At 66.4% G+C, this 56,248-nt stretch carries 53 protein-coding genes and 1 pseudogene (2 of these 54 only partly in view); 27 read left to right on the top strand and 27 right to left on the bottom strand.

The features are described 5' to 3' along the window. The 4 genes from CAL18_RS13560 to miaB form a co-directional block, all read right to left on the bottom strand. On the bottom strand, nucleotides 1–611 hold the 5' portion of the coding sequence (locus CAL18_RS13560; RefSeq protein WP_026639722.1) for an HlyC/CorC family transporter. The gene continues 289 nt to the left of window position 1, outside the view; 611 of the gene's 900 nt are visible here — the first part of the coding sequence; its start codon is at nucleotides 609–611; its stop codon lies beyond the left edge, outside the window. 80 nt (nucleotides 612–691) lie between these two features. After that, nucleotides 692–1,159, bottom strand: coding sequence for an rRNA maturation RNase YbeY (ybeY, locus tag CAL18_RS13555; RefSeq protein WP_026639721.1), 468 nt, complete (start codon nucleotides 1,157–1,159; stop codon nucleotides 692–694). Beyond that, entirely contained in the window at nucleotides 1,149–2,180 is a 1,032-nt protein-coding gene (locus CAL18_RS13550; protein WP_026639720.1) for a PhoH family protein, read from the bottom strand. The genes ybeY and CAL18_RS13550 overlap by 11 nt, the downstream gene beginning before the upstream one ends. A gap of 8 nt (nucleotides 2,181–2,188) precedes the next feature. Continuing rightward, nucleotides 2,189–3,616 (bottom strand): tRNA (N6-isopentenyl adenosine(37)-C2)-methylthiotransferase MiaB, encoded by a 1,428-nt coding sequence (miaB, locus tag CAL18_RS13545; protein WP_094818050.1) that lies wholly within the window; start codon nucleotides 3,614–3,616, stop codon nucleotides 2,189–2,191. 201 nt (nucleotides 3,617–3,817) lie between these two features. On the opposite strand from miaB, the gene CAL18_RS13540 reads away from it, so the two are divergent. Continuing rightward, complete coding sequence (locus CAL18_RS13540) at nucleotides 3,818–4,558, top strand: phosphatase PAP2 family protein (RefSeq protein WP_094818049.1); 741 nt, start codon at nucleotides 3,818–3,820, stop codon at nucleotides 4,556–4,558. A gap of 376 nt (nucleotides 4,559–4,934) precedes the next feature. On the opposite strand, the gene CAL18_RS13535 is transcribed toward CAL18_RS13540, so the two are convergent. From CAL18_RS13535 to queA, 6 genes are all read right to left on the bottom strand, one after another. Then, nucleotides 4,935–5,672 carry an ABC transporter substrate-binding protein gene (locus CAL18_RS13535; RefSeq protein ID WP_094797069.1) on the bottom strand — a complete coding sequence of 246 codons (738 nt, stop codon included), beginning with the start codon at nucleotides 5,670–5,672 and terminating at the stop codon, nucleotides 4,935–4,937. Between the two features lie 35 nt (nucleotides 5,673–5,707). Then, entirely contained in the window at nucleotides 5,708–6,640 is a 933-nt protein-coding gene (gene secF, locus CAL18_RS13530) for a protein translocase subunit SecF (RefSeq protein ID WP_094797068.1), read from the bottom strand. Nucleotides 6,641–6,690: 50 nt separating this feature from the next. Further along, nucleotides 6,691–8,571 (bottom strand): protein translocase subunit SecD, encoded by a 1,881-nt coding sequence (secD, locus tag CAL18_RS13525; protein WP_026639950.1) that lies wholly within the window; start codon nucleotides 8,569–8,571, stop codon nucleotides 6,691–6,693. Between the two features lie 66 nt (nucleotides 8,572–8,637). After that, nucleotides 8,638–8,982 carry a preprotein translocase subunit YajC gene (gene yajC, locus CAL18_RS13520; protein ID WP_094797067.1) on the bottom strand — a complete coding sequence of 115 codons (345 nt, stop codon included), beginning with the start codon at nucleotides 8,980–8,982 and terminating at the stop codon, nucleotides 8,638–8,640. 302 nt (nucleotides 8,983–9,284) lie between these two features. After that, complete coding sequence (gene tgt / locus CAL18_RS13515) at nucleotides 9,285–10,421, bottom strand: tRNA guanosine(34) transglycosylase Tgt (RefSeq protein ID WP_026639952.1); 1,137 nt, start codon at nucleotides 10,419–10,421, stop codon at nucleotides 9,285–9,287. A gap of 2 nt (nucleotides 10,422–10,423) precedes the next feature. After that, complete coding sequence (gene queA, locus CAL18_RS13510) at nucleotides 10,424–11,476, bottom strand: tRNA preQ1(34) S-adenosylmethionine ribosyltransferase-isomerase QueA (protein WP_094818048.1); 1,053 nt, start codon at nucleotides 11,474–11,476, stop codon at nucleotides 10,424–10,426. A gap of 159 nt (nucleotides 11,477–11,635) precedes the next feature. Here queA and dacB point away from each other — a divergent pair, with 159 nt between their 5' ends. After that, a complete protein-coding gene (gene dacB / locus CAL18_RS13505; protein ID WP_026639954.1) occupies nucleotides 11,636–13,078 on the top strand; it encodes a D-alanyl-D-alanine carboxypeptidase/D-alanyl-D-alanine endopeptidase in 1,443 nt (480 codons plus the stop codon). An 86-nt stretch (nucleotides 13,079–13,164) separates the two neighbouring features. Next, nucleotides 13,165–13,803, top strand: coding sequence for a uracil phosphoribosyltransferase (gene upp / locus CAL18_RS13500; protein ID WP_026639955.1), 639 nt, complete (start codon nucleotides 13,165–13,167; stop codon nucleotides 13,801–13,803). A gap of 32 nt (nucleotides 13,804–13,835) precedes the next feature. Here the strand turns inward: upp and cysG are convergent, their stop codons facing one another. Together cysG and CAL18_RS13490 are read right to left on the bottom strand one after the other, a co-directional pair. Then, on the bottom strand, nucleotides 13,836–15,251 hold the full coding sequence (gene cysG, locus CAL18_RS13495; protein ID WP_094818132.1) for a siroheme synthase CysG: 1,416 nt from the start codon (nucleotides 15,249–15,251) through the stop codon (nucleotides 13,836–13,838). A gap of 104 nt (nucleotides 15,252–15,355) precedes the next feature. Further along, nucleotides 15,356–15,952 (bottom strand): ANTAR domain-containing response regulator, encoded by a 597-nt coding sequence (locus CAL18_RS13490; RefSeq protein ID WP_094818131.1) that lies wholly within the window; start codon nucleotides 15,950–15,952, stop codon nucleotides 15,356–15,358. Between the two features lie 354 nt (nucleotides 15,953–16,306). Between CAL18_RS13490 and CAL18_RS13485 the strand changes: the two genes are divergently transcribed. The 10 genes from CAL18_RS13485 (at nucleotide 16,307) to CAL18_RS13440 (ending at nucleotide 26,964) form a co-directional block, all read left to right on the top strand. Beyond that, the gene (locus CAL18_RS13485) at nucleotides 16,307–17,581 is read left to right on the top strand and encodes a CmpA/NrtA family ABC transporter substrate-binding protein (protein ID WP_026639958.1); all 1,275 of its coding nucleotides are present in this window, start codon (nucleotides 16,307–16,309) and stop codon (nucleotides 17,579–17,581) included. Between the two features lie 37 nt (nucleotides 17,582–17,618). Further along, entirely contained in the window at nucleotides 17,619–18,419 is an 801-nt protein-coding gene (ntrB, locus tag CAL18_RS13480; RefSeq protein ID WP_231494584.1) for a nitrate ABC transporter permease, read from the top strand. A gap of 5 nt (nucleotides 18,420–18,424) precedes the next feature. Then, entirely contained in the window at nucleotides 18,425–19,249 is an 825-nt protein-coding gene (locus CAL18_RS13475; RefSeq protein WP_094818130.1) for an ABC transporter ATP-binding protein, read from the top strand. A 28-nt stretch (nucleotides 19,250–19,277) separates the two neighbouring features. Next, complete coding sequence (nirB, locus tag CAL18_RS13470; protein WP_026639961.1) at nucleotides 19,278–21,716, top strand: nitrite reductase large subunit NirB; 2,439 nt, start codon at nucleotides 19,278–19,280, stop codon at nucleotides 21,714–21,716. 8 nt (nucleotides 21,717–21,724) lie between these two features. After that, complete coding sequence (nirD, locus tag CAL18_RS13465; protein ID WP_026639962.1) at nucleotides 21,725–22,051, top strand: nitrite reductase small subunit NirD; 327 nt, start codon at nucleotides 21,725–21,727, stop codon at nucleotides 22,049–22,051. A 46-nt stretch (nucleotides 22,052–22,097) separates the two neighbouring features. Next, nucleotides 22,098–24,863 (top strand): nitrate reductase, encoded by a 2,766-nt coding sequence (locus CAL18_RS13460; protein WP_094818047.1) that lies wholly within the window; start codon nucleotides 22,098–22,100, stop codon nucleotides 24,861–24,863. Nucleotides 24,864–24,979: 116 nt separating this feature from the next. Then, nucleotides 24,980–25,732, top strand: a complete 753-nt coding sequence (locus CAL18_RS13455; protein WP_249278408.1) for a hypothetical protein — start codon at nucleotides 24,980–24,982, stop codon at nucleotides 25,730–25,732. Between the two features lie 82 nt (nucleotides 25,733–25,814). Then, complete coding sequence (locus CAL18_RS13450; protein ID WP_026639965.1) at nucleotides 25,815–26,132, top strand: DUF883 family protein; 318 nt, start codon at nucleotides 25,815–25,817, stop codon at nucleotides 26,130–26,132. Nucleotides 26,133–26,173: 41 nt separating this feature from the next. Further along, entirely contained in the window at nucleotides 26,174–26,593 is a 420-nt protein-coding gene (locus CAL18_RS13445; protein WP_094818046.1) for a phage holin family protein, read from the top strand. 5 nt (nucleotides 26,594–26,598) lie between these two features. Next, nucleotides 26,599–26,964: a hypothetical protein gene (locus CAL18_RS13440; RefSeq protein ID WP_026639967.1), complete on the top strand. Its 366-nt coding sequence runs from the start codon at nucleotides 26,599–26,601 to the stop codon at nucleotides 26,962–26,964. On the opposite strand, the gene ubiD is transcribed toward CAL18_RS13440, so the two are convergent. Further along, on the bottom strand, nucleotides 26,965–28,509 hold the full coding sequence (gene ubiD / locus CAL18_RS13435) for a 4-hydroxy-3-polyprenylbenzoate decarboxylase (protein ID WP_094818045.1): 1,545 nt from the start codon (nucleotides 28,507–28,509) through the stop codon (nucleotides 26,965–26,967). It abuts the gene before it with no gap. An 82-nt stretch (nucleotides 28,510–28,591) separates the two neighbouring features. On the opposite strand from ubiD, the gene CAL18_RS13430 reads away from it, so the two are divergent. Next, nucleotides 28,592–29,425 carry a lytic transglycosylase domain-containing protein gene (locus tag CAL18_RS13430; protein ID WP_026639969.1) on the top strand — a complete coding sequence of 278 codons (834 nt, stop codon included), beginning with the start codon at nucleotides 28,592–28,594 and terminating at the stop codon, nucleotides 29,423–29,425. 414 nt (nucleotides 29,426–29,839) lie between these two features. Here the strand turns inward: CAL18_RS13430 and CAL18_RS13425 are convergent, their stop codons facing one another. Continuing rightward, entirely contained in the window at nucleotides 29,840–30,997 is a 1,158-nt protein-coding gene (locus CAL18_RS13425; RefSeq protein ID WP_026639970.1) for a pyridoxal phosphate-dependent aminotransferase, read from the bottom strand. Nucleotides 30,998–31,028: 31 nt separating this feature from the next. Here CAL18_RS13425 and CAL18_RS13420 point away from each other — a divergent pair, with 31 nt between their 5' ends. The 4 genes from CAL18_RS13420 (at nucleotide 31,029) to CAL18_RS13405 (ending at nucleotide 35,989) form a co-directional block, all read left to right on the top strand. After that, nucleotides 31,029–31,910, top strand: coding sequence for a hypothetical protein (locus CAL18_RS13420; RefSeq protein ID WP_094818044.1), 882 nt, complete (start codon nucleotides 31,029–31,031; stop codon nucleotides 31,908–31,910). A gap of 119 nt (nucleotides 31,911–32,029) precedes the next feature. Then, entirely contained in the window at nucleotides 32,030–34,318 is a 2,289-nt protein-coding gene (locus tag CAL18_RS13415) for an NADP-dependent malic enzyme (protein WP_026639972.1), read from the top strand. 13 nt (nucleotides 34,319–34,331) lie between these two features. Then, nucleotides 34,332–35,528: a patatin-like phospholipase family protein gene (locus CAL18_RS13410; protein ID WP_026639973.1), complete on the top strand. Its 1,197-nt coding sequence runs from the start codon at nucleotides 34,332–34,334 to the stop codon at nucleotides 35,526–35,528. After that, on the top strand, nucleotides 35,525–35,989 hold the full coding sequence (locus CAL18_RS13405; RefSeq protein WP_026639974.1) for a barstar family protein: 465 nt from the start codon (nucleotides 35,525–35,527) through the stop codon (nucleotides 35,987–35,989). Before CAL18_RS13410 ends, CAL18_RS13405 begins: the two co-directional genes overlap by 4 nt. A 194-nt stretch (nucleotides 35,990–36,183) precedes the next feature. Here CAL18_RS13405 and CAL18_RS13400 read toward each other — a convergent pair whose 3' ends face one another. Then, nucleotides 36,184–36,915 carry a 16S rRNA (uracil(1498)-N(3))-methyltransferase gene (locus CAL18_RS13400; RefSeq protein ID WP_026639975.1) on the bottom strand — a complete coding sequence of 244 codons (732 nt, stop codon included), beginning with the start codon at nucleotides 36,913–36,915 and terminating at the stop codon, nucleotides 36,184–36,186. Nucleotides 36,916–37,106: 191 nt separating this feature from the next. Here CAL18_RS13400 and tkt point away from each other — a divergent pair, with 191 nt between their 5' ends. From tkt to CAL18_RS13385, 3 genes are read left to right on the top strand one after another with little or no spacing between them, the layout of a single operon-like run. After that, nucleotides 37,107–39,143, top strand: a complete 2,037-nt coding sequence (tkt, locus tag CAL18_RS13395) for a transketolase (protein WP_094818043.1) — start codon at nucleotides 37,107–37,109, stop codon at nucleotides 39,141–39,143. A 15-nt stretch (nucleotides 39,144–39,158) separates the two neighbouring features. Further along, nucleotides 39,159–40,169, top strand: a complete 1,011-nt coding sequence (gene gap, locus CAL18_RS13390) for a type I glyceraldehyde-3-phosphate dehydrogenase (RefSeq protein ID WP_026639977.1) — start codon at nucleotides 39,159–39,161, stop codon at nucleotides 40,167–40,169. 5 nt (nucleotides 40,170–40,174) lie between these two features. Continuing rightward, the gene (locus tag CAL18_RS13385; RefSeq protein WP_094818042.1) at nucleotides 40,175–41,368 is read left to right on the top strand and encodes a phosphoglycerate kinase; all 1,194 of its coding nucleotides are present in this window, start codon (nucleotides 40,175–40,177) and stop codon (nucleotides 41,366–41,368) included. A gap of 218 nt (nucleotides 41,369–41,586) precedes the next feature. Here CAL18_RS13385 and CAL18_RS13380 read toward each other — a convergent pair whose 3' ends face one another. From CAL18_RS13380 to CAL18_RS13345, 8 genes are all read right to left on the bottom strand, one after another. Further along, nucleotides 41,587–43,947 carry a DUF3141 domain-containing protein gene (locus CAL18_RS13380; protein ID WP_094818041.1) on the bottom strand — a complete coding sequence of 787 codons (2,361 nt, stop codon included), beginning with the start codon at nucleotides 43,945–43,947 and terminating at the stop codon, nucleotides 41,587–41,589. 161 nt (nucleotides 43,948–44,108) lie between these two features. After that, nucleotides 44,109–45,086 (bottom strand): Bug family tripartite tricarboxylate transporter substrate binding protein, encoded by a 978-nt coding sequence (locus CAL18_RS13375; protein WP_038852387.1) that lies wholly within the window; start codon nucleotides 45,084–45,086, stop codon nucleotides 44,109–44,111. A gap of 45 nt (nucleotides 45,087–45,131) precedes the next feature. Then, entirely contained in the window at nucleotides 45,132–46,418 is a 1,287-nt protein-coding gene (locus CAL18_RS13370) for a PLP-dependent transferase (RefSeq protein ID WP_141217769.1), read from the bottom strand. 115 nt (nucleotides 46,419–46,533) lie between these two features. Further along, complete coding sequence (locus CAL18_RS13365) at nucleotides 46,534–47,337, bottom strand: GntR family transcriptional regulator (protein ID WP_038852388.1); 804 nt, start codon at nucleotides 47,335–47,337, stop codon at nucleotides 46,534–46,536. A gap of 138 nt (nucleotides 47,338–47,475) precedes the next feature. Then, on the bottom strand, nucleotides 47,476–47,874 hold the full coding sequence (locus CAL18_RS13360) for a VOC family protein (RefSeq protein ID WP_026639983.1): 399 nt from the start codon (nucleotides 47,872–47,874) through the stop codon (nucleotides 47,476–47,478). Beyond that, nucleotides 47,874–48,527, bottom strand: coding sequence for a glutathione transferase (gene yfcF, locus CAL18_RS13355; protein ID WP_094797055.1), 654 nt, complete (start codon nucleotides 48,525–48,527; stop codon nucleotides 47,874–47,876). The genes CAL18_RS13360 and yfcF overlap by 1 nt, the downstream gene beginning before the upstream one ends. 118 nt (nucleotides 48,528–48,645) lie before the next feature. Continuing rightward, entirely contained in the window at nucleotides 48,646–48,975 is a 330-nt protein-coding gene (locus tag CAL18_RS13350) for a DHCW motif cupin fold protein (protein WP_026639985.1), read from the bottom strand. A 50-nt stretch (nucleotides 48,976–49,025) separates the two neighbouring features. Beyond that, nucleotides 49,026–49,511 (bottom strand): GNAT family N-acetyltransferase, encoded by a 486-nt coding sequence (locus CAL18_RS13345; RefSeq protein WP_026639986.1) that lies wholly within the window; start codon nucleotides 49,509–49,511, stop codon nucleotides 49,026–49,028. A gap of 122 nt (nucleotides 49,512–49,633) precedes the next feature. On the opposite strand from CAL18_RS13345, the gene CAL18_RS13340 reads away from it, so the two are divergent. Next, entirely contained in the window at nucleotides 49,634–50,356 is a 723-nt protein-coding gene (locus CAL18_RS13340; protein WP_231494582.1) for an AzlC family ABC transporter permease, read from the top strand. Continuing rightward, the gene (locus CAL18_RS13335; protein ID WP_094818039.1) at nucleotides 50,353–50,700 is read left to right on the top strand and encodes an AzlD domain-containing protein; all 348 of its coding nucleotides are present in this window, start codon (nucleotides 50,353–50,355) and stop codon (nucleotides 50,698–50,700) included. The genes CAL18_RS13340 and CAL18_RS13335 overlap by 4 nt, the downstream gene beginning before the upstream one ends. Nucleotides 50,701–50,784: 84 nt before the next feature. Here CAL18_RS13335 and CAL18_RS13330 read toward each other — a convergent pair whose 3' ends face one another. Further along, nucleotides 50,785–52,263: an inorganic phosphate transporter gene (locus CAL18_RS13330; protein WP_026639989.1), complete on the bottom strand. Its 1,479-nt coding sequence runs from the start codon at nucleotides 52,261–52,263 to the stop codon at nucleotides 50,785–50,787. A gap of 228 nt (nucleotides 52,264–52,491) precedes the next feature. On the opposite strand from CAL18_RS13330, the gene mog reads away from it, so the two are divergent. From mog to CAL18_RS13315, 3 genes are read left to right on the top strand one after another with little or no spacing between them, the layout of a single operon-like run. Beyond that, nucleotides 52,492–53,127 (top strand): molybdopterin adenylyltransferase, encoded by a 636-nt coding sequence (gene mog, locus CAL18_RS13325; protein WP_094797183.1) that lies wholly within the window; start codon nucleotides 52,492–52,494, stop codon nucleotides 53,125–53,127. Nucleotides 53,128–53,181: 54 nt separating this feature from the next. Further along, entirely contained in the window at nucleotides 53,182–53,520 is a 339-nt protein-coding gene (locus CAL18_RS13320) for a hypothetical protein (RefSeq protein ID WP_026639991.1), read from the top strand. Continuing rightward, nucleotides 53,511–54,386, top strand: a complete 876-nt coding sequence (locus CAL18_RS13315) for a peptidoglycan DD-metalloendopeptidase family protein (RefSeq protein WP_432759141.1) — start codon at nucleotides 53,511–53,513, stop codon at nucleotides 54,384–54,386. The genes CAL18_RS13320 and CAL18_RS13315 overlap by 10 nt, the downstream gene beginning before the upstream one ends. A gap of 39 nt (nucleotides 54,387–54,425) precedes the next feature. Here CAL18_RS13315 and CAL18_RS13310 read toward each other — a convergent pair whose 3' ends face one another. Beyond that, nucleotides 54,426–54,716: a hypothetical protein gene (locus CAL18_RS13310; protein WP_094818038.1), complete on the bottom strand. Its 291-nt coding sequence runs from the start codon at nucleotides 54,714–54,716 to the stop codon at nucleotides 54,426–54,428. Between the two features lie 26 nt (nucleotides 54,717–54,742). Further along, entirely contained in the window at nucleotides 54,743–55,006 is a 264-nt protein-coding gene (gene infA, locus CAL18_RS13305; protein ID WP_026639994.1) for a translation initiation factor IF-1, read from the bottom strand. A 436-nt stretch (nucleotides 55,007–55,442) separates the two neighbouring features. Between infA and CAL18_RS13300 the strand changes: the two are divergent. After that, nucleotides 55,443–55,796, top strand: a pseudogene (locus tag CAL18_RS13300) (YciI family protein); the annotation flags it as partial. A gap of 42 nt (nucleotides 55,797–55,838) precedes the next feature. Here CAL18_RS13300 and CAL18_RS13295 read toward each other — a convergent pair. Next, on the bottom strand, nucleotides 55,839–56,248 hold the 3' portion of the coding sequence (locus CAL18_RS13295) for a GFA family protein (RefSeq protein WP_026639995.1). It continues 1 nt past the right edge of the window; the window shows 410 of its 411 coding nt (coding positions 2–411); the start codon is cut by the window's right edge — 2 of its three bases fall inside, at nucleotides 56,247–56,248; the stop codon is at nucleotides 55,839–55,841.

Raw genomic sequence — 56,248 nt, 5'->3', positions numbered from 1 at the left:
TGCTCGTCGTCGTCGTCGAATTCATCTTCGATATCGCCGACGATCTGCTCTAGCACGTCTTCCATGGTGACCAGGCCCGAAATGCCGCCGTGCTCGTCAATGACGATGGCCAGGTGATTGTGGCTGGCGCGGAAGTCGCGCAGCAGCACGTTCAGGCGCTTGGCTTCGGGAATGAACACCGCGGGGCGGATCAGCGAACGCAGCTCGATGCCGGGCTCGAGCATGCCGCGCAGCAGGTCTTTGGCCAGCAAGATGCCGATGATGTTGTCGCGGTCGTCTTCGTACACCGGAAACCGCGAGTGAGCGGTTTCGATGATGAAGGCCAATTGCTGGGGCAGGGGCTGAGCGACGTCGAGCAGATCCATGCGCGACCGCGGCACCATGATGTCGGCGACAGTGCGCTCGGACATGGCGAGCGCGCCTTTGATCATTCCGTACGATTCGACGTCGATCAAGTCGCGGTCGTGGGCGGCTTCGAGGACGGCCTTGATGCCTTCGCGGTCTTCGGGCTCGCGCCGCACGAGGCCCAGGATGCGGTCTAGCAGGGATTTGGTGGCGGGTTTTTGGTCGCGCGCGTGGGGCGCGTCAGTACTAGGGTAAGGGTCAGACATCGTCCGGACGGACAAGTTACGGAAGGATCAGCATAACCGAATATCGGCTGCTAATTGTTACGGTGCGGCCCCAGGCCCGGTCAGGCATAGGGGTTGGCGATGCGCATGCCGGCCAGAATGGCGGTTTCCAGGGTTTCCATGCGGCGAGCATCGCGCGCCTTGATATGGTCGTAGCCGAGCGCGTGCAGCACGCCATGAACCGTCAGGTGGGCGGCGTGGTGCAGCAGCGGCTTGCCCTGTTCGCGGGCCTCGCGCGCCAGGACGGGCACGCAGATGACGACATCGCCGCGGGCCGTGCCGGCAGGGTCGGTGCCGTACTCGAAGGTGAGCACGTTGGTGGCGTAGTCGCGGCCGCGATAGGCCAGGTTCAGGCGGCGGCCTTCGGCCTGGCCTACCAGCCGCACGCTGAGCTCGGCCCGCTCGAAGCACGCCAGGCCGTCGCCCGCGGCGCCGTCCAGCGCCCGGCGTGCCCAGCGGCGCAGCCGCCAGCGCGGCAGCCGCGGTTCATTGATGCCGTACTGCACCGACAGGGAAAGTTCAGGACTCATCCTCGGCCGCACGATCGTATGCATCGACAATGCGCGCCACCAGCGGGTGGCGCACGACATCGCGGCTGGTAAAGCGCGTGGTGGCAATACCCTGCACGTCTTCGAGCACGCGCACGGCGTGCGCCAGCCCGCTTTGCTGGCCGCGCGGCAGGTCAACCTGCGACGGGTCGCCCGTGATGACCGCCTTGCTGCCGAAGCCGATGCGGGTCAGGAACATTTTCATCTGTTCCGGCGTGGTGTTCTGGGCCTCGTCCAGGATGACGAACGCATTGTTGAGCGTGCGCCCGCGCATATAGGCCAGCGGCGCGATCTCGATGGTTTGCTTTTCGAACAGGCGCTGCACCTTGTCGAAGCCCATCAGGTCGTACAGGGCGTCGTACAGCGGGCGCAGGTAGGGGTCGACCTTCTGGGCCAGGTCGCCGGGCAGGAAGCCCAGGCGTTCGCCGGCTTCGACCGCCGGACGTGTCAGCACCAGGCGCTGCACCGAGTCGCGTTCCATGGCGTCGATGGCGCATGCCACGGCGAGCCAGGTTTTGCCGGTGCCGGCCGGGCCGATGCCGAAGGTGATGTCGTGCTTGAGAATGTTGTCGAGGTAGTCGCGCTGGCGCGGCGTACGCGGACGCAGGTCGCTACGCCGCGTGCGCAGCACGATGGCGTCGCCATCGGCGCCGTCGACGCCCGCGGCGTCGGGCACGGCGGCGGGATCGATACCGCGTGCGTCGACCGGCGGCGCATCGCGGCCCACGCCCATTTCGACCAGCCCCAGCTGGATGTCTTCGACCGACAGGGCGCGGTGCACGGCCTGGTCATGGAAGCGGCGCAGGGCGCGGCCGGCCAGCTCGGCGCGTTCGCCCTCCAGCGTGATCCGGCTGCCGCGCCGCGCCAGGCTGACGCCCATGCCATCGGCGAGCTGGCGCAGGTTTTCGTCCAGCGGCCCGCACAGGTTGGCCAGGTGGGTGTTATCGCCCTCGAGGTGGACGACGGCGGGCAGGGTGCGGCGGGTGCGGCGAGTAGGTGCCATGCGTAACCTTATGACGTGCCTTCGACGTCCGCCACGCGGGCGCGCAGCGAATTCGGGTAGGCCTGGGTAATGACGACGTCAACCATCTGCCCGATAAGCCGCGGCGGGGCAGGGAAGTTGACGATGCGGTTGTTTTCGGTGCGGCCCATCAGTTCATTGGGGTCGCGGCGCGAGGGCCCTTCGACCAGCAGCCGCTGGCGCGTGCCGACCATCGATTGCGCGATCGCGGCTGCCTGCTGATTGATCAGCGCCTGCAGCTGCTGCAGGCGGCGCAGCTTGACGTCCTGCGGCGTATCATCGGACAGATCGGCCGCGGGCGTGCCCGGACGGCGCGAATAGACAAACGAGAACGACGTGTCGAAGCCCACGTCTTCGATCAGCTTGAGGGTTTTTTGAAAGTCTTCTTCGGTTTCACCGGGAAAGCCGACGATGAAATCCGAAGACAGGGTCAACCCCGGGCGTGCCGCACGCAGGCGGCGCACCACCGATTTGAATTCAAGCGCGGTGTAACCGCGCTTCATGGCCGCCAGCACGCGGTCGCTGCCCGCCTGCACGGGCAGGTGCAGAAACGACACCAGCTTGGGCAGGTTGGCATAGGCATCCACCATGCGCTGTGTCATTTCTTTGGGGTGCGAAGTGGTGTAGCGGATGCGCTCGATGCCGGGAATTTCGTGCACGTACTCGAGCAGGGTGGCGAAGTCGGCGATTTCGCCGGTGTCGCCCATGGGGCCGCGGTACGCGTTGACGTTCTGGCCCAGCAGGGTGACTTCCTTGACGCCCTGGTCGGCCAGGTCGGCGACTTCGACGAGCACGTCGTCAAAGGGGCGCGAGACTTCTTCGCCGCGCGTATAGGGCACCACGCAGAAGCTGCAATACTTGCTGCAGCCTTCCATGATGGACACGAAGGCGGTGGCGCCGTCTACACGGGGCGGCGGCATGGCATCGAATTTTTCGATCTCGGGAAAGCTGATGTCGACTTGCGAGGCTCCGGACGACCGGCGGCGCTGGATGAGCTCGGGCAGGCGGTGCAGCGTCTGGGGGCCGAACACCACGTCAACGTAGGGCGCGCGCTTGACGATGGCCTCGCCTTCCTGGCTGGCCACGCAACCGCCCACCCCGATGACCAGCTCGGGGTTGATTTTCTTGAGGTGTTGCACCCGGCCCAGGTCGGAGAAGACTTTTTCTTGCGCCTTTTCACGTACCGAACAGGTATTGAAGAGGATGATGTCGGCGTCTTCGGGCGTGCTGGTGAGCTCCAGGCCCTGGTCGCCGCGCAGCACATCCACCATTTTGTCGGAGTCGTACTCGTTCATCTGGCAGCCGAACGTGCGGATATACAGCTTGCGGGCGCCAGACCGCGCGGGCGAAGGGGAAGGGGAAGGGGAGGCGGGCGTGGCGGCAGAGGCGCCGGCGCGCTTGATAGAGGTTTCTTGCATGGCGTGCGCCGTGACGGGTGTAGATCCCGGGGGCGTAGTTTCGAATGGGGAAGCGCCGATTTTAACGCGTCGATGCAAAGATGACTTGGTGCGGACGCAATTGGCGATTACGATGTCAGCCCGCGCGAGACGGCCGCCTCCGGGTTCCATGTGCCGGCCAGTCACCGGCGCGAGCGGTCTACCCTGTGTTTCTACTGCTTCATGTCACGAACCAGCCTGCCTTCGCAATCCATTCCTTCCGCTGCACCGCAGGCGCGCACTTTTGCGCCGCGACCATGTCGCGGGGTGGCGCTTACCGCCTGTTTCGCGGTGGTGTTGCTTCTGCTGAGCCGGTGGGTCGACCTGCCCCTGACATATGCCATCGAGCGCCACGTGTCCGAGCAGGTCAATGACGTGTTCGAACAGATCGGCGACCTGGGCGACACTGCAACGTATGTGTGGGCGGGCCTGCTGCTGTACGCCGTGTCGCTGGTGGGCATCCGGCGCGGCTGGGCCTGCCCGTTGAAGGCCGGTTTCGAGCAGCTTGCCCGCTACAGCATGCTGTTGCTGGGCACCATGACCATCGGCGGCCTGGTCACGCTGGCGCTCAAGAGAATCGTGGCGCGCGCGCGCCCCGACCTGTTGCTGGAGCAGGGGCTGCATGGCCTGGGGGCGCCTTTTGCGGGCGAGCCGTACGATTCGTTTCCGTCCAGCCATACGCTTACCGCCTTTGCCGTGGCAGCCGTCATCGGGCACATTGCGCCGCGCTGGCGACTGCCGGTGCTGGCGCTGGCAGCGGTCGTGGCGGCCAGCCGGGTCATCAACCGGGACCATTTTCTGTCCGACGTGACCGCGGCAGCGTTCATCGGGATCATGGTGGCGCACTACCTGGCGCCGTACATCCTGGGCAGCCAGTACCGCTGGATGCTCAGGACGCCGTGGCGCTGGCGTAGCAAGGACTAGGCTGAAGGCCGGGATGCTCGGTGTCAGACACCCTGCGGGAGTCAGACACCTGACGACTTGGTTTGCCGGTAGTTTGCCGGTGTCTGACTCCGCGCGAGAGGTGTCAGACACCCTGCGGGAGTCAGACACCTGACGACTTGGTTGGCTGATAGTTTGCCGGTGTCTGACTCCGCGAGAGGGGTGTCAGACACCCTGCGGGAGTCAGACACCTGACGACTTGGTTGGCAGGTAGTTTGCCGGTGTCTGACTCCGCGAGAGAGGTGTCAGACACCCTGCGGGTGTCAGACACCTGGCGACTTGGTAGGCTGGTAGTTTGCCGGTGTCTGACTCCCCGGGAGGGGTGTCAGACACCTTCCGCAGGGGAGTCCGGCACCTTTTATGCGGTCGCGGGCGGTGCGACGGCGGCGCCTTGGATTTGGTGGCGCTGCAGCGCCTGGGCGACGAAGCCGCTGGCTTTCATGTCTTCGACGAACGCGCGCAGTGTTGCGGCCGCCTGGGGGCCGCGGCTTTTGGGCGTGCCCATGGCCTGGCGGATGACCATGAAGCTGCCCGGCAGCAGGCGCAGGCCCGGCAGGCGGTTCATGTCGGCTTCGAGCTGCTGCTTCACGCCGGCGGCGACGTCGGCGTCCTGCGCCAGGAATTCGTCGACCACCGCAGGCGAGGTCGGAGCCCGCAGGATCCGGGCCTGCTTGAGCTCGCGCGTCAGGTACAGGTCGTACGCGCTGCCCTTGCCCACCATGACGCGCACGTCTGCCCGGTCGACTTCGGTGCCTTGTTGCAGCGGCGAGCTGTTGCGCACCAGATAGGCGCCTTCGATAAGCACGTACGCATCGGTAAACGCGATGTCTGCGCCGCGCACGGGGTCGATGGCGAAGAACCCGATATCGGCCTGTTCGGCGGCAACCGCTTCCACGGACTTGCCGGCGCTGTCCCACACGACCAGTTCCAGTTCCACCCCCAGGCGCTGCGCGAAGGCGCGGGCCAGGTCGATCGAGACACCCGCAGGCTGGCCGGACGGGTCGCGGCCGGCCAGGATGGGATTGCCCAGGTTGATCGAGGCCCGCAACTTGCCGGTGGGCGTAAAGGCCTGGATGGTCTGGGCGTCGAGGGTCATGGTGATTGTCGTGGCCAGGGAGGCGGCGCGCAGGCTCAGGGCGCCTCGGGCTCGCCTTCTTTCTTGACGGGTTTGACGAGGTCTTCGCGCTTGACGCCCATCCACATGGCCAGGGCGGCCGCCACGAATACCGACGAATAAATGCCGAACCAGATGCCGATCGTCAGGGCCAGCGAAAAGTAGTGCAGCGACGGGCCGCCGAAAAACAGCATGGCCAGCACCATCATCTGGGTCGAGCCGTGGGTGATGATGGTGCGCGAGATGGTTTGCGTGATGGCGCTGTTGATGACTTCCTGCACGCTGGCCTTGCGTTGCTTGCGGAAGTTCTCGCGGATGCGGTCCATGATGACCACGGATTCGTTCACGGAATAGCCCAGCACCGCCAGTACGCCGGCCAGCACCGCCAGCGAGAATTCCCACTGGAAGAAGGCGAAGAAGCCCAGGATGATGACCACGTCGTGCAGGTTGGCAATGACCCCGGCCACCGCGAATTTCCATTCGAAGCGAAAGCCCAGGTACACCATGATGCCGATCACGACGAACAGCAGCGCCATCAGGCCGTTGTGCAGCAGTTCCTGGCCCACCTGCGGGCCCACGAACTCGACGCGGCGCAATTCGGCCGAAGGGTCGACTGCCTTGAGTGCGCCCATGACGGCTTCGCTTTGCGTGGCCGACGTCTGCCCTTCGGTAACGGGCAGCCGTATCATGACATCGCGCGAGGTGCCGAAGTTCTGCACCTGGAAGTCGGTGTATCCCAGCCCGGACACGGCGCTGCGCACGCCGTCGAGCTGCACGGTTTGCGCGTAGCCCACTTCCATGACCGTGCCGCCGGTGAACTCGATCGACAGGTGAAAGCCGCGCGTGACGATGAAGAACACCGCCGCCACGAACGTGATCAGGCTGATCAGGTTCAGCACCAGGGCATGGCGCATGAACGGTATGGTGCGGTGAATGCGGAAAAATTCCATGTTCTGCCTTGCTTCTTATCGGCCGGGCGAGTATGCCGCCCGGCGCGGGATCAGTTTGTCTTGGGTTTCCAGACGGTGCCGATGGAAATCTTGGCAAGTTTCTTTTTGCGGCCGTACCACAGGTTGGCCAGGGCGCGCACGCCGACCACCGATGTGAACATCGACGTGGCGATACCCAGGCAATGCACCACGGCAAAGCCGCGCACCGGACCCGAGCCGAAGGCCAGCAGGGCCAGCCCCACGATGAGCGTGGTGAGGTTCGAGTCCAGGATGGTGCCCCAGGCGCGCTCGAAGCCGTGGTGGATGGCCTGCTGCGGCGTGGCGCCGTTGCGCAGTTCTTCGCGGATGCGCTCGTTGATGAGCACGTTCGAGTCGATGGCCATGCCCAGGGTGAGCGCGATGGCCGCGATGCCGGGCAGCGTCAGCGTGGCCTGCAGCATGGACAGCAGGGCCAGCAGCAGCAGCACGTTCATCGTCAGGCCGATGGTGGAGAACACCCCGAACAGGTGGTAGTACAGGATGATGAAGACGGCGATGGCCAGGAACCCGTAAAGGGTGGAATGGAAGCCCTTGGCGATGTTGTCGGCGCCCAGGCTGGGGCCGATGGTGCGCTCTTCGATGATGGACATGGGCGCGGCCAGGGCGCCTGCGCGCAGCAGCAGCGCCGTGTCGGCGGCTTCTTCGGCGGTCATGCTGCCGGATATCTGCACCTGCCCCCCGGCGATTTCGCTGCGGATTACCGGAGCGGTGACGACTTCGCCCTTGCCGTTTTCGAACAGCAGGATGGCCATGCGCTTGCCGACGTTGTCGCGGGTGACGTCGCGAAAGATGCGCGCGCCCTTGCTGTCGAGCGTCAGGTGCACGGCGGCCTGCTGGGTTTGCGAATCGCGCCCCGGCTGGGCGTCCTGCAGGTTTTCGCCGGTAAGGACGACCTGGCGGCGCACCAGGATGGGGCGCCCGTCGCGGTCGTTGTAGCGTTCCAGGCCGAACGGCACGGTGCCGCTTGCCAGCGCCGATTGCGCGGCCGGCGAGTCATCGACCATGCGGATTTCGAGCGTGGCGGTGCGGCCGAGCAGTTCCTTGGCCTTGGCCACGTCTTGCACGCCGGGAAGTTGCACGACGATGCGGTCTGAGCCCTGCTGCTGGATGACCGGTTCGGCCACGCCCAGTTCGTTGATGCGATTGTGCAGGGTGTTGATGTTCTGCTTGAGCGCGGAATCTTGTACGCGGGTGATCGCGGCAGGGCTCAGGGCGCCGACCAGTGCGGGACGGCCGGCGTCTTCGGTTTCGGTGAATTGCAGGTCGGGCAGGCGGCTGCGCAGGGTGGCATAGGCGCGGTCGCGCTCGTCGGCGCTGGCGAAGGTGGCGACCACTGACGTGCCGGAGCGCTCGACGCCGCGGCTGGGCAGTTTTTCGTCGCGCAGGATGGTGCGCACGTCGCCTGCAAGCGAGTCGTAACGCGCGGTGAGCGCGCCCTGCATGTCGACCTGCAGCAGGAAGTGCACGCCGCCGCGCAGATCCAGCCCCAGGTACATGGGCTTGGGCTCGAACCAGCCCAGCGCGCGCATCCAGGGCGGCGAGGCGGGCAGCAGGTTCAGGGCCACGGTGTATTGCGGGTCGTCGGCGACCGGGTTGAGCGATTTTTCGAGAAGGTCACGCGCCTGCAGCTGTACGTCGGTGGACGGGAAGCGCGCGCGGATGGTGCCCAGGGCGCCGTTCTGCTCGTAATAGACGCTGGTGGCCGTTACGCCGCCGTCGGCCAGTATCTGTTCGACACGGCCCAGCGTGGCGTTGTCGACCTTGACGGTGGCCTTGGCGCTGGACACTTGCACCGCGGGCGATTCGCCATAGAAATTGGGCAGGGTGTAAAGCAGGCCGATAACGACCGCGACCAGCACCGTAATGTACTTCCAGAGGGGATAGCGGTTCATTGGCGGCTAGGTGTGATGCGTGGAAAGGACGAAAAAAGGCCCTCGGGCGAGGGCCTGGTATGACGCTTACAGGTCTTTGATGGTTCCCTTGGGCAGTACCGCGGATACCGAGGTCTTCTGCATTACCACTTCGACGGGCTTGTCGGCCAGTTGCGCGACTTCGAGGTTGATATAGGTGTCGGTGACCTTGGACACCCGGCCCAGCATGCCCCCCGCCGTCATGACTTCGTCGCCCTTGGCCAGGTTGCTGACCAGGTTGCGGTGTTCTTTCTGGCGCTTCATCTGCGGACGGATCATCAGGAAATACAGGATCACGAACATCAGCACGATGGGCAGCATTCCCATCAGCGCGCTGCCCTCGGCGGGGGCTGCCTGGGCCAGCACGAGGCCGGCGGTGTCGATTACGGACATGGAAATCTCCTGAATGGATTGTTCGGGTCAGGTTATGGGAAATATATGTTCTGCGCCCGTCCCCGCGCGAGCCTTGGACAGGGCAAGCCGACTATTGTAGCGATGTTGGGCGGGGTATAGGCGGGCGGCGCGCCTGGGGGCGTCCCGTGCGGCCCGGGCAGGCGGGGGCCGGCGTACGTGCGTCGGGCTCGGGCGCATGCAGGCGCCCTCGGCCTGCTGCGCAGGCTGCCCCGCCGCCCAACACGCCTGCCCGGGCCGCACGGGCCGCACCGGACTCGACGGCGCTGGCGCCGCGGCCGGGGCTATTCGATGCCGCGCTTGCGGTCGGCGGCGAACCGGGCGCGCCAGGCGTCGAAGGTGCCTGCGGCGATGGCTTCGCGCATCTCGGCCATGATGGTCAGGTAGAAATGCAGGTTGTGCAGGGTGTTCAGGCGCGCGCCGGTGATTTCGTTGGCCCGCTGCAGGTGGTGCAGGTAGGCGCGCGAGAAGTGGGCGCAGGTGTGGCAGGCGCAGGTCGGGTCCAGCGGGCGGGTGTCGTCGCGGTACTTGGCGTTGCGGATCTTCAGGTCGCCATGGCGGGTGAACAGCCAGCCGTTGCGGGCGTTGCGGGTGGGCATGACGCAGTCGAACATGTCCACGCCGCGGGCGACGCCCTCGACCAGGTCTTCCGGGGTACCCACGCCCATCAGGTAGCGCGGCGCGTGGGTGGGCAGGCGCGGCGCGACATGGGCCAGCACCCGCATCATGTCTTCTTTGGGTTCGCCGACCGACAGGCCGCCGATGGCGTAGCCATGAAAACCGATGTCGGTGAGCCCGGCCAGCGATTCGTCGCGCAGCGATTCGTACATGCCGCCCTGCACGATGCCGAACAGCGCGTTGGGGTTGCCCAGGCGCTCGAATTCGTCGCGCGAGCGGCGCGCCCAGCGCAGCGACATGCGCATCGAGCGGGCCGCTTCCTCCGCCGTGGCGGGGCGCCCGTTGATCTGGTAGGGCGTACATTCGTCGAACACCATGACGATGTCGGAATTCAGGGCGCGCTGGATGCGCATGGATTCTTCGGGCGTCAGGAAGAGCCGGGCGCCATCGATCGGAGAGGCGAACTTCACGCCTTCTTCAGTGATCTTGCGCATGCCCTGCAGGCTGAACACCTGGAAGCCGCCCGAATCGGTCAGGATGGGCTTGTCCCATTGCATGAACCCATGCAGGCCGCCGTGGCGCTCCAGGATATCGGTGCCGGGGCGCAGCCAAAGATGGAAGGTGTTGCCCAGCACGATCTGGGCGCCGGCGTCTTTCAGTTCATGCGGCAGCATGGCCTTGACGCTGCCGTACGTGCCCACGGGCATGAATATGGGTGTTTCCACCACGCCATGGTTCAGCGTGACGCGGCCCCGGCGGGCGCCGCCGTCGGTGGCCAGCAGTTCGAAGTTCAGTCCGGTCATGGTCAGTGGGCAGGCGATTCGATGAACATGGCGTCGCCGTAGCTGAAGAAGCGGTAGCGTTGGGCGACGGCGTGCGCGTACGCGCGGCGGATGGGTTCGATGCCGGCCAGGGCCGACACCAGCATCAGCAGCGTGGACTGCGGCAGATGGAAGTTGGTGACCAGGGCGTCGACGACCTGGTAGCGGTAGCCCGGCGTGATGAACAGGCGCGTGTCTCCCTGGGCCGGCGCAAGCGGCGCGCCGGGCCCGCCCGGGTTCTGCGCGGCGGCCGACTCCAGCGCTCGCACGCTTGTGGTGCCCACTGCCACGACGCGCCCGCCGCGGGCGCGCGCGCGGGCGATGGCGTCGGCAGTGGCCTGGCCGACGGTGTACCACTCGGCGTGCATGACGTGGTCGGCGATGTTCTGGACCCGCACGGGCTGGAACGTGCCCGCGCCCACGTGCAGGGTGACGAATGCGCGCTCGACCCCCGCCAGGGCCAGCTGTTCGAGCATGGCCTCGTCGAAATGCAGCCCCGCAGTGGGCGCGGCCACCGCGCCCGGCTCGCGGGCATAGACGGTCTGGTAGCGCGCCTCGTCCGTGGCATCGGCGCTGTGTGCAATGTAGGGCGGCAGCGGCGTGGCGCCGTGGGCGTCCAGCAGGTCCAGGACCGGGGCTGGAAAGCGCAGGTCGAAGAGTTCGCCCTGGCGGCCCAGCACGGTGGCGTCGAACGCCCCGGCCAGGTGCAGCGTGGTGCCCGGCCCGGGCGACTTGCTGGCGCGCACATGCGCAAGCGCGCGGTCCGGCTCGGTGATGCGCTCGACCAGCACTTCGACCTTGCCGCCGGACGCCTTGTGGCCCGCCAGGCGGGCCTTGATGACCTGGGTGTCGTTAAAGACCAGCAGGTCGCCTGGCCGCAGCAGGCCGGCCAGGTCGGGAAAGCGCAGGTCGTGCAGGGCGCCGGCGCCGTCAAGGTGCAGCAGGCGGCTGCCCGCCCGCTGCGTCGCGGGAGTCTGCGCGATGAGCTCGGGGGGCAGGGCGTAGTCGAAGTCGGAAAGGGTGAAGGACGAGGGCACGCGGGGAGATCAGGTAAAGCGCGCGGGGCCGCGGGCGCGGCGGCGCAAACAGCGGGGTATTGTAGCTGCGCCGGCTGGCGCGGCCGCCGCCTTCCCGCGGGGGCGCCAGGTTTCTGTATGCTTGCGTTTTCGACACAACGGCAGCATGGTGGGCACGGTATGGCGGCAGGGGTGGTTCGGCGGGCGGGGCGGTTCGGGCGATGGCTGGCGGCGTGCGCGCTGCTGGGCGCAACCCTGGCAGCCCAGGCGCAGGGCCTGCCCGATGAACTGAGCCGCGCCTGGAAGGCATCCGGACTGCCGTCGTCGGCGCTGTCGCTGGTGGTGCAGGAACTCGGCGGACACCGCATCGTGGCGGTCAACGCGCAAGAGCCGCGCAATCCGGCATCGGTCATGAAGCTGGTCACGACCTGGGCGGCGCTGTCCGAACTGGGGCCGAACTATGTCTGGCGCACCGAATTCCTGACCGAGCCCGGCGCGCGGCCCGACGCGCAAGGCGCATTGCCCGGCCCGCTGTACCTGCGAGCGGGCGGCGATCCCTACCTGCTGGTGCAGGACCTCTGGGCGTTGCTGCGCGAACTGCGGCTGCGCGGGGTAAAAAAGATCAACGACCTGGTCGTCGACCGCAGCATTTTCGGGCAGGTGGCCATCGACCCGGGGGCCTTCGACGGCGCGCCCGACCGGGCCTACAACGCCAGCCCGGACGCATTGATGGTGGGTTTCGGCGCCCTGCGGCTGCTGTTCACGCCCGACCACGTGGCACGGAAATGGGTGCCGATCATCGACCCGCCGCTACCCGGCCTGCGCATCGAAGGGCAGGTCGACTGGAGCGAAATCCGTTGCCCCGGCCCGCCCGTAGTCACCACCGAGCCCATCCTGACCCAGCAGGGCGTGTCGATCCGGCTGGGCGGCACGGTGGCCGGCTCCTGCGGGGAATTCAGCCTGTATCGCCTGGCGCTGTCGCAACCCGAGTTTGCCGAATCGCTGTTCCGTGTACTGTGGCGCGAACTGGGCGGCACGTTTACGGGCCGCATCCGCACGGGCATGGTGCCGGGCGATGCCGTGGCGCTGGCCACGCACGAATCGCGCCCCCTGGGCGAAGCCATCCGCCAGATCAACAAGCGCAGCAACAACGTCATGGCGCGCACCCTGTTGCTGACGCTGGGCGCCGAACGCGGCCGCCGGCCCGCCACCACCGACAGCAGCGAGGCCGTGGCCAAGGCAGTGCTGGCCGGGCAGGGCCTGCACATGCCCGAGCTCATCATGGACAACGGCTCCGGGCTGTCGCGCGAGGCGCGCGTCTCGGCCGAGAGCCTGGCGTCGATGCTGACCCTGGCGTGGCAGACGCCCATGATGCCGGAATTCGTGTCGTCGCTGGCCATCGCCGGCGTCGATGGCACCATGCGCCGCCGCCTGAAAGACGAATCCACGGCCGGCATGGCGCACCTGAAAACCGGCTCGCTGCGCGATGTGCGGGCAGTGGCCGGGTACGTCATGGGGGCCAGCGGCAAGCGCTATGTGGTGGTCAGCATTGTCAACCATCCCGACGCGGCCGCCGTGCGGCCCTTTGACGACGCGCTGATCGCCTGGTTGGCCGGCCAGTAGGCCGCCGGGGCTCCAGACGGTTTACGATTGCGCTGTCTGGCGCGCCCGCGCACGCCGCCTTTATTGTTTCCTGGAGACCTCCGCACATGCCCGTGCACGAAATCCGCCATCCGCTGATCCGCCACAAGCTCGGGATCATGCGCCGCGCCGACCTCAGCACCAAGAGCTTTCGCGAACTTTCCCAAGAAGTCGGCGCACTGCTGACTTACGAGGCGTCCAAAGACCTGCCGCTGGCCGAGTCCACCGTCGAAGGCTGGTGCGGCACTGTGAAGGTCGAGAAAATTGCGGGCAAGAAGGTGACGGTGGTGCCCATCCTGCGCGCCGGCATCGGCATGCTGGATGGCGTGCTCAGCCTGATCCCCGGGGCCAAGGTAAGCGTCGTGGGTGTTGCGCGCAACGAAGAGACGCTGCAGGCGCATACCTACCTTGAACGCCTGGTGGGCGAGCTGGACCAGCGCCTGGCGCTGATAGTCGATCCCATGCTGGCCACGGGCGGCTCGATGGTGGCCGCCATCGACATGCTCAAGCGCGCGGGCTGCCGCGAGATCCGTGCGCTGGTGCTGGTGGCCGCGCCGGTCGGCATCAAGGCGGTGCTCGACAGCCACCCGGACGTGCATATCTACACCGCGTCGATCGACGAAGGCCTCAACGAGCACGGGTATATCATGCCGGGCCTGGGCGATGCGGGCGACCGCATATTCGGCACCAAGCAGAAGCCCGAATAACGGCGCCGGGGCCGGCGCGCGCCCGGCGGGTGTCAGGCGGCCAGGGCCGCGGGCGTATCCGGCAGGTGCCGGCCGTACCAGTGCAGCGAATCGGCCAGCGCGGCGACCTCGCCCACGATCAATAGCGCCGGCGATCGCACGTCGTGGCGGCGGGCCACGCGAGCCAGGTCCTGCAACTGTCCGCTGACCACCCGTTGTTCGGGCCGGCTGCCGTTTTCTACCAGGGCAAATGGCGTGCTGCCCGCGCGGCCGTGCCCGATCAGGCGAGACGACAGGGTTTCCAGCTGCCCCACGCCCATGTAGAACGCCAGCGTCTGGTGGGCGCGGGCCAGGCCTGCCCAGTCCAGCGTGTCTTCGTCTTCGCGGCAATGCGCGGTAACCAGCGTGACCGACTGCGCATGCTCGCGGTGGGTCAGCGGAATGCCGGCATAGGCTGCGCAGGCCAGCGCGGCGGTAATGCCCGGCACGACTTCAAAAGGCACCTGGTGGGCGCGCAAGTGCTCCAGTTCTTCGCCTCCCCGGCCGAAAATGAACGCGTCACCGCCCTTCAGGCGCACAACGCGCCGGCCGGCGCGCGCGTGCTCTACCAGCAGGGCGTGGATGCGCGCCTGCGTGGCGTCGTGGTCTTCGCCGGGACGCTTGCCTACCGCGATGCGGTCGGCGTCGCGCCTGGCCAGCGACAGCACCGCCGGGCTGACCAGGCGGTCGTACAGAATGACATCGGCCTCGTTCAGGGCGCGCAGGGCCTTGAGCGTCAGCAGCCCCGGGTCGCCCGGGCCCGCGCCGACCAGCACGACGCTGCCCTGGCTCTGAGGTTGCGGACGCGCCAGTTCTTCGTCCAGCACGCGCGCCGCTTCGTCGGGCTGCTGCTGGCGCAGCAGGGCGGCCACCGGGCCGTCGAGCAGCCAGTCGTAGAAGGCGCGCCGTTGCTTCAGGCCGGGCCGGGCGGCGCGTATGCGAGGCCGGTAGCGCGCCGCCAGCGAGGCGAGCGCGCCCAGCGAATGGTCGAACATCGATTCCACGCGCTCGCGCAGCCGCCGCGCCAGCACGGGGGCCACCCCCGAGGACGAGATGGCCACGATAAGCGGCGAGCGGTCGACGATGGACGGCACCTGGAATGACGACAGCTCTGCATCGTCCACCACGTTGCTGAAAATGCGGCGGGCCCCGGCAGCCTCGGCCACGGCGGCATTGACGGCGCGATCGTCGGTGGCGGCCACCGCCAGCCACGCGCCATCGAGCCACTCGGGCCGGAACGTGCCGGACAGCACATGTATGCGTCCTTGTTGCGCCCATTCGGTCAATTGGGGCGCCAGTTCCGGCGCTCCCACGTGTACGTCGGCCGATGCTTCGAGCAGCAACTGCACTTTGCGCGCCGCGATCTCGCCGCCGCCCACCACGAGAACGCGGCGGCCCTGCAGATCGGCAAATAGAGGAAAGAGCTTCATGAACATCAGTCAGCGGGTGTGCCCGCAATCGGTCCAGTCGATCATAGGGACTGCCTTACATCCCCACAACTTTTGATTTATTGGATTGATATATCGATAAGTGATTAAGCGCCGCCTCCGCTTTGAGCGCTCAGCCATTGCGCCATGTCGACGACTTCGCGCGCCACCTCGCCCAGCCGTTTGCGGCTTTGCATGGCGCGCTCGCGCAACAGCCGGTGCGCCTGCTCTTCAGAGACCCCGCGCAGTTGCATCAGCAAGCCCTTGGCCTTTTCCAGCGCCTGCCGGTCTGCCAGCCGCTGGCGCGCCTCGGCGAGCTCCATGCGGCGCGCCCGCTCGACCCGCCCGCGTTCAATCGCCACAGTCAACAGCGGTTCGATGCGCTCGGGCGGGACGGCGCCCACCACATAGGCGGCGACGCCGGCGCGCAGGGCGGCCCGGATGGTTTCGCGGTTGTCGTCGTCCGTGAACATCACCACCGGCCGCTCGGTGGATTCGCTGGCCACGCAGATGTCTTCGAGCGTGTCGCGCGCCGCCGCGTCCGCATCGATCAGCACCACGTCTGGCGCCAGCCGCGTGATGGCTTCGGCCAGATCGATGCCGGCCGCACGCTCGGCAACCACCTGCACGCCGGCCGCCGCCAGCGTGTCGCGCAGTGATGCGGCGCGGCCGTCCCCATCGTTCAACAGCATGATCTTCAGCATGACTACTCCCTGATCATCAGGGAAATGCAATATCCATGCCATGCGTGGCCGCACGCCGCCCGTGGCGACGGCACGCGCGCCGGCCGGGCGCAAGGCACGCGGAAAAGCGAGCCGGCACGCAAATGGTGCATTGCGCAATGCATCGCGCACCAAAGTGGCTCGCCTTGCGCGGCCCGGCGGGCCTGCCGCCGGGCAGGCACAGATGGCATGGACTTTGCTTAAGTCTCTGCATGGCGGCCAACGGCGGTCGCCTGGCCGACGGTGTCGGCGCGCAATCCTGAACAACGGCGTTCTGCAGATCCGACGGGAAAACCCCGGCGGCGCGGAACGTTTTTTTATTTTGAAGAGGCCTTTATGCGAAACAAGCCTGGCAAGACCGACATCACCAATACCGGGCGACGTGACTGGCTGGGCAGCGCCGCGAAAGCCGTGGCGGGCGCCGGCTTGCTGGGCCTGGTCGACCCGCTGGTGCGGGCAGGCGCCTGGGCCGCCGGCAGCGACGCGCCCGAAAAGGCCGAAGTGCGCATCGGCTTTATACCCTTGACGGATTGCGCCTCGGTCGTGATGGCGTCGGTGCTGGGCCTGGACAAAAAGCACGGCGTGAAAATCGTGCCGTCCAAGGAAGCCTCGTGGGCCGGCGTGCGCGACAAGCTCATTAATGGCGAACTTGATTTCGCGCACGTGCTGTACGGGCTGGTGTACGGCGTGCACCTGGGCATAGGCGGCCCGCGCAAAGACATGGCGGTGCTGATGGGCATCAACCAGAACGGGCAGGGGATTACGCTGTCGTCCAAATTGCACGAAGCCGGCGTGACCGACGGCGAGTCGCTGCACAAGCATATGCAGGCCGAAAAGCGGGCCTATACCTATGCGCAGACGTTCCCCACCGGCACGCACGCCATGTGGCTGTATTACTGGCTGGCCGCGTACGGTATCGACCCCATGCGCGATGCGCGCGTGATCACCGTGCCGCCGCCGCAGATGGTGGCCAACATGCGGGTGGGCAACATGGACGGCTTCTGTGTGGGCGAACCCTGGGGCGCCCGCGCGATCATGGATCGCATCGGCTTCACGGCGGCCACCACGCAACAGATCTGGGCCGACCATCCCGAGAAAGTACTGGGCGCGACCGGCGAGTTCGTGGCATCGCACCCCAACACCGCGCGCGCGGTGACCGCGGCAATTATCGAGGCCGGCAAGTGGATAGATGCCTCGCCGGCCAACCGCCGCAAGACGGCCGAGACGATTGCGGCCAAATCGTACGTGAACACGGCGGCCGACGCCATCGTGGACCGCATGTTGGGCCGCTATACGGACGGGCTGGGCAAGACCTGGGACGACGCGCATCCCATGCGCTTCTATGCCGACGGCGCGGCGTGCTTTCCCTATCTGAGCGACGGCATGTGGTTCCTGACGCAGCATAAGCGCTGGGGCTTGCTGAAAACGCATCCCGACTACCGCGCGGTGGCTGGCGCCATCAATCGCATCGATATCTACCGGCAGGCAGCGGCCGCCGCCGGCGCGCCGCTGCCTGCCAGCGAAATGCGGCAGTCGGTGCTGATGGACGGGGTGCGCTGGGACGGCGCGGACCCCGCCGCGTATGCCGACGCGTTCAGCATCAAGGCCTGAGGAAGCTGCCATGCGAACCACGACCCTGTTCTCTTCAATGCCTGACGCCGCGGCCTGCCGCGACGCAGCCGATGCACTGTTGCGCGCGGTTGCCGGCCCTGTGGCGGGCTTTGCCCTGTTTGTATTGGTCTGGCAGGCCATTGCGCTGCTGGTGCCGGAGATCCCCACCCCCGGGGCCACCTGGGCCGCCGCGCGCGACTTGTTTGCGGACCCGTTCTATGACAACGGGCCGAACGACCGGGGCATAGGCTGGAACGTGCTGGCGTCGTTGCGGCGCGTGGGCATCGGCTTCGGCCTGGCCGCGCTGGTGGGCATTCCTGCCGGCTTTGTGATGGGCCGGTATGCCGCGGCCAATGCGATGTTCGCGCCCATCGTCAGCCTGCTGCGTCCGGTGTCGCCGCTGGCGTGGCTGCCGCTGGGCCTGCTCTTGTTCCGGGGAGCCGACCCGGCCGCCATCTGGGCGATTTTCATCTGCTCGATCTGGCCCATGGTGATCAACACCGCGGCGGGCGTGGCGCGTGTGCCGCAAGACTACCTCAACGTCGCCCGCGTGCTGAACCTGTCCGAATGGCAGGTGGTGACCAAGGTGCTGCTGCCGTCGGTGCTACCGCACATTCTTACTGGCGTGCGGTTGTCGATCGGCACGGCGTGGCTGGTCATCGTGGCGGCCGAGATGCTGACCGGCGGCACCGGCGTGGGCTTCTGGTTGTGGGATGAATGGAACAACCTGAAGGTCGAGCACATTGTCGTGGCCATCTTCCTGATCGGCATCGTGGGGCTCGCCCTGGAAACCATGCTGGTGCGGCTGGCGCGGCGCTTTGCCTACAGCGAGGAATGAACATCATGCAGAAATTCGTGCGTATCGAGGGCGTGGGCCAGACCTTCTCAACCTCCCGCGGCCGCTTCGTGGCCTTGCGCGATATCGACCTGGCCGTGGCGCAGGGCGAATTCGTTTCGCTGATCGGCCATTCCGGCTGCGGCAAATCTACCCTGCTGAACCTGGTGGCGGGGCTTACGCTTCCCACCGAGGGCGTGCTGCTGTGCGCGGAGCGGGAAATCACCGGGCCCGGCCCGGACCGCGCCGTGGTGTTCCAGAACCATTCGCTGCTGCCCTGGCTGAGCTGCTACCAGAACGTGCACCTGGCCGTGCAACGGGTGTTCGGGGCACGGGAAAGCAAGGCGCGCCTGGCCGAGCGCACTCATGCCGCGCTGGAACTGGTGGGCCTGGCGCATGCCAGCGCCAAGCTGCCCGGCGAAATCTCGGGCGGCATGAAGCAGCGCGTGGGTATTGCGCGCGCGCTGGCCATCGAACCCCAGGTGCTGCTGATGGACGAGCCGTTTGGCGCGCTGGACGCGCTGACGCGCGCGCACCTGCAGGACGAACTGCTCAAGATCGTGGCGGCCACGCACAGCACCGTCATCATGGTCACGCACGATGTGGACGAGGCCGTGTTGCTGTCTGACCGCATTGTGATGATGACCAACGGCCCCGCGGCCACCATCGGGCAAGTGCTGGATGTGCCGCTGCCGCGCCCGCGCGACCGGCTGGCGCTGGCCTCGCACCCGGGCTACCTGGCATGCCGCGCGGCGGTGGTTGATTTCCTGCATCGCCGCCATGGCAACCCGGCGGCAGCGGCCGCCGCCGCGCCGGCCGCCGCCGAAGCTTGATGTATGACGCAGGCAAGAGAGAGACATTATGGAAAAGAAGTTGAAGCTGGTAATGGTCGGCAACGGCATGGCCGGCGTGCGCACGCTGGAAGAGCTGCTGAAGCTGGCTCCGGATCTGTACGACATCACGGTGTTCGGTTCCGAGCCGTATCCCAACTACAACCGCATTCTGCTGTCGCCCGTGTTGACCGGCGAGCAAACCGTGCAGGACATCGTTCTCAATGACGAAGCGTGGTACCGCGACAACGGCATCGACCTGCGCCTGAACTGCAAGGTCACCAGCATCAACCGCGCGCGGCGCACCGTCCTGGGCGAGGACGGCAGCCAGGTGCCCTATGACCGGCTGCTGCTGGCCACCGGCTCGAACCCGTTCATCCTGCCCATCCCCGGCAAGGATCTCGACGGTGTGGTCACGTTTCGCGACATCCGCGATGTAAACCTGATGATCGAGGCCGCGCGCGTGCACAAGCGCGCGGTCGTGATAGGCGGCGGCCTGCTGGGGCTGGAAGCGGCCGCCGGCCTGGCGGCGCGAGGCATGGACGTGAACGTCGTGCACCTGGGGTCGGGCCTGCTGGATCGCCAGCTGGATCCCAAGGCCGCCCTGCTGCTGCAGCGCAGTCTGGAAGCGCGCGGCCTGAAGTTCCTGATGCCGCGCCAGACCGAGGCGCTGTTGGGTGACGAACAGGGGCGGGTGCGCGCGGTGCGCTTTGCCGACGGCGACGAGGTCGAGACCGATCTGGTGGTCATGGCCGTGGGCATCCGGCCCAATACCGAACTTGCGCAGGCCTGCGGGCTGTACGTCAACCGCGGCATCGTCGTCAGCGATACGCTGCAAACCTACGACCCGCTCATTTACGCGGTGGGCGAATGCGTCTGCCATCGCGGCACCGCCTATGGCCTGGTGGCGCCGCTGTTCGAACAGGCAAAAGTGGCGGCGAACCACCTGGCCCTGTACGGCATCGGCCGCTACGAGGGCAGCGTGACTTCGACCAAACTCAAGGTCACGGGCATCGATGTGTTCTCGGCCGGCGATTTCATGGGCGGACCGGGTACGGAAGAAATCACGCTGGCCGACCCCGTGGGCGGCGTGTACAAGAAACTGGTGCTTAAAGACGAAAAGCTGGTGGGCGCGTGCCTGTACGGAGATACCGGCGACGGCGCGTGGTATTTCCGGCTGATCCGCGAGGGCAAGCGCATCGACGCGCTGCGCGACCAGCTCATGTTCGGCGAAAGCGCCATTGGCGGCGACACCGGCCACGCCGGGGAGAATCGCGCCATCGGCATGGCCGACACAGCGGAAGTCTGCGGCTGCAATGGGGTGTGCAAGGGCACTATCGTCAAGGCCATTCGCGACAAGGGCCTGTTCACGGTCGACGAAGTCAAGAAGCACACCAAGGCGGCCAGCTCGTGCGGATCGTGCAGCGGACTGGTCGAGCAGATCCTCATCAACTGTGTGGGCGGCGCGGCCGATGTCAAGCCGAAATCCGAGAAAGCGCTATGCGGCTGCACGGACCTGACGCATGGCGAAGTGCGCAAGGCCATACGTGATCACCATCTGGTCACGATCGCGGCCGCCATGCATTTCATGGAATGGCGCACGCCCGACGGTTGCAGCACCTGCCGACCGGCCCTGAACTATTACTTGATCTCTACCTGGCCTGGCGAGGCGCGCGATGACAGTCAGTCGCGGCTGGCCAACGAACGCATGCACGCCAATATCCAGAAGGACGGCACGTATTCCGTGGTGCCCCGGATGTGGGGCGGCGTGACCAACCCGTCGGAACTGCGCCGCATTGCCGACGTTGCCGAGAAGTATGCGATTCCGATGGTGAAGGTCACGGGCGGCCAGCGCATCGACCTGCTGGGCGTGAGGAAAGAAGACTTGCCGCACGTGTGGGCCGACCTCGACATGCCTTCTGGGCATGCATACGGCAAGAGCCTGCGTACGGTCAAGACATGCGTGGGCAGCGAGTTCTGCCGCTTCGGCACCCAGGATTCCACGGCGATGGGTATCGCCCTGGAGAAAGACCTGGTGGGCATGTGGAGCCCGCACAAGGTAAAGCTTGCCGTGTCGGGATGCCCGCGCAATTGCGCCGAATCGGGCATCAAGGATATCGGCATCATCGCCGTGGAATCAGGCTGGGAGCTGTACGTGGGCGGCAACGGCGGCATCAAGACCGAAGTGGCGCAGTTCTTCGCCAAGGTGAAGACCGCGGATGAAGTGCTGGAGTACTGCGGCGCATTTCTGCAGCTATATCGCGAAGAAGCCTTTTACCTGGAGCGCACCGTGCACTACCTGGCGCGCGTGGGGCTGGACCATGCCAAGGCGCGGGTGGTCGACGACGCGGCCAATCGCGCCGAACTCTATGCGCGCCTGAAATTTGCGCTGTCGTTCGAAGCCGACCCATGGGAAGAGCGTCGCGCCGCCGCCCCTGCCGCCCGTGAATTTCAATCCCTGACCCTGTGAGACCCGACATGCAGCCAGCCGAAACCTGCCAGTGGCGCAGCATCTGCCATATCGAAGAAATCCCGGTGCAAGGCGCCCGCGTGCTGCGGCGCGAGGGACAGGACGACATCGCCGTCTTTCGCACCAGCGACAACGAGGTGTTCGCAGTCATAGACCGCTGTCCGCACAAGGGCGGCCCGCTGTCGGCCGGGCTGGTGCATGGCCGGTCGGTGTCGTGCCCCTTGCACGGCTGGGTGCTGGATCTGGCCACAGGCAGCGCGCAGGCGCCCGACGAGGGGTGCGTGCAGACCGTGCCGATCAAAGTGGATGGAGGCGCGGTGTACCTGGAGGTATGACGCGGACCGCATCGCAGGTTCTTTATCCCTACAAGGCAGGCATGGTATGAGCGCATCTGGGCACCATCACGAGTCCGGGGCCGCCGGCGAACGCACGGTGGCCTCGGTATGCTGCTATTGCGGCACCGGCTGCGGCGTGCGTGTCACCGCCAAGGACGGCCGCGTGATCGCGGTGCAGGGCGACCCGGAGCATCCGGCCAACCGCGGCCGCCTGTGCAGCAAGGGGCTGGCGCTGGCCGACACGGTGCGGCGCGACACCGCGCGCGTGCTGCAGGCCGAGTGGCGGCCCGAGCGGGGGCGCGAGCGCATGCCGGTCTCGCTGGACAACGCACTCGACCTGGCAGCCGGCAAGCTGGCGGCCACGCTAGACATGCATGGCCCCGACGCGGTGGGCTTCTATCTGTCGGGCCAGTTGCTCACCGAAGACTATGCCGTTTTCAACAAGCTGGCCCGTGCGCTTGTGGGCACCAATAATATCGACACGAATTCGCGGCTGTGCATGTCCAGCGCGGTGTCGGGCTACAAGCTCACGCTGGGCGCGGACGCGCCGCCGGCGTGCTACGACGATCTGGAACTGGCCGACACGGTGCTGATCGCCGGGTCCAATATGGCGTATGCGCATCCGGTGCTGTTCCGGCGCCTGGAGGCCGCCAAGGCGGCGCGCCCCGGCATGAAGATCGTGGTGGTGGACCCGCGCCGCACCGATACGGCGGCGCTGGCCGACTTGCACCTGCCCATCTTGCCCGGCACCGACGTTGCGTTGTTTCATGCCATGCTCAACGTCATGGTCTGGGAAGGCCTGGTCGACGCCTCTTACATCGCCGGCCATACCCGGGGCTTCGACGCGCTGAAGGCGCGCGTGCACGAATACACGCCGCGCGCCGCGCAGGATGTGTGCGGCGTGCCTGCGGCCGACATCGTGCAGGCGGCCCGCTGGTTCGGCCAGGCCGGCGCGGCGCTGTCGCTCTACACCATGGGGTTGAATCAATCCAGCAGCGGCACCGCCAAGAATGGCGCGCTGATCAATCTGCACCTGGCCACGGGGCAGATCGGCAAACCCGGCGCGGGGCCGTTTTCGCTGACCGGCCAGCCCAATGCGATGGGCGGGCGCGAGGCGGGCGGCATGGCGACGTTGCTGCCGGGCCATCGCGATCCGGCCGACGCGGACCATCGCGGCGAAGTCGCCGGCCTGTGGTCGGTGCCGAGCCTGCCGTCCCGCCCGGGCACGCCCGCGCTCGAGATGTTCGACGCAGTGCTGGAAGGGCGCATCAAGGTGCTGTGGATCGCCGCGACCAACCCGGCCCAGTCCCTGCCCGACCAGGCGCGCGTGCGGGCGGCATTGCAGAAGGCGGAATTCGTCATCGTGCAGGAGGCCTATGCCGGAACCGAAACGCTGGCGTACGCAGACCTGGTATTGCCGGCCGCAACCTGGCCCGAGAAGTCCGGCACGTTGACCAATTCCGAGCGCCGCATCAGTCGTGTGCGCGCCGCCATCGCGCCGCCCGGCGACGCGCGGCCGGACTGGGAACTGGCCGCCTCGGTGGCCCGCCGGCTGGCCAGGCTGGTGGCGCCCGAAAAAGCGCCGCTGTTTCAATACCCGGATGCGGCGGCCGTGTTTGCAGAGCATGCCCGCATGACCGCGGGGCGCGACCTGGACTACAGCCGGATCGACTACGCCTTGCTCGAGCGTACGGGCCCGGTGCAGTGGCCGTACCGCGGCGACAGCGGGACGGCGCGCCTGTACGCCGACGGGCGTTTCCCCACTGCCGACGGGCGCGCGCAGTTCTACGACACTGGTTATACGCCCACGGCCGAGGCAGTATCGGCGCAGTATCCGCTGCGCCTGACGACGGGCCGTCTGCGCGACCATTGGCATTCGCTGACGCGCACGGCGATGGCCCCCGTGCTGACGCGGCATGTGGAAGAGCCCTGGCTGTCGCTGCATCCGCTGGACCTGCAGCGGCTGAAGCTCGAGCCGCACGCGCTGGTGCGGGTGCGTTCCCGGCGCGGCGCCATCGTGTTGCCCGTGCGGCCGGACGACACCGTCAGGCCGGGCCACGCCTTCCTGCCCATGCACTGGGGCAGCGCGTACATGGGCGGCCACGGCATCAACGGCCTGACCAACCCCGCCCGCGATCCCGTTTCGCGCCAGCCCGAGCTGAAGCACGCGGCCGTGGCGGTGGAGCCGGCCCGCCTGCCCTGGCAAGCCATGGCCTGGGTGGCAGGCGACACGGCGGTGTTGCGCGCGCAGCTGGCGCCATGGCTGCGGGGCTTCGAGTATGCGGCGCTGCTGCCTTGCGCGGCAGGGCCGGGCGTGCGCCTGCGGCTGGCCGCCGCCGCGCCCGCACCGTCTCACGTGGTGGACGCGCTGGCGCAAGCGTTGGGCCTTGACCAGCCCGATGCCGCCTTCGACGATGTGTCGCGCGGCATTGTGCGGCGCGTGCGGCTGGCCGCCGATGCGTCGGGCGCCGATGCGTCGGGCGCCGTTGCGTCGGGCGCCGTTGCGTCGGGCGCCGAGGCGCCGGGCGCCTTCATGCTGGCCGGCGATGTACGGGCCCACGACGGGCTGATGGCATGGGCCGAAGGGGGAGCGGCGCCGGCCAGCCTGGCCACCTTGCTGATGGCCCGCGCGCCGGCCGCTCCCCGAACGCGCACCGTTTGCGCATGCGTCGGCGTCAGCGAAGCGGCCATCCGGTCGGGCATCGAATCCGGCATGGACGTTGCCCAATTGAAAGACCGCCTGGGCTGCGGCTCCGGCTGCGGCTCGTGCCTGCCCGAGGTGCGCCGCATGGTTGCCCTGCACGGCGCCTGAACCCCGCCGGGCGCGGCTTGCCGGGGCCCGGGCCGCGCCTCTCTAATATTTGGAAACCCATTTACCGGATTGCTAGCCGTGCCCGGGCGGGGCGCGGTGTAGTATCGAACCGCCACATGGCTGAGCCTTTCCTGGAGTTGCGCGTGACACTACGCATTTTTTCCTTTGCCTTGCTCGCGGCCGCGGCCGGCTGGCTGGGTCCGGCCCACGCCGGCGTCTGCGATGCACGCTTCATGCACGATGGCGGCGCGGTGCAGCTGACCGGGTCCGGCAACCTGAGCCTGGGCGCAGACCTGACCTTTGCAGAAGTGTCCAAGGCCGACTCGTCCAATTGCCGCGCCCGCGTGCAGGGCACGGCCAGTTTCAGCTATGCCGGGCTGCCTGCCGGCAAATCGCGGCTCGACTATCTGATGACCATCAAGAATGGCCAGGCCGAATTCGTCCGCTACGACAAGGCCGGCGAAGAGCCCGGGCGCGGCGGGCAATTCGACTTGCGCATGCTGGGCCTGTTCGCCTACGACGGCAAGATGGCCGAAGGCCAGACCATGCCCGGCGGCACCTATCGCCTGAATATCGGCAAGGACGCGCCCGTGGGCGGCCAGCCCACCACGGTGGTGCGCATCGGCCAGAAGGCGGTCGGGGCGCAGCAGACGCTGGACACCGCGCTGGGGCGCCAGTCTTGCTGGCCCATCCGCTATACCCGCGATACTGATCCCACCCTGGCCACGTTCCAGGGCATTTCGCTGCCGATCCCGGGCATGAAAACCGTGGTCACCGATTGGTATTGCCCGGCAGTCAACCTCGTCATGCGCCAGGACATCGACCAATCGGGCATGAAGTCGGCGGTTGAGATTACCCAGATCAAGTAGCAGTCGGTATCACCACAGGCTGCGAAATGTGACCTGGCGCTGGTATGATGATTTCGTCACCGACACATCAACAGGAGCCTGTATGACCACCCGACGTTCCGAGGAAGTCGCCAAAGAAAAACTCATCGACAGCGTCAAGAGCAGCCTGACCGATGCAGAGAACCTGTTGCGCGAAGCCGCATCCAGCTCGGGCGACAAGGCCAACGAGCTGCGCGACCGCGCGATCATCTCGCTCAAGCGCACCCGCGAAGCCCTGTACGACGCGCAGGACGCCGTGCTCGAGCGTGGGCGCAAGGCTGCGCGCGCCACCGACGACTACGTTCATGACAATCCCTGGCAGGCCATCGGCATCGCAGGCGTGACCGGCCTGCTGCTGGGTCTGCTCATCGCGCGCCGCTAAGACGCCGGGCCGGCCGCCTGGCTGCTGGCCCGCTCTAGCCCATGAGCTTGCGCACATCTGTATTCGGCGTGGCCGGCAGCCTGGTCGGGCTGCTGCGCACCCGCCTGGAATTATTCGCCCTTGAAGCCGCCGAAGAAAAATCCCGGCTGATCAAGGTGTTGGGCATGGCCTTCGCCGCCTTGCTGTTCCTGACGCTGGCGGTGCTGGTGTTCAGCGTGACGGTGGCGGTGGCGTTCTGGCCTACCGAAAACCGCTATCTGGCCCTGGGCCTGCTGGCAGGCCTGTACGCCCTGATCGGGCTCGGGCTGTTCCTGGCGGTACGCCGCGAACTCTTGTCCGGGCCCGTGCCGTTCGCGGCCACGTTCGAAGAGCTCGGCCGCGATGCCGACCTGCTCAACAGCGTGCGCACGGCTCAGGCCGAACAGGACGCCCAGGCCGCCCGCCGGCACGACGAGGGCTGACCACCATGGCCAACCGGTCTTCTTCCATCGACCGCGCCGTGCGCATCGAACTGCTGCGCGCGCGCGCGGCCATCGAACGCGAATCGCTGGCGCACGACATCGCATCTGCCAGCCGTTCGTTGCAGCCGCGCAATCTGGTCAAGCGCTGGTTGCCCGGCCTGTCGGGGGGCAACCTGTCGGGGCTGGTGTGGCAGGGCGTCGCGCTGGCGCGTCGCTACCCGTTCATCAGTTCGACGGTGTCGGCGCTGATCATGGGGCGGGGCAAGCGGTCGCGGCTGTTGCGCCTGGCGGGCGGTGCGCTGCTGGGCTGGCAGGCGCTCAAGGCCTGGCGCGGCTCGCGCCAGGACGACCCAGCGCCGCCCCCGCGCTGATCACAAGCCCAGTTCGCCCCATATGTCATCGACGCGCTTTTTGACCGCGGCGTCCATGGCGATGGGGCGGCCCCATTCCCTGTCGGTTTCGCCCGGCCACTTGTTCGTGGCGTCCATGCCCATCTTGCCGCCCAGTCCCGATACCGGCGACGCGAAGTCCAGATAGTCGATAGGGGTGCGGTCGACCAGCACCGTATCGCGCACCGGGTCCATGCGCGTGGTAATGGCCCATACCACTTCAGTCCAGTTGCGCGGGTCGATGTCTTCGTCGACGACGACGATGAACTTCGTATACATGAACTGGCGCAGCACGCTCCATAGCCCGAACATCACCCGCTTGGCATGGCCGGCGTACTGCTTGCGTATCGATACGACGGCCAGGCGGTAGCTGCAGCCTTCGGGCGGCAAGTAAAAGTCGACAATCTCGGGCAGCTGGCGGCGCAGCAGGGGCACGAACACTTCGTTCAGCGCCACGCCCAGCACGGCTGGCTCATCGGGCGGCTTGCCGGTGTAGGTGGAATGGTAGAGTGGGTCGCGCCGCATGGTGATGCGGTCCACGGTAAAGACCGGAAACCAATCCTGCTCGTTGTAGTAGCCGGTGTGGTCGCCATACGGGCCTTCCAGGGCCATCTCGTAGCCGGTATCCGGCGGGGGCGGGGCGCCTTCGGGAACCACCGGGGCGGCCGCGCGCGGGTCCGACGCCGGCAGCAGGTGGCCTTCGAGCACGATTTCAGCCCATGCCGGCACCGACAATTCACTGCCCAGCGCCTGCCCGACTTCGGTGCGCGAGCCGCGCAACAAGCCCGCGAACTGGTATTCGGACAGGCTGTCGGGCACCGGGGTGACCGCGCCCAGTATGGTGGCGGGGTCGGCGCCAAGCGCCACGGCCACCGGGAAGGGGGTGCCTGGATACGCGCGCGCGTGCTCGCGGAAATCCAGCGCGCCGCCTCGGTGCGACAGCCAGCGCATGATCAGCTTGTTGGGCGCGATTGGCTGTTGGCGGTAGATGCCCAGGTTCTGGCGCCGCGCGTTGGGGCCACGGGTGATGACCAACCCCCACGTCAGCAGCGGGGCCACGTCGCCGGGCCAGCAGGTCTGGATCGGCAGGCGGCCCAGGTCCACGTCTGCGCCTTCCCAGACGATTTCCTGGCAAGCGGGGCTGCGCACGCGCCGGGGCGCCATGTCCCACAGGGCCGACTTCAGCATGGCCACTTTGCCCAGCGCATCGCGCAGGCCGCGCGGGGCCTCGGGTTCGCGCAACGAAGCCAGCAGTTCGCCCGTATCGCGCAGCGCGCTGACGTCATCGGCGCCCATGCCCCACGCCACACGCTGCGGCGTGCCGAACAGATTCGCCAGCACGGGCATGTTGGCGCGCTGGCCCTGGTGCACGGCGTGCTCGAACAGCAGGGCCGGGCCCTGCGCGCGCAACACGCGATCGGAGATCTCTGTCATTTCCAGATGCGTCGACACCGGCGTGGCAATGCGCTTGAGCTGTCCGCGACGCTCTAATTGCTGCAAAAAGTCTCTAATGTCACGATATTTCACTACAAATCCTGGTTATTTCGTTACATTTTTCTGGCTGAACAGAGGTTAACATCCAGTGCTTCTTTCCACGCAGGAGGTCACCATGCCCGATGCGTCAGTGGCGGGCCTGTTTCGTCAGGCCGCCCAAGGAGTGCACCACCAGTTTGCCGAATGGCTTCGGATCTGCTGTACCTACCTTGGTATAGCGGTAATCGTCACGGTAAGCATGGGATTCGCCGTACCTGGTTTGCGCGACCAGGCCTTGCAGGTGCACAAAGCCTTGTTGACCGCTCTCGCGCCTACATCCGCCCCGTCCGGCTTCGCCGAATCGGCCTACGATCCCGCCTATGACACCCCTTCAGTGGTTGCCATGGCGATTCCCGCTGCGCCCACCAGCAACGCCACAGGCTTTCTGGGCCCGCTGCGCAGCGACCTGCCGCCCGCGCCGCCCAAGGCAAAGGTGCGCAGCACCGTCTCCGGCCCTCAGGTTGAGGCGTTGCGCAACTATATCTCGCGCAAGTACCGCGTGGCGTACGATGCGACGTCCGTACTGGTAAGCACGGTATACAAAGTCGCGCGTGAAAAAGAGCTGGACCCGCTGCTGCTGTTGGCAGTGATCGCCATCGAATCCCGCTACAACCCGTTTGCCGAAAGCTCGATGGGCGCGCAGGGCCTGATGCAGGTCATGACCCGCGTGCACCAGGACAAGTTCGACAAACTGGGAGACGGCCTGAACAATCCGCTGGACCCGATCGCCAATATACGCGTGGGCACTACCATCCTGCGCGACTGCATCGACCGGCGCGGCTCCATCGAAGGCGGGCTTGCCTGTTATGTAGGGGCCACCGGCCCCAGCGATGGCGGTTACGGCGCCAAGGTACAGGCCGAACGCCGACGCCTGGCGCTGGCCGCAGGCATCGCGCTGGCGCGCGACTGACCGACACCGGGACTCGTTCGTGGGTGTCTGACACCCTGCGGGAGTCAGACACCGACGGGGTGCTGCCGCGCCGTCATTCCGGTGTCTGACTCCGAAGGTGTCAGACACCCTGCGGGAATCAGTCACCAACTGGGTGCTGCCGGGCCGTCATTCCAGTGTCTGACTCCGAAGGTGTCAGACACCCTGCGGGAGTCAGACACCGACGGGGTGCTGCCGTGCCGTCATTCCAGTGTCTGACTCCGAAGGTGTCAGACACCCTGCGGGAGTCAGACACCGACTGGGTGCTGCCGCGCCGTCATTCCGGTGTCTGACTCCGAAGGTGTCAGACACCCTGCGGGAGTCAGACACCGACTGGGTGCTGCCGTGCCGTCATTCCGGTGTCTGACTCCGAAGGTGTCAGACACCCCCTGCCGCCTACAACAACACCCCCTGCATCCGGTGCACCGCTTCTTGCAGGCGGTCCAGCCCGGTGGCGTACGACACGCGCAGGGTGTGGTGCCCGTGCGCCGGGCCGAAATCCACGCCCGGCACGGCGGCTACCCCGGCTTCGTGCAGCAGCCGGTGCGACAGCGTCGGGCTGTCCATGCCCAGCCCGGCGATGTCGGCATAGATATAAAACGCGCCGTCGGGCTTGACCGGCACGTGCAGCCCCAGTTTCTCGAATTCCGGCAGCAGATAGTCGCGCCGCTGCTTGAACGCGTCGCGGCGATGTTCGTAGATCTTCAAGGTGTCGGGCGCAAAGCAGGCCAGCGCGGCGTGCTGCGCCAGGGTGGGCGCGCAGATTGCCAGGCTGGCGGCGATCTTCTCGACCGCGGCCGCCAGGCGCTGCGGTACGATCATCCACCCCAGGCGCCAGCCGGTCATGTGGAAGTACTTCGAAAAACTGTTGATGACGATGATATCGTCGTCCAGCGTCAGCGCAGATCGCGGCGCGTGTTCGTAGCTGAGCCCCAGGTAGATTTCGTCCACAATGGCAAAGCCCTGGCGCTCGCGCACCGCGTGCAGTAATGCGGCCAGCTCGTCGCGGGCGATCGAGGTACCGGTGGGGTTGCTGGGCGAGGCCACCAGAACCCCGCGCGTGGCGTCCGTCCAGTGGTCGCGCACTTGCTGCGCCGACAACTGGAAGCGTGTCTCGGCACTGCCGGGTATCAGCCGCGGCCGCCCGCCGGCGGCCAGGATGAAATTGCTGTTGGCGGGGTAGGACGGGTCGGGCATCAGCACTTCGGCGCCTGCGTCGACCAGCGCCGCGCACGCCAGCGACAGGGCACCCGAGGCGCCCGCGGTAACGATCACGCGCGACGGGTCCACCGTCGCGCCGAATTCACTTGCGTAGAATCCGGCTATGGCCTCGCGCAGCCCTGACAGGCCGGCTGGCGCGCTGTAGCCGCTGAGGCCAGCGCGGGCGGCGCGTTCGAGCGCTTCCACCACTTGCGCGGGCGCGGTAAAGTCCGGTTCGCCTATACCCAGGCTGATGATGTCTCTTCCCGCGGCTTGTAATGCCTGGGCTTCTTTGAACAGTTCTACGACTTGAAAGGTAAGGAAATCCCGGGCGCGGGACGCTAGGCGCAGCATGATGGTTCTCGCAACGAAAAAGGAATTGTAGATGCAGCCATCGCGGCGCGCTTTCTTGTTCGGCCGGCGGCTGCCCGCCACCCCGTGGGACACGTTCCGCCAACGCCTGGCGCGGGCGGCGCAAGGCCCGCTGCAAGAATTGCATCCGGGGCCGGCGGGTCGCGCGCGGCTGGCGCCGGCGCGCCCGGAAGATGTGCGCCACGCCCGTGCGTTGTGCGCGGAGTATGGCGTGGCCCTGTTGCTGGAAGGCTGCGGCGATCCGGCCGGTCTCGAGGGGCGCCCGGTCTTGCAGGTTGATCCGGCCGGTCTTGCGGAATTGGCGCCGGGGCCGGGGCCGGGCCTGTGGCAGGCCGGCCCGGGTTGCCGCCTGCGCGATCTGGCAAACGCCGGACTTGACCAGTTCAGCGCTGCGCCGCCCGACGCCACGCTGGCGGCGTGGCTGGCCGGCCCGCAGCCCTGGCTGTCGGGCGCCACGGCGGCCAGCGGCGTGCTGGGGGTGGATATGCTGTTGAGCGACGGTACCGCCGAAACCCTGGGGCCCTTCGGCCCCGGCGACCAGCGTCCGCTGCGGTCGGCTGCCATACAGCGCCTGGTGCCCGCGTTGTTCCAGCTGTCGGCTACCCCCGATGCCGCGGCCTGCCGGCAAGAAACCGCCTGGGCCTGCCGTTTCCGGCTGGATGCCCTGTTGCCCGACCCGCCGTCCGAGGTGAACCTGGCCCATCTGCTGCTGGGCCAGGGTGGGGCGCTGGCCTGGATCGAGCGTGTCGTACTGGCGCCGCGCGCCGGCGCGCCCGCCGGCTCAGTCACCCCAGTCACCCCCGTCGCCCCGCCGCCCGAACTGGCCGGGCCGGCGCGCCGCCTGGAAGTGCGCATCAAAGACCTCTTCGATCCGCTGGATCTGTACGCGCCCTAAAAAAAGAGCGCCGCCGGCCGATATACAGGCCCGGGGTAAGATAGTTGCGGCGCTAAGCGCTAGAATCGCCGCCTGAGTCTAGAATCCCTTTTTCGTGTACTTACCGAGTAGCCCGCCTTATGGACGCCACCTTTCGCAAAGCCGCGCTTGAATATCACGAGTCCGGTCGCCCTGGCAAGATCTCAGTCACTCCGACCAAGCAATTGTCGAACCAGCGCGACCTGGCATTGGCGTATTCGCCCGGCGTGGCTGCCGCTTGCGAAGAAATCGTGGCCGATCCGGCCAACGCAGTCCGCTATACCGCACGCGGCAACCTGGTAGGCGTCATCACCAACGGCACGGCCGTGCTGGGGCTGGGCAATATCGGCGCGCTGGCGTCCAAGCCCGTCATGGAAGGCAAGGCGGTGCTGTTCAAGAAATTCGCCGGGCTCGATGTTTTCGACATCGAAATCAACGAAACCGACCCCGACAAACTGGTCGAGATCATCGCCGGCCTGGAGCCGACCTTCGGCGGCATCAACCTCGAAGACATCAAGGCCCCCGAGTGCTTCATCGTGGAACGCAAGCTGCGCGAGCGCATGAAGATCCCGGTGTTCCACGACGACCAGCACGGTACCGCCATCTGTGTTTCGGCGGCCTTCATCAATGGCCTGAAAGTCGTTGGCAAGCCGCTGGACAAGATCAAGCTGGTGACCTCGGGCGCCGGCGCCGCGGCGCTGGCCTGCCTGAATCTCATCGTGGATCTGGGCGTGCCCATCGAGAACATCTGGGTCACCGACATCGAGGGCGTGGTATACGAAGGCCGCACCGTGCTCATGGACCCGGACAAGGCGCGCTTCGCCCAGAAAACCGACAAGCGCACGCTGGCCGAGGTCATTGAAGGCGCGGACGTGTTCCTGGGGCTGTCCGCCGGGGGCGTGCTCAAGCCCGAAATGGTCAAGACCATGGCGCCGCGTCCGGTGATCCTGGCGCTGGCCAACCCCAATCCCGAGATCCTGCCCGAAGACGCCCATGCCGTGCGCGACGACATCGTCATGGCCACGGGCCGTTCCGACTACCCGAACCAGGTCAACAACGTCCTGTGCTTTCCGTACATTTTCCGCGGGGCGCTTGACGTCGGCGCCACCACCATTACGCGCGAAATGGAAATGGCCGCGGTGTACGCCATCGCCAAGCTGGCCCAGGAAGAGCAGAACGAAGTGGTGGCGGCCGCCTATGGCACTTACGACATCAGCTTCGGCCCCGAATACCTGATTCCCAAGCCGTTTGACCCGCGCCTGATCACCCGCATCGCGCCCGCGGTGGCCAAGGCGGCCATGGAAGGCGGCGTGGCCACCCGGCCGCTGGCCGACCTCGAGGCATACACCGAGCAGCTGCAGCAGTTCGTGTACCACTCGGGCGCTTTCATGAAGCCGGTGTTCTCGGCTGCCAAGAGCTTCGTGCGCGAGGGCGGCAAGGCGCGCGTGGTGTTTACCGAAGGCGAAGACGAGCGCGTATTGCGCGCCGTGCAGGTGGTGGTGGACGAAGGCCTGGCCAAGCCCATCCTGGTGGGTCGCCCGGCCGTGCTGGCCGCGCGCATCGAAAAATACGGCCTGCGGCTGCGCCTGGGCGAAGACGTCGAAGTCACCAACCCCGAATACGACGAGCGCTTCCACCGCTACTGGACGACGTACTGGGAAATGATGTGCCGGCGCGGCATCACCAAAGAAATGGCGCGCGTGGAAATGCGCCGCCGCCTGACCCTGATCGGGGCGATGATGGTGCACCTGGGCGACGCCGACGGCATGATCTGCGGCACCGTCAGCACGTATGCCGAGCACCTGCGCTTTGTCGATCAGGTCATCGGCAGGCGGCCGGGCGCCAATGTGTACGCAGCCATGAATGTGCTGCTGCTCAACGAGCGCATGGTGGCGCTGGTGGATACCCACGTCAACGATGAACCCACTGCCGAGCAGATCGCCGAGTTCACGATCGCCGCGGCCGAAGAAATGTCGCGCCTGAATCTGGTGCCCAAGGTGGCGCTGCTGTCGCGTTCCAACTTCGGCACCGGTAGTTCGTCGTCGGGCGCGAAGATGCGCGACGCGCTGGCCCTGATACGCGAAGCGGCGCCGCACCTGGAAGTCGATGGCGAGATGCACGGCGACTGCGCGCTGGACGAGGCGCTGCGCCTGCGCATCCTGCCGTCATCGACCCTGAAGGGCGAGGCCAACTTGCTGGTGTGCCCGAGCGTGGATTCCGGCAACATCGCGTACAACCTGCTCAAGACGGCCGCCGGCGGCAACGTGGCCGTGGGTCCGTTCCTGCTTGGCGCCAATGCGCCGGTCCATATCCTGACATCGAGCTCCACTGTGCGCCGCATCGTCAACATGACGGCGTTGGTCGTCGTCGATGCCAACGTCCCCAGGTAGCAAACCGGCCTCCATGCACGCGCGCGGCCCGGTAACCGGGCTGGTGCTTACCGGGGGCGGCGCGCGCGCCGCCTACCAGGTCGGCGTGCTGCACGCCATTTTCGATATTCTCGATCCTGGGCAGCGGCACGGGCTCGCAAATCCGTTTCCCATCATCTGCGGCACCTCGGCGGGCGCCATCAATGCGGCCGCGCTGGCGTGCCGCGCCGACCGTCCGCACCTGGCCGTGCGGCGCATCCGGCGCCTATGGGAAGCGCTGGGTACCGACATGGTGTACCGCGCCGACGCGCCCGGCCTGATCAAGACCGGGGTGCGTTGGCTGGGGCTGCTGACGCTGGGCTGGATGTTCTCGGGGCTGGCGCGCGAGCGCCCCCGCTCGCTGCTCGACAACCGGCCACTGGCCGACCTGCTGACCCGTGCGCTCGATTTCAGGCACCTGCAGGCCAACCTGGCGGGCGGCGCGCTGTCGGCGGTGGCCATTACGGCGTCCGGCTTTACCAGCGGCGAACACCTGACCTTCTACCAATCCAACCATCCCATCGAACCCTGGCGCCGGTCGCTGCGGCGCGCCGTGCCGACGCGCATCGGCGTCGATCATCTGATGGCGTCGTCGTCTATCCCCTTTGTGTTCCCCGCGCAAGCCATCGACGTGCACGGGCAGACCGAATGGTGCGGCGACGGTTCGATGCGTCAGCTGGCGCCCATCAGCCCGGCCATACACCTGGGGGCGCAACGCGTGCTGATCATCGGCACCGGCTACCGGGACGACACCCATCCCGAAAAGCGCGCCGAAGCGCCGCCGTATCCCTCGCTGGCGCAGGTGGGCGGCCATGTGCTGTCCAGCATCTTCCTGGACGGATTGTCGATGGACGTGGAACGCCTGGAGCGCATCAATGAACTGGTCGAACGGACATCGTACGAGCCCGGTTCGGGGCCAGATGTCCGGCGGGTGAACGTTCTGACCATTACGCCGAGTCAGTCGCTCGATTTGCTCGCGCTCGACTATCTGAAAGAAATGCCCTACGAGGCCCGTACACTTTTTCGGGTTCTCGGTGTATCGTCCGACCCTGACCGCCCGGGTGGCGGCGCATTGATGTCATACCTGTTGTTTGAAAGTGCCTACACCCGGCGATTGATTGAACTGGGTTATGCCGATACGATGCGGCGTATCGAAGAGGTCGCGGGCTTTTTCAAGGAGGGCCAGGCATGACGCGAAATGGCCAGTCTACGCTGCAACGCCAGCTGAATCGGGGCGGCGCGCTCGAGCATGACGGTTTGCAGAAAGAGGCCGTGGTCGAGGCCTCGCGCGAACTCGGCCTGGCATTGCTGGTGGCCGATTGCGACCGGGCGCGCAGCCGCTCGGCCGTACTGCGCGCCATCGCCAAGGCGGTGGATTTTCCCGAGTATTTCGGCGGCAATCTCGACGCCCTTTACGATTGCCTGTGCGACACCGTGCTCGATCAGAAGGTGGGCGTGGTGCTGTGGCTCTATCGCCTGCATTCGGGCGATCCTGCCCTGGAAGCAGACTCTGTCCAGATCGAGGCCGTGTGCGCGGACGCCGCCGAATTCGCCCGTGACAATGGCCGCGTCTTCACGTATGTAATCGAACACGCAGGCAAGCACCCCGACCCCGAACCCGGCGTCGCGGCCGCCCCGTACGGCGAAAGCTGAATCCCCCTTCGGCCAGGTGTCACCAAAGCGCCCCCGTGCGGGCACCGAGGTGTCTGACTTCCGAAGGGGTCAGCATCGTGCGGGAGTCAGACACTGGCCGGGGACCCGCGGCGCCGCCGGCAAGATACCCGCCCCGCCGCCGCGCGCCGGTGTCTGACTCCGAAGGTGTCAGACACCCTTGCCTGCCTCGACACCTACCATCCGAGCAGGGCAGTCGTGGCCGCGATGAGCGCCAGCCCTGCGGTTTCCGTGCGCAGCACGCGCGGCCCGTAGCGCACGGCCAGCACATTGTGGTGCGCGGCCAGTTCCAGTTCTTCGTCCGACCACCCCCCTTCGGGACCCACCAGCAGGCTGACCTGCTCAAGCCCCGTGTGTCCGGCCAGCGCCTCGGGCAGGCTGGGCACGGCCTCGGGGTGGCACAGCAGGCGCACGCCGTCGCATGGCTGCTCCAGCCAGGTGCGCAGGTCGGTGGGGGCGTCGACCGCCATGACGCGGTTGCGGCCACATTGCTCCGAGGCGGCCTGCGCCACGCGCGCCCAATGCGCCAGGCGCTTTTCCAGCCGCGCGCCGGACAGTTGCAGCACGCTGCGCTGCGCGGCAATGGGGCTGACCCGGCAGGCGCCCAGCTCTACCGCTTTTTCCACGACCCAGTCCATCTTGTCGCTTGCCGGCAGGCCCTGCACCAGCACGACGCGGCCCGCCAGTTCGGCCTCGCGCGGGTTGTGCGCACCCAGCAGCGCCCAGGCGTCTTTCCCTTCGGTGTGCAGCGTGGCGGGGTATTCACCGCCTCGGCCGTCGAACAGCACGATCTGCGCGCCGTCGCGCAGCCGCAGCACGCGTACGGCATGGTGCGCCAGCGCGGCCGGCAGAAGCAGGCGGGCGCCGGCCGAAAGGGGCGCTTCACAGAAAAAACGCGGCAAGGACATAGCAGGCATGCGGGGCGCGACGGGGCGCCGGGAACCGGTCAAGCGCGTAAGCCTACCACTGTGCGCGCCGGGCTGGCAGCCCTGGCGGCGCGGGCCCGACCATGTTCCAGATGGTAAAATCATGAGCTTCGCAACCCCGCCCAAGCTGGCCCGTCTTTGCGGCGCGCCAGCGCTTACGACCCTATTTCCGCATGAGCCTATCCACCGCCCAACCCCTCGCCCTGGCGGATGCCATCCGCGTCCTGGCAATGGACGCCGTCCAACAAGCTAATTCGGGGCATCCCGGCGCACCGATGGGCATGGCGGAAATCGCCCAGGCCCTTTGGCTGGGGCATATGCGTCACAATCCCGCCGACCCCGCCTGGCCCGACCGCGACCGCTTCGTGCTGTCCAACGGCCATGGTTCGATGCTGATCTACGCGTTGCTGCACCTTACCGGCTACGACCTGCCCATCGAAGAGATCAAGCAGTTCCGCCAGTTGCATTCGCGCACGCCCGGCCACCCCGAAGTCGGCATCACCCCAGGCGTCGAAACCACCACCGGGCCGCTGGGCCAGGGCCTGGCCAACGCGGTGGGCATGGCCCTGGCTGAAGCGCTGCTGGCCGCCGAATTCAACCGGCCGGGCCTGCCCATCGTCGACCACTACACCTACGCCTTTACCGGCGACGGCTGCCTGATGGAAGGCATCTCGCACGAGGCCTGCTCGCTGGCGGGCACGCTCAAGCTGTCCAAGCTGGTGGTGCTGTACGACGACAACGGCATCTCCATCGATGGCCATGTCGAGCACTGGTTCGCCGACGATACCGCCACCCGCTTTGAAGGCTACGGCTGGAACGTCATCCGTGGCGTCGATGGCCACGACGTGGCAGCTGTCGACGCGGCCATCGCCCAGGCGCGCCAGCAATCCGAAAAACCCACGCTCATCGTGTGCCGCACCATCATCGGCAAGGGTTCGCCCGCCATGGCCGGCACGCACAATGTGCATGGCGCGCCGCTGGGCGCCGAAGAAATCGCCGCTACCCGCGTGGCGCTGGGCTGGACGGCCGCGCCGTTCGAAATCCCGCAGGCCGTGCGCGAAGCCTGGGATGCCCGCGACACCGGGGCGCAGGCCCAGGCCGCCTGGCAGGCCACGTTCGATGCGTACGCCGCGCAATATCCGGACGAAGCCGCCGAGTTCATGCGCCGCATGAAGGGTGAACTGCCCGCCGACTTCGCCGAACGCCTGCAGGCCTTCGTCGAAGCCACCAGCCAAAAGGCCGAAACCGTGGCCACCCGCAAGGCCTCGCAGTTCGCCATCACGGCCCTGGCCGGCATGCTGCCCGAACTGCTGGGCGGCTCGGCCGACCTGACCGGTTCCAACTACACCGACTGGAAGGGCGTCGCGCCGGTGCGCGCTGGCGACAACGGTATCCAGTTCGGACGCCACATCAACTACGGCGTGCGCGAATTCGGCATGGCCGCCGTCATGAACGGCATCGCGCTGCATGGCGGATATCTGCCGTTCGGCGGCACCTTCCTGACATTCTCCGACTACTCGCGCAATGCCATCCGCATGGCCGCGCTCATGAAACAGCGCGTCGTGCACGTGTTCACGCACGACTCCATCGGCCTGGGCGAAGACGGCCCCACGCACCAGTCCATCGAGCACGCGGCCAGCCTGCGGCTCATTCCCAACCTGTCGGTCTGGCGTCCCTGCGACACCACGGAAACCGCGGTTGCGTGGGGCGCGGCCGTGTCCCGGCCCGCCAGCATCGGCATGGACGTGAACGATGGCGGCCCCACCGCGCTGCTGCTGTCGCGCCAGAACCTGCCCTTCGTGCCGCGCGATGCCGCCACGGTGCAGGCCATCGCCCGCGGCGGCTACGTTTTGAAAGACCCCGAAGGCGCGCGTGCCGTTATCATCGCAACGGGTTCCGAGGTTGCCATTGCGCTGGCCGCGCAAGAACAACTGGCGGGCGAGGGCATTGCGGTGCGCGTGGTTTCCATGCCCAGCACCGACGTCTTCGATCGCCAGGACGCCGCCTGGAAGCGTTCCGTGCTGCCGCCCGGCTTGCCGCGCGTGGCCGTCGAGGCCGGCACCACCGGGCTGTGGCACAAGTACGTGGGCCTCGAAGGCGCCGTGGTCGGCATCGACCGCTACGGCGAATCGGCCCCCGCAGGAGCCTTGTTCAAGTTCTTCGGGCTGACCGCCGACAAGGTGGCCGAGACCGTCAAGCAAGTTTTGTAAAAAGGAGCTCTAGTCATGACTATTCGCGTCGCCATCAACGGGTACGGCCGTATCGGCCGCAACATCCTGCGTGCCCACTACGAAGCTGGCAAGAAACACGACATCGAAATCGTGGCCATCAACGATCTGGGCGACCCCAAGACCAACGCGCATCTCACGCGCTTTGACACGGCGCACGGCAAGTTCCCGGGCACGGTCGAGGTCGATGGCGACTTCATGGTGGTCAACGGCGACAAGATCCGCGTGCTGGCCAACCGCAACCCGGCCGAACTGCCTTGGGGCGAACTGAACGTCGACGTGGTGCTCGAGTGCACCGGCTTCTTCACCTCCAAGGAAAAGGCCAGCGCCCACCTGAAGGGCGGCGCGAAGAAGGTCATCATCTCGGCGCCCGGCGGCAAGGATGTCGACGCCACCATCGTGTACGGCGTGAACCACGGCGTACTGAAGGCCACCGACACCGTCATTTCCAACGCGTCGTGCACCACCAACTGCCTGGCCCCGCTGGTCAAGCCGCTGCATGACAAGCTGGGCATCGAAAGCGGCCTGATGACCACCGTGCACGCCTACACCAACGACCAGGTCCTTACCGACGTCTACCACGAAGACCTGCGCCGCGCGCGTTCGGCCACCATGAGCATGATCCCCACCAAGACCGGCGCCGCCGCCGCGGTGGGCCTGGTACTGCCCGAACTGAACGGCAAGCTCGACGGCTTCGCCATCCGCGTGCCCACCATCAACGTGTCCATCGTCGACCTGTCGTTCGTGGCCAAGCGCGAAACCTCCGTCGATGAAATCAACAGCATCCTGAAGGCGGCCTCCGAAGGCGAGCTCAAGGGCATCCTCGACTACAACACCGACCCCCTGGTATCGGTCGACTTCAACCACAACCCGGCCTCCAGCACCTACGATTCCACGCTGACCAAGGTGTCGGGCCGCCTGGTCAAGGTGTCGTCGTGGTACGACAACGAATGGGGCTTCTCGAACCGCATGCTCGACACCACCGTCGCGCTGATGTCGGCCAAGTAAGCAGCATGGCAAAGGTCCAAACCCTGTCCGCGCTGGCCAAGGCCGGCGCGCTGCACGGCAAGCGCGTATTCATCCGCGCCGACCTGAACGTGCCTGTCGATGACGCCGGCAATATCACCGAAGACACGCGCATACGCGCGTCGGTGCCGGGCATCCGCCTGGCGCTCGACGGTGGCGCCGCCGTCATGGTGACGTCCCACCTGGGGCGTCCCACCGAAGGCACGCTGACCCCGGCCGATTCGCTCGGCCGCGTGGGCCAGCGCCTGTCGCAGCTGCTGGGCATGCCCGTGCAACTGGTGCAGAACTGGGTCGATGGCGTCAATGTCGATCCGGGCCAGGTGGTGCTGTTGGAAAACTGCCGCGTCAATGCGGGCGAGAAAAAGAACGACGAAGCGCTGTCGCGCAAGATGGCCGCCCTGTGCGACGTCTACGTCAACGACGCCTTCGGCACCGCGCACCGCGCCGAGGCCACCACGCATGGCATCGCGCGTTTTGCGCCGGTAGCCTGCGCCGGCCCGCTGCTCGAAGCCGAACTCGAGGCTTTGGGCCGCGCCCTGCATGAACCCGGGCGTCCGCTGGTGGCCATCGTGGGCGGTTCCAAGGTGTCTACCAAGCTGTCCATCCTGAAGTCGCTGGCCGACAAGGTCGACCAGCTTGTCGTGGGCGGAGGCATCGCCAACACGTTCATGCTGGCCGCCGGCCTGCCGATCGGCAAGTCGCTGGCCGAGCCCGACCAGGTCGACGAAGCCCGCGCCGTCATCGAGCTCATGAAAAAGCGCGGCGCCGAGGTTCCCATTCCTGTAGACGTGGTGTGCGCCAAGTCGTTCGCCGCCGATGCGCAGGCCACCGTCAAGGCGGCCGACGCGGTCGCTGACGACGATCTCATCCTCGACATCGGCCCGCAGACCGCCGCGCAATTGGCCGGCATCCTGCAGGCTGCCGGCACCATCGTATGGAACGGGCCCGTGGGCGTGTTCGAGTTCGACGCGTTTGCCCAGGGCACCGAAGTGGTGGCCAAGGCCATCGCCGGCTCGTCCGCGTTTTCCATCGCGGGCGGCGGCGACACGCTGGCGGCCATTGCCAAGTACGGCATTGCCGACAAAGTGGGGTATATCTCCACCGGCGGCGGCGCGTTCCTCGAGTTCCTGGAAGGCAAGTCCCTGCCCGCCGTGGCCATCCTCGAAGAACGGGCAGCTTGACCCCAAGGGTGTCTGACACCTACGGAGTCAGACACCGGCTTGCGGCGTAGCGCTATTCAGGTGTCTGACACCTACGGAGTCAGACACCGACTTGCGGCGTAGCGCTATTCAGGTGTTTGACACCTACGGAGTCAGACTCCGGCTTGCGGCGTGGCGGTGGTCAGGTGTCTGACTCCCGCAGGGTGTCAGACACCATACGCCTTCGAGACGCCATACCCTTACGCTCGTTTGCTTCGGCGTGCGGTGGTTGCCTTGCGCGGCGACGGTTGCTTTGTAGACGGCCTGGCTGCTGAGCCTGCCGCCGCCTTTGCCGCTGGCCTGGTCGACGGCTTCGCTGCGGTTTTCCTCGTTGCCTTGCGGCGCCCCGCCGATTTGCCCTGATCGGCGGGCATTTCGCGCGCCAGCGCCCGTTCTGCGGCGGCGCGGAAAATCTGTTCCATTTCTTCCATGTGCGCCTGCGCGCCTTCGCTGAGCGGCCCGATGGCTTGCAGCACGTGGCGCATGGTGCCGAATGCATCGCGGATCTGAGCGGCGGTGGCGTTCTGCAGCAGTGTCGGCATGGCCTGCAATGCGGCCTTGCTGTCCAGGCGCATCATCAGAGCCTGGTCGCGCGCGACGTCCTTGAACTCTTGCAGCGCAAGGGAAGAATCCGCATCGGCCCGCATCTTGCGCAGCATCGCGAAGCTGCGCTCGTCGAAGCTGCCTTCGGCGCTGGACACATACAAAAGCATCCGCATGGCGGCTTCGCGTACGCCGCCCTGGTCCATCAGGGCGTGCAGTTCACCGGCGCGCTCCTGCATGAATGCGTGGTGCTCGGGCGACACGCCGGGATGCTTGCGAGGCGCCCCGCTGCGCGCGCCCAGCCCGGCCCAGTCCTGCACCAGCGGCGAACCATACACGTTCATGAACAGTTGCTCGCCCGCGGCGTCGCGCCATTCCCTGAACAGGTCCAGCCCGGCCTCGATCGCGTTGGACGCCATGCGTTCCAGCGCCAGATAAGGATTGTCCGGCGACACGGGCTGGCGGTGCAGGCGCGCCTGCGCGGCCGCCTGCGCCGCGGGTGCAACCCAGGGGTTGCGATCGGAAATCAGTTCGTAGGGCAGGCGCAGGGGGTGCATGCGCTGCAGCCATTGCGCCGACTGCGGCGTGACCAGGGCGCGCACCCATGGCCGCACAAAGCTGCGGTACAGCCCGAGATTGATGTCGGAAATGCGCGCTACCGCGGCGAAGCGGCGGTCGTCTTCTTCGTTGGGCTGCACAATGGCGCGCACGTCCTCGACCTTGCGCCGCGCGAACGACAGCACGTAGTCGCCCCGCGCAAGGTCGGCGTTGGGGGTGTCGGGCGTCTTGTCGGCGATTTCCGCCTGGTAGATGCCGGCTGGCAGCACGTCGATCAAATCGATATTGGCGGTGAATTCCTGGTGTTCTTTGCGCGCCACGCTCCCGGACACAAAAATGCCCAGGTGGCCGATGCTTTCATGTACCGCGTAAACAATCGTCTGGTTGTGCGCCACTACTTCGGCATCGTCCTGGTACAGGTCGGGAATCCAGCCCAGCGCCTGCGGCGGCGGAGTGATGTTGTCGCCCTTGGAGCAGAACACAATAATGGGCGAGCGGATATTGCGCAGGTCGATGCGTATGCCGTCGGACGTGACCAGGCCCGCGGTGGCCAGCCGATTGCCGATGAACAGGTTGTCGACGATGTACTGGATCTCGGGGGCATTCAGGAACACGTGGCCGCCCCACCATTTTTCGAAGCTCAGGTAGCGGGACGCTTCCGTGTCCACGTTTGCGTACAGGTTGTACTGCTTGCTCCACAGCGTATTGGCCGGGTTCAGGTTCTCGAAATTCTGCACCAGCCATGCGCCGTCGAAGCTGCCATTGCCCAGGTCGCTTGCCAGTTCGGTCAGCCAGCTGCCGCCCAGCAGCCCGCCGGTATAGCGCATGGGGTTGCGGCCTCGCCAGCCCGCCCAGTAAGACAGGGGCGCGCCCGCCACGATGATGGGCCCGAACAATTCCGGGCGCATCGCCGCCGTCATCATGATCTGCCAGCCCGCCTGGCAGTTGCCCACCACCACGGGCTTGCCTTCCGATTCGGGGTGTCGCGCGATGATTTCTTCAAGAAAGCGCGCCTCGGCGCGCATGACGTCTTCGACCGTTTGCGTAGGCGTGGGCTGGGGCAGGAACGACGCAAAATAACAGGGGTGGCCCGCGCGCACCGCCACGCCGATCTCGCTTTCGGGCTTGAATCCGCCGATGCCGGGGCCATGGCCGGCACGCGGGTCCACCACCAGGAAAGGACGCTTCTGCGGGTCTACCGCCACGTCGTCGGGCGGCAGGATGCGCAGCAGGCCGTAGTTCACCGGGCGGGCGAATTCACGGCCATCAAGCACCAGTTCGGACTTCATGCTCAGCACATTGGGCGCGCGCTTGGCCATGTGGCTGTGATACTGGTTGCCGCGCTGGCGCATCACGTCTGCATAAAGAATGCTGCGCTGCAGCGCGTCCACGGCGTATTCGTAAGCGCTGGCCCAGGGGTTGAAGGGCGTGGCAGCGCTGTTGGCGGGGGAAGCGGTCATGATGGGGGAATCCAGTGGGGGGCGGCGGGCGGCAACAGCGGTTGTCGCGCCGAACAATAAACATCAGGCCCATTACAACGTAATCTATGCTGCGACGCAACAAAAGACGGGCGTGGCCCCCCGGCACGCCCGTCGACTTGGTGCAACGACCAGGGTAATGCTCAATTCACTTTCAAGCCCGCCTTGACGGCAATCTTGGACCAGCGCTCTACATCGCGCGCGACATCGGCCCGCAACTCGTCCGAGGAAGAAGGGGCGGGCGTGGCGCCCGCGGATTTCAGGAAGGTGGCAAATTCCTGTTCGCGCACGATGGCGGCGATTTCCTGATTCAGCCGCTCGCGAACTTCCTTCGGCGTGCCGGCGGGTGCAAAGACGCCCCACCAGAGTTCGACCACATAGTCCAGCCCGGACTCGCGTATGGTTGGAATTTCCGAGAAGTCAGGGTCGCGCTGGGCCCCGGTAAATACCAGCTTGGGAAGCTGGTCTGCGACAGTGCCGCGGATGGACGCGATAGAGGTGATGGTGAAGTCGATTCTTCCCGCCACCAGATCAAGCAACGCCGGACCCGTACCCTTGTAATTCACCGCCATGGTACGAATGCCGGCCAGATCGTTCAACAGCTCGGTTGCCAGCTGGCTGTTGTCGCCCAGACCGGCGCTACCGTAGTTCAGCTTTTCTGGATTCGCCTTGGCATAATCGACAAACTCGGAAAATGTTCTGGCCGGGAAATCCGTGCGCGTGACCAGCAGGAAAGGGGCCGCCGCCACGCGCGAAACCGGGTCGAAAGCGGTGACGGGATCGTATGGCGTCTTTTGCACGGCGGCCGAGGTCGCCAGCGAACTGGACATGAACAATAAGGTGTAGCCATCGGCAGGAGCCGAAGCGACGACCTGTGCGCCGATGGTGCCACCGCCCCCGCCCCGATTTTCCACGACAACGGGCTGGCCCAGGCGTTGGGACAGCTCTTGCGCAATGCGCCGCCCTATTACGTCGTTACTGCCGCCCGTTGCAAACGGCACCACCATCCGGATGGGCTTGGCGGGCCATCCGTCCTGCGCCATTGCAGATGAGACGGGCGCGGCTGCCATGATGCAGGCGGCCGTCACGCCGAGAACCGACACTAGCTTGCGAAAATGCATTTTGATGTTCCCCTTGTCGAAGTAGTGGTGTTATATGGCGGATAGTTACTCGCCCAGAATCAGCTCGCGCGCGGCATCGATGTCCGTTATCAATTTCGCGACCGTAGAGATGGCCTGCCGTGTTCCCTCGGTGATCGCCTCCAGGCCCATGCGCAGCCCGTCCGGATACATCATCAGGCGGTACACGCACGCCGAGCCGGGCATGCCTGACGCGGGAATCGTGATGGCGCCTGCGCTCTGCAGTAGCACCATTGCGGCGGCCGCAGTGGCCTCGATGGGAACCAGCTCGCATCGTGCCGCGCCGCTTTCCTGCAAGGCGAGCTCCAGCAGATCTTCTCCTGACACTGCAACGCCAGCGCCGGCGCGGTAAGCCTTGCCTTTGACAATGGGCTGTATGGCTTTCATGACTTCTTCCGCAAACAACCCCGCTTCGCGGATGGGGGCGGCATTGAAGTCCGTCATGGCATTCAGCCCGGCCACGATCGAGCCCAGTTGTGCTTCAAGTCCGAACATGAACGCGATGGTGCGGACCTGCGCCACCAGATCGCGCCGGCCTGCCAGCATGCCCGAGCGCGGGCCGGTCAGGTGCTTGTCCAGCGACCAGAAAGCCACATCGGCGCCCATTGCAAGCGGCGGGGTTTCGCCGTAAAGCGAAATCCGCGCCGCCATGTGGGCGTCATCCAATACAACGATCGCCCCTGCGGCCCTGGCCGACGCAATGGCGGCGCGGACATCCGGCTCAGGCATGTGATGCTTCGAAGGCGATATGGTGGTGATCACCACCATCGCCGGCCTGGCACCGCCGTGTTGAAGGCCCTGCGCGAATGCCTGGGGGCCGATGTATTCGACAAACTGCCCTCCCGCTGCTGCAACGGAGTTCTTTATCGAAGGGTGGCATCGGTCTGCCGCGACCACCGAATGAACCATCTGCCCTGGCTTAATGAGCGCCAGCATGGTCGCCAGGGCGGCCGAGCTTACCCGATTGCACAATAAGGCATCGTGCATGGGCGTCGATCCCCCCATGAACTCCAGAGCGGTGGGGACGATCTGGTTCGTATCGATCGCGGCGAAATCAATGTACGAGCGCAGCTTTGGCGAGTCGTCGGGACGGAAGCGGAACCCTCGGATCAATCCCGTCAGGTTGAACAGCGACCCGTCGCCCAAGGCCGCATGGCGCTCGTGCGCCATGCGGTGTGCCTTTCTTTGTCGTACCACCTCGTCGGCATTGCTACGCAGAATCCGGCCGCGAGCATAGGAAACGGTGGGGTCGATGGGGTTGCCAAAGCGATCCGCGGCGGCTGAAGGCGCCGCGCCATATTGGGGGTGGCTCACTGAGTCTCCATTTACGTGACGTTGTCAGGCCGGGCTGGCCTAATAATTTGTCGTATTGTACGGGCAACCATACAATAAGGGGCAAATATTTGATATGCCTCGAAGGCCCCAGCTGCTACGTCTGTACGTTTCTCGCCCCCCGGCTCGCGGTCGCGCCGCGCTTAGCCGCCCCGCCCACCGATTTACGGGCGGGCGTTCGGGATACGTCGGCGATGTTCAAGCTGTAGTAATAGCGGTCCGCGCGATAGTACGAATGAAATAGCACCAGGGGAGCTCCGTCTGCCATACGGAAAAATCGCGACAGATAAAGCACGGGAGCGCCGACAGAGATGTCGAGCAGCTCGGAGAGCTCCGGCGAGGCAATCAAGGCCTCGATCTGTTGTTTTTCTTCGAAGTGCGGAATCTTGAGTTCCGTGGCGATCAGGCTGAGGATGGAAACGACTTCAAAGTCGGCATGTTGGATCTGCTCGCCGATAACGGGAGGAAAGTAGGCATAGTGCAGGGCCAGCGGACTGTTCTCAAAATAACGGACCCGCTTGACCATGAACACCATGTCCGACGGTGACGCTAAAAGCTTGGCGATGTCCGGCATGGGCACGTTGCCGGCGCCGAGCAGCTTCGAGCTCGTGTCGAGCTTCATGGCGGTATAGTCTTCGCTCATCCCGGTCAGGCGCTGCTCGCCACGCTGCTCGAAACGCCGGGCAAGGAACGTACCCTGGCCCTGGCGGCGGACGATAATGCCTTCTTCTTCAAACGATCGTAGGGCCTCGCGCACCGTTTCCCGCGAAACCGCGAACTCCTTGCATAACGCTTCTTCGGTCGGCAGCCGGTCGCCTACCTCGTAGCCCGATTGCATGCGTTTGCGCAAAATTTCGCGCAGTTGCAGGTATTTGGGAAACGGGTTGAAGAACTTCTTCATTGAGAGATGGTCTGTGGCATCGCGCGCATGAAACATTATAGCTATCGCGTTTTGCTTGCCGTGCCCCGGTGTGAAGTGATCGGACGCGCACGGCGATGCGGAGGGCTGCGCAAATGCCGAAGCTGCAGCCGCAGAAGACTAGCTGCCAGCCAGATGGCAAGCCGCCTCGATACGGTTGCCCGCCGGATCGGCCAGGAACGCGGCGTAGTAATGCGCGTGATAATCGGGCCGAAGGCCCGGGGCGCCTTCGCTGTGCCCGCCATGCGCCAAGCCGGCCCGATGGAAGGCGTCTACGGCCCGCCGGCTGGGGGCCTTGAAACACCAATGGCGACGGGGGTCGCGGGCCCAGGCAGGTGACTGCAGCACCGAAAAATAGCTATGGCCGGGGGCATGCGCCGCGCTGCGCTCGCCGTACCCCAGGGCGTCGGCCCGGTCGTACACCTTGACCGCGCCCAGTGCGACCATCACGGCGTCGTAGAAAGGGCGTGCGGCTTGCAGGTCCGGCACGGTGATCGATACGTGGTCAAGCAACTGCATCAGCCGCGCGCGTCCTGGTTGAATTGCAGCCAGGTCTGGACGCTGGGGCGTTGCCATTGGCTGTCTGCATAGGCGCGCAGCGGTTCGGGCATTTCGTCGCCATCGCAGGACAGGCGGCGCAGCATAAGCGCCAATTCGGTGTCGACAATGCACCACTGGTCGAACAGCTGCGCCTGGCCCTCGGGCAACAGAGTTTGCGCCACGCGCAGCAGTTTGGCGGCGGCCGCCTGTGCCGCATCGCCTAGGGGCGTGCAGGGCGCGCCGTAGAACACGACCTCGGTGGGGCGTTCCTGGCGCAACGCGGCCAGGTCGCTGCGCAGCCACGCCTGCATCTGCCGGGCGCGCGCCCGCTGCTGCGGCGCGCGCGGGTACAGGGCGGGGTACTCGGGCGGGCCGAAGACGTCTTCCAGGTATTCGATGATGGCGCTGGATTCGGTCAGGTGGAATTCGTCGTGCGTCAGGGCCGGAACGCGGCAGGTGGGCGCGCGCGTCGCATACGGCCGCAGCCGCTGTTCGCCGGCGCTCAGGTCAACCAGCCGCAACTCTACGGGCAGGCCTTTTTCGGCCAGGGCGACATAGGCCGCCATGGCGTAGGGGCTGAGCAGCAGCGAATCGACGTAAAGAGTAAGCGGCGTGGCAAGCGGCGCAGGCAATGTGGTCTCCGTGGCAGGCAGGTGTAACGCAAGCGGCCGTCGCGGCAGCAAGCCCTGTGCCCACAGGGTACCGCAATCGGGCCGCGGCGGCACGGCCCGCCGTGCTCCTGCCGCGCGCTCAGTCGACGATGAACAGGCGCGCCCCGGTGGGCGTGGACGAACGATGGGCTTCGGCCTGGTCGGCGACCTGATAGCTCATGCCCGGCGTCAGCACGACGCGTCGGCCGTCTTCGAGTTCGGTGTGCAGTTCGCCTTCCAGGCACAACAGGATATGGCCCTTGCTGCACCAATGGTCGGCCAGATAGCCCGGCGAATATTCCACCATGCGCACGCGTATGTCGCCGAATTGCCGGGTGCGCCACAACGCCTGGCCGGTGTCGCCGGGATGGACGGTGGGCTCGATGGTCTGCCAGTCGGTCGTGCCGAAGGGGATGTTGTGCAGGTTCATGGAAAGGGTCGAAAGAAATTCAGAAAGCGTGGCCAGTACGTGGGCGCCCGTTATGCCGCCAACTTTTTTTGCCAGAACATGGCCTGGCCCGATTCGTCGGCCAGGGCATAGCCTTCGTAGCCGATCTTGCGGTAAAGCGCCTGGGCGGGCGCGTTGCCCTGCAGCACTTCAAGCGTGATCTTGCAGCAGCCGCGGCGGGCGGCGACGGCTTCCAGCGCCTGCAGCATGCGCTGCGCGATGCCCTGGCGCTGGTAGCGCTCCGAAACCATGAAATCGTGCAGATTCAGCAAGGGCTGGCAGGCAAACGTGGAAAAACCTTCGAAGTAAATCGCCAGGCCGGCCGGCTGGCCGTCGTGCAGCGCCAGCAGCGCGCCAGCGGTGGGGCGGCGCGCCAGCTCGGCCACCAGATTCGCGCGCGCGCGGTCGGACAGGGGCTGGCCCCCGCCCATGGGGCCGCGGGCGTATTCGTCTAGCAGCGCGACGATCATGTCGCCGTGGGCGGGGTTGTTGAAGTCGGCGTCGATGATGTTCAGCACGATCAGCTTCCGGATGAAAGGCTGCGGCGGCAGCCGGGGGTGGGGCATTGGCCGTCATTATGCCGCGCCAGGCGCCCCGGCCACTGGGTAAACTGCCGCCTTGGCTGTAGCAGGAGTATTGCATGAACCCCCCGATGGCGCCGGCGAAACGCCCGCGCGTGCCAGGCGGCGCCGGCCTGGCTGGCCTGAAGGCGTGTGTGCCCGTCATGATCGGCTATTTTCCCGTGGCGGTGACTTTCGGAATGGCCGGACTGGGCACCGGCCTGGCGCCGGTACAGATTATCTTGATTTCGGTGCTGGTCTACGCGGGCGCGAGCCAGTTCCTGTTGTTGGCGTCCATCAAGTCGGGCACGCCGTGGCTGTGGGTGGTGGCGTTGTGTTCGCTGCTGAACGCGCGGCATTTGCTGTATGGGCCGTTGCTGTCGCGGTTCTTGCCGCAGCGGCTGCGGTCGCGCCTGACCATCGCGTTTCTGCTGACCGACGAGGTGTTCGCCACCAGTTTCAATCGCATCGAACGGGTGCCGCTGGCCCACCGCAACCGCTGGATGACGGTGCTGGGCCTGGGCGCCTGGCTGACCTGGATCGCGGGCACCGCCGTAGGCGTGTATGCCGGTGACGGGCTGGAACGCCATTTTCCGATGCTGTCGCAGGTGATGCGGTTTGCATTGCCGGCCCTGTTCCTTGCGCTGGTGTGCCAGTGCGCCACGCGCGCGCTGCGCGTGCCGGTGCTGGCCGCGCTGGCGGTAAGCGGCGCGTGCGCGGCGGCCGGCTACACGACGCTGGCCATTCTGGCCGGGGCCGCCGTCGGATGCCTGTGCTATCGGCCCCGGAAGGAGGCGCAATGAGCGGCCAGCTGGAGTTCTGGGGCGCGGTAATCGCCATGGCAGCCATTACCTATTTGACGCGTGCCCTGCCTTTTTTGCTGTCGTCGCGCAGCCGCCTGATGCGCCGCCTGACCGAAGGCTCGTCGATGGCCGCGCTGGGTCCGGCGCTGCTGGCGGGCATTGCCGGCGCGGTTATCGTGCCCGACATGCTCGCGCTGCAGGGCGGGGCCGAATGGCTGCCCTACGCAGGCGGATTGCTGGCCACTGCGCTCGCGGCGCGTCGCCTGGGCAACGCGGGCCTGGCGGTGATAGCCGGCGTGGTGGTGTACGGCGCGTTGCTGGCCCTTGCCGGCGCGCAGGCCTAGCGCAAGGTAGCGGCCAGGCCGCCGCCCCGGGGCGGGCGGCCGGCGGTGGGAAGCTGTCCCGCCGGCGCGCTCCCGGGGGCAGGCTTACTTGGCGAACATCATGCCGACCCAGAAGAGGGCGGCCGAAAGCAGCATCGATGCCGGCAGGGTCAGCACCCAGGCAAGCAGGATGGTGCGCACGGTGCTGTGGTGCAGGCCGCTCTTGTTGGCGATCATGGTGCCCGCCACGCCGGACGACAGCACGTGCGTGGTCGACACGGGCAGGCTGAACACGTTGGCCATGCCGATGGCCCCAACCGCGGTAAGCTGCGCGGCCATGCCCTGGGCGTAGGTCATGCCTTGCTTGCCGATTTTCTCGCCCACGGTAAGAACCACGCGGCGCCAGCCCACCATGGTGCCCAGGCCCAGCGCCAGCGCCACGGCCACGATTACCCACAACGGCGCATATTCGGTGGTTGCGGTCAGGTCGGCCCGCAGGCGGCTCAGGTCCTGGCGGTCGGCGTCCTGCAGGCCCTCGATGTTGGCGGCCTTCTTCGCGGTGTCGTCCAGGCACAGCAGGTAGCGGCGGATGGCGATGCGATTTTCGGCCGGCAGGTCGGAATAGTGCACGACGCCTTGCAGGTTATCGACCAGCGCGGCAATGGTGGGCATGGTGAGTTTGGGGTCGCACCGGAAATGCTCCGGCAGCACCTGTTCCGACGAGCCCGGCGCGGACAGGCCCAGGTAGCCGTCAAGCGTCGCATGATTGCGTTCATAGAACGCCGCAAGGTTCGTGGCCGCGTCGCGGGTACGGTTGATCTGGTAGGTGGTGCTGGCTTCATTGAGCACGAACTGCGCGGGCACGATGCCGATGAGCACCAGCATGATCAGGCCTATGCCTTTCTGGCCATCGTTCGAGCCGTGCACGAAGCTCACGCCCATTGCCGACAGCACCAGCACCAGGCGGTTCCAGAACGGAGGGTGCTTCTTGGAGTCGATCTCGCGGCGCTGCTCGGGCGTCTTGTGCATTTTCGAGACTGGCCACCAGCGCTTGAAAAGCAGAAGCAGGCAGCCGGCCACCAGGCAGCCCGCCAGGGGCGAGACCACCAGCGACAGGCCGATGTCGATGGCCTTGTTCCAGTTGACCCCGTCGCGCAGCGGCAGGTCGGTCAACAGGGCATTGGCCAGGCCCACGCCCAGGATGGAGCCGATCAGCGTATGGGAGCTCGAGGCCGGAATGCCGAAATACCACGTGCCCAGGTTCCAGGCGATGGCCGCGGTCAGCATAGCAAACACCATGGCAAGGCCCTGGCCGGTGTCTACGTTGATCAGCAGCTCTACGGGCAACAGGTGGACGATGGCATAAGCGACCCCTACGCCGCCCAGCAGCACGCCCAGGAAGTTGAAAATTCCCGACATCACCACCGCCAGGTGCGGCGGCATGGCCTTGGTATAGATAACGGTGGCAACGGCGTTGGCGGTGTCGTGAAAGCCGTTGATGAATTCGAAGGCCAGGACGAAAAACAGGGCGAGCAGCAGGCTTGCGCCTATCCAGAAGTCCAGGCCGGAAAATATATGGAGCATTGGAGAAAATGGGAGATGGGGGAGGCGGTTGCGGGAACGGCAGGCGGGATTATTGCAGATTTGTGACGGCCACTGGCGTCAGGAAAGGTGTAATTCCGTGACGCGGCACGGGGCGGCATGCCGGGCAAGCGATGCCTCTGCGACGTTCTGTGGCGCCCGGCAACCGAACCGGTGCGCCGGGCGGAATGCGATAGCATCAGCCTTTTCGGCTTTTATCTGGATACCGCCATGCCTGCTCCCTCGCAACCCGTTATCCGCCGCCACCCTGACGATCTCATCGTCGGGCTGGTTTCCATCTCCGACCGTGCCACATCCGGCGTTTACCAGGACCAGGGCGTGCCGGCCCTGCGGGAATGGCTGGGCACGGCGCTGTCGTCTTCATGGCAGGCGGTCGAGCGGCTGGTGCCCGACGAGGCCGATGCGATTTCGGCGGCGCTCATCGACCTGGTGGACAACTGCCATTGCGACCTGGTGCTGACCACCGGCGGCACAGGGCCCGCACGGCGCGACGTGACGCCCGAGGCCACGCTGGCGGTGGCTACCAAGGAAATGCCGGGGTTCGGCGAGCAGATGCGGCAGGTCAGCCTCAAGTTCGTGCCCACCGCCATTTTGTCCCGGCAGGTTGCCGTCATCCGCGAAACGGCCGACCACGCGGCATTGATCATCAATCTGCCCGGGCAGCCCAAAGCCATCCGCGAAACCCTGGAAGGGCTGCGCGACGAAAGCGGCGGCGTGGCGGTGCAAGGCGTGTTTGCCGCGGTGCCATATTGCATCGACCTGATCGGCGGCCCCTACGCCGAAACGCACGACCAGGTGGTCAAGGCGTTCCGCCCGAAATCGGCCGTGCGCAAGCCTGCGGCGTGAGGCTCGTGCGTTATAGTTCTTCGGATTTACTCGTCTGATTACGGGCACATCCACATGAAATTGCGATACCTCGCCGTCCTGGCCGCGGCCGCCGTGCTTGCCGGCTGCGCGAACGTCAAAGATGTGCGTGCGCGCGATCCGGTGTTCTACGGCTCTACCGCGCGCACGGCCGACGACTACATCACCTGCGTACAGACGGCATGGCAGGGTTCGGGCACCCCATCGCGGCGCCAGCCCGTGCACAACGGCCACGAGCTGGTAGTAGACGGCACCATGGGCGTCGAGGCCGTGCTGACCGCCACTACCTGGAGAGGCAAGACCGACGTCAGCCTGTCCACCCGCATTCCGCGCTACACCAGCGCGCTTACCGAGGCGGCCAACCTGTGCATGTAGGGCGTTCGTCGCTGCGCCTGCACGTGGCCCGGGTATTGAGCCGGTGGTTGTTGCCGGCTTTGGCCTGCTTTGCCACGGTTGCCCAGGCGCAGGGCTATATCAGCCGCAAGCTCGATATGCCGGTGCCGGGCGGGGTAGCAGTGGTAGGGCTGGGAACGGCCGAACAGGCGCCGCGCGCCAGTTTCGATGGACATCGCGTCATGGTGGTGCGCGACAGCGACGGGCAATGGATCGCCATCGTGGGCATCGCCCTGGACACCGCGCCCGGAAGCCATGCGCTTCAAGTACAGGGCCGCGAGCCGGCGGCCTTTCAGGTGCGCGATAAAGAATACGCAGCCCAGCATATCAAGCTGAAAAACCGCCGGCAGGTCACGCCCAACCCCGACGACCTCAAGCGCATCGAACGCGAGCTCGAGGCGCAGATGGCGGCCTATCGCAATTTTCGCGACGGTGTCGTGCCCAGCAACGTGCTGCTGGACCGGCCCGTTGACGGGCGCCTGTCCAGCCCCTTTGGCCTGCGGCGTTTCTTTAACGGCCAAGAGCGCAACCCGCACTCGGGCCTGGATTTCGCCGTGCCGACGGGCACCCCGGTCAAGGCGCCGGCGGCCGGGCGCGTGGTGCTGGTGGGCGATTACTTCTTCAATGGCAAGACCGTGTTCCTGGACCACGGGCAGGGCTTCATCAGCATGTTCTGCCATCTGTCGGCCATCGACGTGAAGCCGGGCGACGACGTGCCGCGGGGCGCGGTGGTTGGCAAAGTGGGCAGTACGGGGCGCGCGACGGGCCCGCACCTGCACTGGAACGTCAGCCTGAACGGCGCGCGCGTCGACCCCGCCATTTTCATCGGGGCGGCAACAGGGCCCTGAGCACCATGAACGGCCGGCGTTGCGCGCCGGCAGGCGGCATCAGGAATCGGCCAAGGGGTGCGAGGGCAGTTGCCCGTAACGCCGTTCGGCGTACTGCAGCCGGTCGAGGGCGGCCTGCTGCAGGCGCAGTTGCTCTTGCAGGCAGTTGTCGAATTTGATGCATGCCTGCGCATAGCTCAGGCCAGTGGCGCGCAGGCTTTGTATGAAGGCCGCGCGCGATTGCCTGAGTTGCTGCAGGCCTCGCTCGCCGTGCTCGACTGCCTGCCGGGCCTCGGCAAGGCGTTGCGCGGCGGCAAGTGACGATTCGTGCGTATCCAAGACAGGCGGCATGCGGGTGCGGCCCGGCCGTGCGCAGATCAGCGGCGGCGTTGGGGCGGGCGTGCGAAGCTGGGGGCGCGTTCGTCTTTGTGGCGGAAATTGATGCGGCCCTTGGTCAGGTCGTAGGGAGACATTTCCAGGGTGACGCGGTCGCCCGCCAGGATGCGGATGCGGTGTTTGCGGATGCGGCCGGAGGCGTAGGCGCCCACTTCGATGCCGTTGTCCAGGGTGACGCGATAGCGGCTGTCGGGCAGCACTTCATCAACGATACCGTCAAGTTCGATCAGTTCTTCTTTTGCCATGTATGACTCTCCTTGGTCGATGCGCGCGGGCGCCGTGGCGCCCGCACCGCCCGCAGGCGGCATGCGCGGGACCCAAGCGGATCTTGGGGCCAGCGATGGAACGTAAAACGTCCCGGCTGGTACGGGGTACAGGACCCGGGAACCTGTAGGAACCCGGGCGGTACTCGCGCCGCTGGGGGCAATATGCGCGCTTGTCGCGGCTTGGTCGCGACGCTGCAAGTTCTGCAACGCCGGAAGAAGCGGGATAGTGCGAACCGTGCTTATGTTCACAACTCGTACACGGAATAACCAAAGATATTATCGCAAACCAGAGTATTTGACCAGGGTTTTCCCCAATTTCCACGGGTTTTCGCGGCGAGACGTCGTTTTCGGCCGGATTCGTCCGTCGTGGCAATAAGAGGGCCGGTCCGGCCCTTGCCCGATCAAGGAGATACAAATGCGAGTCATGGTACTGGTAAAAGCCACCCGGGAAAGCGAAGCGGGCGAGATGCCGTCGCCCGACCTGCTGCGCGCCATGGGCGAATTCAACGAGCAGCTCCGGCAGGCGGGGGTGCTGCTGGCGGCCGACGGCCTGAAGCCGTCGTCCCGGGGCAAGCGCGTGGCGTTCGATGGAACGGCCCGCCATGTCACCGACGGGCCGTTCGCCGAAACCCGCGAGCTGGTGGCCGGGTTCTGGCTGTGGCAGGTCAGGGATATGGACGAAGCCGTGCAATGGGTAAAGCGCTGCCCCAACCCCATGCCCGGGCCCAGTGAAATCGAAATCCGGCCGCTGTACGAGGAAGCCGATTTTCAATAAGGAGGCAGGTCGCCGCCCGCGGGCGGCGCGCACGGCCTATTCTTCGTGGCCGGGCGCACCTTGCGGATATTGCGGCAGGCCGTCGGTAATGTCGTACCAGGGCGCCTTGTTGGCCACGAACATGTGGCAGGCGGCCCTGATGCCGGGGTCGTCGTCCAGGGCTCCCAATGGCAGGCCATAGGCCTCCGGCGCATGGTCGAAGCGCGACAGCAGCGGGGTGCCGCAGGCGCTGCAAAAGCCGCGGTAGTGGCCCGGCGACGAGCTGTACCACGTAACGTCGCCTTCCCCGCGGGTCCAGGCGAAATCTTTGGCCTGCACCGTGGCGCGCGTGCGGAAGGCGGACCCATGGGCCTTGCGGCACATGATGCAATGGCAATGCCAAGCCTGGGTGAGCGGGCCGGAAATTTCATAGGCCACGCGGCTGCACAGGCAAGAACCTTTCAGCA

Source organism: Bordetella genomosp. 7 (assembly GCF_002261415.1).
In the GTDB taxonomy this organism is placed as follows: Bacteria; Pseudomonadota; Gammaproteobacteria; order Burkholderiales; family Burkholderiaceae_B; genus Bordetella_A.
The sequence above is the reverse complement of the archived record's forward strand: the minus strand, read 5'-3'. Positions and strand labels throughout refer to the sequence as shown.

Coding starts and splice junctions, on each gene's coding strand:
- ybeY (WP_026639721.1), bottom strand. CDS start 1,159: ATGAGTCCTGAACTTTCCCTGTCGGTGCAGTACGGCATCAATGAACCG.
- CAL18_RS13550 (WP_026639720.1), bottom strand. CDS start 2,180: ATGGCACCTACTCGCCGCACCCGCCGCACCCTGCCCGCCGTCGTCCAC.
- miaB (WP_094818050.1), bottom strand. CDS start 3,616: ATGCAAGAAACCTCTATCAAGCGCGCCGGCGCCTCTGCCGCCACGCCC.
- CAL18_RS13540 (WP_094818049.1), top strand. CDS start 3,818: ATGTCACGAACCAGCCTGCCTTCGCAATCCATTCCTTCCGCTGCACCG.
- CAL18_RS13535 (WP_094797069.1), bottom strand. CDS start 5,672: ATGACCCTCGACGCCCAGACCATCCAGGCCTTTACGCCCACCGGCAAG.
- secF (WP_094797068.1), bottom strand. CDS start 6,640: ATGGAATTTTTCCGCATTCACCGCACCATACCGTTCATGCGCCATGCC.
- secD (WP_026639950.1), bottom strand. CDS start 8,571: ATGAACCGCTATCCCCTCTGGAAGTACATTACGGTGCTGGTCGCGGTC.
- yajC (WP_094797067.1), bottom strand. CDS start 8,982: ATGTCCGTAATCGACACCGCCGGCCTCGTGCTGGCCCAGGCAGCCCCC.
- tgt (WP_026639952.1), bottom strand. CDS start 10,421: ATGACCGGACTGAACTTCGAACTGCTGGCCACCGACGGCGGCGCCCGC.
- dacB (WP_026639954.1), top strand. CDS start 11,636: ATGGCGGCAGGGGTGGTTCGGCGGGCGGGGCGGTTCGGGCGATGGCTG.
- upp (WP_026639955.1), top strand. CDS start 13,165: ATGCCCGTGCACGAAATCCGCCATCCGCTGATCCGCCACAAGCTCGGG.
- cysG (WP_094818132.1), bottom strand. CDS start 15,251: ATGAAGCTCTTTCCTCTATTTGCCGATCTGCAGGGCCGCCGCGTTCTC.
- CAL18_RS13490 (WP_094818131.1), bottom strand. CDS start 15,952: ATGCTGAAGATCATGCTGTTGAACGATGGGGACGGCCGCGCCGCATCA.
- CAL18_RS13485 (WP_026639958.1), top strand. CDS start 16,307: ATGCGAAACAAGCCTGGCAAGACCGACATCACCAATACCGGGCGACGT.
- ntrB (WP_231494584.1), top strand. CDS start 17,619: ATGCCTGACGCCGCGGCCTGCCGCGACGCAGCCGATGCACTGTTGCGC.
- CAL18_RS13475 (WP_094818130.1), top strand. CDS start 18,425: ATGCAGAAATTCGTGCGTATCGAGGGCGTGGGCCAGACCTTCTCAACC.
- nirB (WP_026639961.1), top strand. CDS start 19,278: ATGGAAAAGAAGTTGAAGCTGGTAATGGTCGGCAACGGCATGGCCGGC.
- nirD (WP_026639962.1), top strand. CDS start 21,725: ATGCAGCCAGCCGAAACCTGCCAGTGGCGCAGCATCTGCCATATCGAA.
- CAL18_RS13460 (WP_094818047.1), top strand. CDS start 22,098: ATGAGCGCATCTGGGCACCATCACGAGTCCGGGGCCGCCGGCGAACGC.
- CAL18_RS13455 (WP_249278408.1), top strand. CDS start 24,980: ATGGCTGAGCCTTTCCTGGAGTTGCGCGTGACACTACGCATTTTTTCC.
- CAL18_RS13450 (WP_026639965.1), top strand. CDS start 25,815: ATGACCACCCGACGTTCCGAGGAAGTCGCCAAAGAAAAACTCATCGAC.
- CAL18_RS13445 (WP_094818046.1), top strand. CDS start 26,174: ATGAGCTTGCGCACATCTGTATTCGGCGTGGCCGGCAGCCTGGTCGGG.
- CAL18_RS13440 (WP_026639967.1), top strand. CDS start 26,599: ATGGCCAACCGGTCTTCTTCCATCGACCGCGCCGTGCGCATCGAACTG.
- CAL18_RS13430 (WP_026639969.1), top strand. CDS start 28,592: ATGCCCGATGCGTCAGTGGCGGGCCTGTTTCGTCAGGCCGCCCAAGGA.
- CAL18_RS13425 (WP_026639970.1), bottom strand. CDS start 30,997: ATGCTGCGCCTAGCGTCCCGCGCCCGGGATTTCCTTACCTTTCAAGTC.
- CAL18_RS13420 (WP_094818044.1), top strand. CDS start 31,029: ATGCAGCCATCGCGGCGCGCTTTCTTGTTCGGCCGGCGGCTGCCCGCC.
- CAL18_RS13415 (WP_026639972.1), top strand. CDS start 32,030: ATGGACGCCACCTTTCGCAAAGCCGCGCTTGAATATCACGAGTCCGGT.
- CAL18_RS13410 (WP_026639973.1), top strand. CDS start 34,332: ATGCACGCGCGCGGCCCGGTAACCGGGCTGGTGCTTACCGGGGGCGGC.
- CAL18_RS13405 (WP_026639974.1), top strand. CDS start 35,525: ATGACGCGAAATGGCCAGTCTACGCTGCAACGCCAGCTGAATCGGGGC.
- CAL18_RS13400 (WP_026639975.1), bottom strand. CDS start 36,915: ATGTCCTTGCCGCGTTTTTTCTGTGAAGCGCCCCTTTCGGCCGGCGCC.
- tkt (WP_094818043.1), top strand. CDS start 37,107: ATGAGCCTATCCACCGCCCAACCCCTCGCCCTGGCGGATGCCATCCGC.
- gap (WP_026639977.1), top strand. CDS start 39,159: ATGACTATTCGCGTCGCCATCAACGGGTACGGCCGTATCGGCCGCAAC.
- CAL18_RS13385 (WP_094818042.1), top strand. CDS start 40,175: ATGGCAAAGGTCCAAACCCTGTCCGCGCTGGCCAAGGCCGGCGCGCTG.
- CAL18_RS13380 (WP_094818041.1), bottom strand. CDS start 43,947: ATGACCGCTTCCCCCGCCAACAGCGCTGCCACGCCCTTCAACCCCTGG.
- CAL18_RS13375 (WP_038852387.1), bottom strand. CDS start 45,086: ATGCATTTTCGCAAGCTAGTGTCGGTTCTCGGCGTGACGGCCGCCTGC.
- CAL18_RS13365 (WP_038852388.1), bottom strand. CDS start 47,337: ATGAAGAAGTTCTTCAACCCGTTTCCCAAATACCTGCAACTGCGCGAA.
- CAL18_RS13360 (WP_026639983.1), bottom strand. CDS start 47,874: ATGCAGTTGCTTGACCACGTATCGATCACCGTGCCGGACCTGCAAGCC.
- CAL18_RS13350 (WP_026639985.1), bottom strand. CDS start 48,975: ATGAACCTGCACAACATCCCCTTCGGCACGACCGACTGGCAGACCATC.
- CAL18_RS13340 (WP_231494582.1), top strand. CDS start 49,634: ATGAACCCCCCGATGGCGCCGGCGAAACGCCCGCGCGTGCCAGGCGGC.
- CAL18_RS13335 (WP_094818039.1), top strand. CDS start 50,353: ATGAGCGGCCAGCTGGAGTTCTGGGGCGCGGTAATCGCCATGGCAGCC.
- CAL18_RS13330 (WP_026639989.1), bottom strand. CDS start 52,263: ATGCTCCATATATTTTCCGGCCTGGACTTCTGGATAGGCGCAAGCCTG.
- mog (WP_094797183.1), top strand. CDS start 52,492: ATGCCTGCTCCCTCGCAACCCGTTATCCGCCGCCACCCTGACGATCTC.
- CAL18_RS13320 (WP_026639991.1), top strand. CDS start 53,182: ATGAAATTGCGATACCTCGCCGTCCTGGCCGCGGCCGCCGTGCTTGCC.
- CAL18_RS13310 (WP_094818038.1), bottom strand. CDS start 54,716: ATGCCGCCTGTCTTGGATACGCACGAATCGTCACTTGCCGCCGCGCAA.
- infA (WP_026639994.1), bottom strand. CDS start 55,006: ATGGCAAAAGAAGAACTGATCGAACTTGACGGTATCGTTGATGAAGTG.